Raw genomic sequence first — 57,671 nt, forward strand, 5'->3', positions numbered from 1 at the left:
TCGTCGACTACATCCATTACTATAATCATCAGAGGATCAAGCAGAAACTAAAAGGCCTGAGTCCCGTGCAATACAGGACTCAGGCCATGTCAGCTAGTTGAGAGAACCAACCGTCCAACTATTGGGGGTCAGTTCATTCGGGTGGCGTTTGCTAGCGGCTGATTAATTATCAAGTTTGGATGCTATGGCAAATTCAGGTGATAAAGCACGGTATAGCCGCTTATAACGCTCGAAATTATGGCTATGATTTTCCGAGTTCGGCTCAAACACCTTTTCAATTCGCGGCGGCTGACAGACCGCCTCGGGATTTTCCTGGGTGACCGCCAAGCGCGCTAGACGCGCGGCGCCAAAGGCAGGGCCCGACTCACTCTCTTCACAGCGCGCAATCGGCCTCTCTAAAATATCCGCCAGAAGCTGTAGCCAATAATCACTACGGCTGCCCCCGCCAATCACGGTTAATCGCGCTATCGGCGTACCGGCCTGCTCGATGACATCTCGCGCTTCCCGCAACGAAAAGCCCACACCTTCCAATACCGCCTGAATCACTTCGCCGACGCCACTGGAAGGGTGTAAGCCAAACAGTACGCCGCGAGCATCGGGGTCGTTATGCGGGGTTCGCTCGCCATTTAAATACGGCAAAAACAGTAGCGACGACGCACTCCCCTTTTGCTTCTCAGCGGCAGCCAGGGCCTCGTCAATTGAGACACCCATCAACTTCGCTGCCCAGGCAAGTACGCTTGCCCCATTGAGCATGGCCGCCATTTGAAACCACCTTTCCGGAAGCGCATGGGCAAAAGCATGCAATGCATGCTTAGGCGCAGGGCGATAGCCAGAGGTGGCGATAAACAGCTGACTCGACGTTCCCAGAGTAAAAAAGGCATCCCCTTCGTTAATAGCTCCCAAACCTAATGCCCCTGCGGCTACATCTCCCGCACCGGCAGCAATTGGAACCTGGTTTTCAATACCCCACCGAGCCGCGATATCCGAATTGAGCGCGGCCAAAGCGGTACTACCCTCCGCCAAGTTCGGCAACTGGCGCTCTGCGACCCCACACGCTGCCAATATTTCCGGACTCCACGCACGCCTGGCTTGATCAAACAGTTGGGTGCCCGCCGCATCACACATATCGGTGATGCGCTCACCACTCATCCGCCAACGCACGTAATCCTTTGGCAAAAGGAAGTGGTGGGCATTGGCTAGCATTTCCGGCTCGTGGGCTTTTAACCACAACAGTTTGGCTGCCCAAAAGGCGGGCATGGGCTCAACACTGGTAATGGTGGCCACGTCCAACTCAGGCAAGCGCTCTTTAAGCTGCTGACACTGCTGGCTGGCCCGGCTGTCGTTCCACAAAATAGCTGGGCGAATAACCTCGCCGTGTTGGCTCTGAACCACTAGCCCATGCATTTGGCCGGATAGACCTATCCCGGCTACTTTTGCCATTGCAGCGTCAGCCTGCCGCCTTAATTGCGCGACCACCTCCTCAACGGCTTGCCACCACAGCTCTGGGTCCTGTTCCGCCCATCCAGCATGGGGGTGGGTAACGCTGTAAGCCGAACTTGCGGTGGCCAGACACAGCTGATGGGTATCGACCAGCACGCCTTTTACCGCCGAAGTGCCAATATCCAAGCCTAAATACGTCTGCGTACTCATTGGAGCCTTCCGCCTTGTGGTTAGGCCGCCCGAGAGGAGGCGTGCCAGGCAATTCGCTCGCCACTCGCCGCATCAAACAGATGGTTTTTATTCACGTTGATGGCCAGGTTGATGGTATCGCCGGGCTTAACCTGATGGCGCTCACGAAACACAATGGTGATATGTTGATCGCCTAACTTGGCGACCACGTGAATCTCAGCGCCGGTGGGTTCCACCGTGATGATCTCTACCGGAACGCCTTGATCTGCCAGCGTCATATCCTCAGGGCGAATACCGTAGACCGCGTCGCCCGCCGAGTTGGAGATATCAATATCCCCCAACGGCAATTGGCCACCGCCCCGCACCTGGAACTGCCCATCGTCGCCCACTTGGCCATGAATCAAGTTCATACCCGGTGAACCGATAAAACTGGCCACGAATAAATTGGCAGGATGGTCGTAAAGCTCCAGTGGAGTACCCATTTGCTGAACGTAGCCTTGGTGCAGTACCACAATTCGGTCAGCCATGGTCATGGCTTCAATTTGGTCGTGAGTAACATACACGGTAGTGGTTTTAAGCCGCTGATGTAGCTCTTTAATTTCCGTGCGCATGGAAACACGCAGCTTGGCATCCAGGTTGGAGAGCGGTTCATCAAACAGGAACACCTGCGGGTCGCGTACAATCGCTCGCCCCATCGCCACCCGCTGACGCTGGCCACCGGAAAGTTCACGGGGAAAACGTTTTAGCAGCGGCTCTAAATTGAGAATCTCAGCGGCAGCATTCACCTTGTCATTTATCTCACTTTTCGACACTTTGGAGAGCTTGAGTGAGAAGCCCATATTGTCAGCCACCGTCATGTGCGGATAGAGCGCGTAGCTCTGAAACACCATGGCGATATCGCGCGCTTTGGGTGACATATCGTTCACCACCGTCCCGCCAATCTTCACATTACCGTCGCTGATCGACTCAAGCCCGGCAATCATGCGCAGCAACGTGGACTTACCGCAGCCGGAAGGCCCCACCAGAATGACAAACTCACCATCGTTAATTTCGATATCCACACCGTGGATCACCCGTTCTTCCCCAAAGCGTTTCTGCACATTTTCCAGCGTAATGTTAGCCATCGTTGTTATATCCTTCTTTGGTCTAATAAGAGCAGTAAAACGGCTAAAAGTATCGGCATCCAATGTTTAGCGTTAGACATTAGTCCAAATAATTATCTATTTAAACTTTGAAAACCAACGTTTAAAAGGATCATTACCGCCTCAACCTTTAGCCCCTCAAAAAACACAAATACATGTTTTTAATGTTTTTTATATTCATTTCTAGCTGTTTTATTGCCGATCACAAAACACTATCGTTACTTATTCTCGGCTCAACATGTAGTTATTAATTACGCTAGGTGACACGATTCTGCAAATCCTTTATGTTGGACGTCGGTCAGATTGAAATTCGCATCAATAAAGTGTCTGGAAAAAATTCCTCATCAATAATCACAATGGGTCCTAGCGATTCACCCTTGTAGCGGCGATGCTTACTTTCGAGAGAAAGGGCATAACAATAAAGAGCCTTAGGAGATTGACACATGACAACAACACGCATGCTCACCGCCACCGGATTAGGCCTAGCCATAGCCACGGCCAGCGCTACGGCAATGGCGGAAGACGTTACGATCCGCTGGGCGCTTCACCCAGGTGAAGAAGCCGATGCCGTAGTGAACTACTTTGCTCCCGAATATGAGCGCCAAACCGGCGTTAAAGTGATTGGTGAAATACTGCCACCCGACCAGTTACGCGACCGCATGTCGATCGAAGCCATTGGCGGCACCGGGCGTTGGGATATGGGCTATCACAGCCCCGGCTGGTTTGGCAGTTTCAAAGACCATGTGGTCGATTTAACGCCTTACATCGAAAAATATGATTTTGATATCGACGCTTATCCTGCGCGAATTCGCGAATCGCATATGGAGAGCAGCGCTCGCCCTGGTGAAATTATCGCCCTGCCCACTACCCCAGCAGCGCCCATGTTAATCGTCCGCGAAGATTTCTTCTCACACCCGGACGAGCAGGCAGCCTTCGAGGAAGAGTACGGACGCAAGCTTGAAGTCCCGCACACCTGGCAAGAGCTTTACGAAGTGGGGGAATTTTTCACGCGTGAAGCGGGTGAAACGGTGGCCGGTGAGACCCTGGAAGAGGATCTATACGGCTGGACCGACGCCTTAGGTGCGGGCAGCGGCGTGGCACGTAGTTTTATCGTCATGCTCTACTCCACGGGCCTTGAAGGCTGGGATGAAAACTACCAACCCGACCTTGATCACCCCATCTTAGTCGAGGCCGCCAACCTGTTTGTCGATCTTGCCAATGACGTGGCACCCCGCGCTGCCCGTAACTGGGATTTTCTTGAAGGGCTAAGCTACTTCCGCGATGGCCGTTTAGCCATGGCCACCATGTGGCCCCAAGGGCTTTCCACGGTTGAAGATCCCCAAGGCGAAGCCGCCGGTAACGTGGGCTATCAACCGCTACCCGCCTTTGAAGGTAACCTGCAGGATTACCCCCAAGGCGTGCCCTTCTTAGGCGGCGGCGGGGTCTTCGTTATGGATACTGAAAATTCCGAAGAAGCGTTTAAGTTTCTGAAATGGATGCTGCAGGATAACGAAATCGAGTGGGGTAAACGTACCAAGCAGTTTTCCCGCACGGCTCACTTCAACAGCGAAGAACTGCGCAGCCTAGAGCCTCATTATGCTGACTTCTTGCCCGCCTACGAGCAGACCCTTGAACACGTATTTGTTCGTCAGGGCATTCCTGAATACGGCACCGTTATGTGGCAGGGCACCGTTGACTTCGCCACCGAAGTACTCAGCGGCGACTTAACCCCAGAGCAAGCGCAGGATCGCTGGGTAGATAACATGACGCGTACCTTCCAGCGCGCAGGCTACCTCGAACGCTAGGCGACCTCGAAACCTAACCTCTTTGGCGGTGGCGGCTCGGCCTACCCCGGCTAAGCCGCCACTGCTTTTGAATTGATGCTTTAACGAGGTTTGCGCTATGCAAAATAATCTCCTTAATCGCTACACCCGTGGCTGGTATTTTGTATTGCCCGGCTTAATCGTTATGTTGCTGATTGTGGCGTTTCCCCTTGGCATCGCCGCACGCTTCAGTCTACACGACGTATTTCTTTATGATTTCAGCAACCAATGGTTTGTCGGGCTGGAAAACTACACGCGCGCTTGGACAGATCCCCTCTTTATTAACTCCGTTAAGGTGACGCTACTCTTTACCCTCGCCAATACTCTCGGTTGCTTAATCGTCGGTTTACTGGTTGCCTTTTTATTAAGCGGAAAGCGCATTCGCTTTAAAGCCGGTTGGATGGCGTTATTTCTGCTGCCCTTTGTAATGACTCCGGTAATTGTCGGGATCACCTGGCGGCTATTTATGTGGGAACCGGACTTTGGGGTGATTAATCAACTGTTAGGCTTTTTCGGCATTACCGGCCCCTACTGGCTAACCGATAGCTCAACGGCCCTGTTTGCCACCGCGCTGACCAATGCCTGGCACTTAACCCCCATGGCGATATTGGTGCTCTACGCAGCGCTTACCACAATTCCCGACGATATGTATGAAGCCGCTAAGGTCGACGGTGCCGGTGCATTCCAGACCCTATGGTACGTGGTGCTACCGATGATTCGGGCACACATTCTGTTCGTCTCCATCATCATCATGACCAGTGCATTCCGCGAATTTGACATGGTCTACACCATGACCGGTGGTGGCCCCGGCCGCTCGACAACCGTAATGAGTATCTTGGCTTATAACCGCGGTATCGCGAATCAGGATATGGGCATGGCCAACACCATCGCCTTTACCATGTTTATGATTATGGCGGTCGTGGCCTGGCTGTATATTAAAGTCTACAAGGTAAATAAGGAGGCCAGCGCATGAATGATCGTAACAAAGCCAACGCAAAACTCGCTGGTCAGTATTTCGGCTTAACCATCTGGCTGATTATTTCACTGCTGCCACCAGTTATTCTGCTCGCGGCGGCCTTTAACGAAACCGCCATGTTTCGCTCTCCGCTAGCGCTACTAACGTTAAGCGACTTTACCCTTAACAACTTTAGCGTTGCCTTTAACGCTGGCGATTTTTGGTTCTATTTCCGTAACAGCGTGATTATCGCCGTAGCATCGGTGATTATTTCGGTGGCGGTATGCGTACCTATGGCTTATGGGCTTAACAAACTACGCCCTAAAATACGCGGGGCGCTATCGTTTGCGATACTGGCCATGCGCTTCCTTCCTCACGTGGTGCTGGCGCTGCCGCTGTTTCTGATCTTTGTCGACTTAGGGTTATCTGGCTCACGCACCGGGCTGCTGTTTGCCCATTTGGCGATTCATATACCCTTCGCCGTATGGATGATGGTGGGCTTTTTTGAAAACGTGCCCAAAGAGATGGAAGAAGCTGCCATCGTTGATGGCTGCGGCCCCTGGAAGCTTTTCTGGAGCATTTCGCTCCCTGTCGTTCGCCCAGGCCTAAACGCACTGGCGATTCTGATTTTTATCATGTCCTGGAACGAGTACCTGTTTGCGCTGTTCCTTGCAGGCAGCGACGCCCAGCCACTGACGGTGGGGATTACTCGCTTCATGGGCGGCGTTGAAGCCGGTGCCCAGTACGGGGTGATTGCCGCCTACGCCAGCTTGATCGTGCTGCCGGTGATTATCTTTGCGCTGCTTGCCAACCGCTATATCGTGACAGGTATGACCGCCGGTGCGGTTAAGGGATAACGTTTCAGCCACGACTTACTAACCACGATTTGCCCACTTCTGTTGCCAACAGACGTGGGCTTTTTTTGCTTGGATTAAGCGCCACCGTTAGCCTAAAGGCGACCACAGCATGCCTTGTCTAAATGTCAGACATTTACTAGACTAGTTGTCATCGAACACATAGTAAGAGACAACCGATGACGCTGAACGCTCTACCGCCCCATCAGGGTGGTGCCGAACAGTTAGCGCGTTTACTCGCCCAGTCCCTGCTGGCAGGCCATTGGCAGCCCGGCGATGTTTTTCCCCGCGAGCTGGATATCGGCGCTCATTTTAACGTCAGCCGTAATCAGGTTCGCAATGCGCTGACCAGCCTCACCGCGGCAGGGCTCTTAGAGCGCACCGCAGGGCGCGGCACGCTGGTGCGCGAGATCGGCGACTGGCACCTGCTAGACCCACTTATGAGTGAATGGATGACCGGCTTGGTTAACCTTGATCCGCAACTGGTAAAGGCCATTTACGCTTTTCGTTTTTCTGCTGAGCCCGTGGTGGCAGGACTGGCAGCACAGGCAGCCCAGGCTGAAGACATTGAACGCCTTGAGAGCGCCTTTACAGGCATGGAAAAAACGGCCAGCAGCGTGGAAGCCCGCGCCGAGCATGCCGAGTACGACGTCGCCTTTCACGATGCCACTTACCGGGCCAGCCACAATTTAGTCTGGCGGCAAATGGGGCATCTGCTGCGCCCCTCCATTATGGCGCTGATACACCGCTCGCAAGATCGCACGGACACCTTAGACGACAGCCTTACACGCCACCGTCAGGTACTTGACGCTATCCGTAGCCGCAATGCCAGCGCCGCAGAAACCGCCGCGAGAGAAGTACTGCGCCGCACGGCTATCGACCTTGGCATCGTCAGTTAAAAATTCAATCAATACTTCTATTCAGAAGGATAATCGAACATGAAAATTACCAAACTCAAGACCTGGCAAGTTCCCCCACGCTGGCTGTTTCTCAAGATCGAAACCGACGAAGGCTGCTACGGTTGGGGAGAACCCGTGATTGAAGGCCGTGCGGCGACCGTTGAGGCCGCCGTGCATGAGCTCTCCGACTACCTGATTGGCCAGGATCCACACCGCATCGAGCACCTATGGAACACGATGTACCGCGCCGGATTTTATCGCGGTGGGCCGATTTTAATGAGCGCAATTGCCGGGATCGACCAGGCGCTATGGGATCTTAAAGGTCGTGACCTGGGTGTGCCCGTTCACCAGCTGTTAGGCGGTGCCGTGCGCGATAAAATGCGCATGTATGCCTGGACCGGCGGCGACCGCCCCAGCGATGTGGGCGCGGGTGCCAAAGCGCTGGTCGAAAAAGGCTTCACCGCTTTCAAAATGAACGGCACCCCCGAGATGCAAATCGTCGATTCGCACCGCAAGGTCGATGAAGCCGTCGCTCGCGTGGCCGAAGCCCGCGATGCGGTGGGGCCGGATGTCGGCATTGGCATCGACTTTCATGGCCGTGTGCACCGCCCCATGGCCAAAGCGCTGCTGCGCGAGCTAGAGCCCTTCCACCCCATGTTTGTGGAAGAGCCGGTTGCTCCCGAGCACCTGCCCTGCCTGAAAGACATTGCTGGAGGCCTGGGCTACCCGCTGGCCACCGGCGAGCGGCTGCACACTCGCTTTCAGTTCCGCGATCTGCTGGCCGACGGCATGATCGATATTATCCAACCGGATATTTCCCACTGCGGCGGCATTAGCGAAGGCCTCAAGATCGCGGCTCTGGCTTCCGCCTACGATGTCGCCCTGGCTCCCCACTGCCCGCTTGGCCCGTTAACTCTGGCCGCTTCGCTACAGCTGGACGCCGTCAGCCACAACGCCTTCATCCAAGAGCAAAGCATGGGCATTCACTACAACCAGGGTAACGATGTACTCGACTACCTGGTCGATAAATCTGCCCTGGCGATTGAAGACGGCTTCTGCGCCATTCCCCAAGGCCCAGGACTTGGCGTTGAGATTAACGAAGCGTTCGTTGAGGAGCGCGCCAAGGTAGGCCACCGCTGGCGCAACCCGGTGTGGAGCCACGAAGACGGCTCTATTGCGGAGTGGTAGGACATGGGTTCAACCGTGATGAGTGAAACGCCTGAAATTACAGATCAATTAACCTGGATTGCCGTGGACTGGGGCTCCAGCAACCTGCGCGCCTGGGGTCTGAATGAGCATGACCAGGTGATTACCCAAGCCACTAGCGACAAGGGTATGCTGTCGCTCAAAGCCGATGAGTATGAAGCCGAACTGCTGCGGCTAGTGGGCGACTGGCTGCCCACCACCGGCCGGACTGATGTGTTGGTGTGCGGTATGGCGGGGGCGCGCCAAGGCTGGCTGGAAGCCGCCTATTTGCCGGTGCCTACCCGGCTTGACCAACTTAGCCAAGGCGCAGTCACACCAACGCTTTCAGGCGACCAGCTACGTGTTTATCTACTGCCCGGTTTAAGCCAAACCCGCAGCACGGCGACCCACTTTGATGTAATGCGTGGCGAGGAGACACAGTTAGCAGGCCTCGTCGCTGACCCACCTGACTTTACGGGTCTCGCCTGCCTGCCCGGCACCCACGCCAAATGGGCCACTCTTGAAGAGGGCGCGGTGAGTGGGTTTTCGACCTACTTAACCGGCGAGCTCTACCAGCTATTGGCCACCAAATCAGTTTTGCGCCATTCCGTCGGCAGCGATGGGCTTCAAGACCCTGTTTGCCGTGAGGCGTTTATTGCGGCCGTTAGCGAGATCTACGCGGCGCCCGAAACCTTTAGTAGTCGCTTGTTCGGCCTGCGCGCCCAGGATTTACTCGATGGTCGGCTACCTACTGGCGACACGCGTGGCGCCGTACTGGCGGCCAGGCTCTCAGGACTTGCCATTGGCCTTGAACTTGCCGGCGCCTGCCGTGAATGTCCCACCGATAAGCCGATCATGCTGATTGGCAACCAAACCCTAAGCCAGCGCTATACGCTGGCGCTCAATACAATCGGCCATCAGGCGCAGCATATGGATGGTGACGCCGCGGTACTCGCTGGCCTTCGGCTTGCCCATCAATCGCTTAAGGCGGCTAACTGTTAATGGAGAGAGTGACTATGACGTTGCCCTTAATTGGTATTTTGCGCGGCGTGGCGCCCGACGAAGTGGTTGATATTGCTAAAGCGGTGCTGGAAGCGGGCATTACCCAGATTGAAGTACCGCTTAATTCACCCAATCCGCTGGAAAGCATTCGCCGCTTGGTTGACGCATTTGGCGAGAGCGCAGTCATCGGTGCAGGTACGGTGCTCACTCCGGCTCAGGTGCGTGAAGTTCACGCTGCTGGTGGACGCCTGATCGTTTCTCCCAACTGTCGGCCTGCGGTCATTGAAGAGACGCATAGACTCGGTATGGCGAGTTGGCCAGGGATTGTGACGCCCTCTGAAGCCTTCGATGCACTCGATGCAGGTGCCACCGGACTTAAACTCTTCCCCGCGGTGCAGGTAGGATTAGAGGGCATGCAGGCAGTGCGCTCAGTACTGCCCACAGGCACCCTTTTGTATGCTGTTGGCGGCGTTGGGGTCGATAACTTCGCCGCTTGGCGCGCAGCAGGTGTCGATGGTGCAGGCCTGGGCAGCGCGTTATATAAACCCGGCCAAAGCGCTTCTCAAGTAGGGCAACAGGCTCAAGCCCTTGTCGATGCTTGGTTAGCAGGAGAACAATAAGGAGAACTAACAACAATGAGCACAGGTATGCATGTTTCAACGTGGCAAGCAGAGTTAGCGGTTGATTGCCGCTGTACCCTGGGTGAAGGCCCACAGTGGGACGCCAAAAATCAACGCCTCTATTGGTGCGACATTCTAGAAAAGCAGTTGCACTGGCTCTCCCCCGCCAGCGGTGAGAGCGGCCACTTTCAGTTTGATCATCAAGTGTCACTGGCTGCGCCCCTTGAAGAGGGTGGCCTGCTGTTAGTCGGCGAAGACCGCCTAAGCCGCTTTGACCCAGACAGCAGCAGTATCGAAAAGCTGTGTGATTTCGAGGCCGATAACTCGGTCACCCGCAGCAATGACGCCCGCATTGACCGCCACGGCAGCCTGTGGCTCTCCAGCATGGGTAAAAGTGCGGAAAGAAACGCGGGAAGCCTTTACCGTCTGCATCGCGGTAAACTCACCCCGTTGCGCTCAGGTCTGACAATCCCCAATGCTATCTGCTTTTCAGAGAATGGTGAGTTTGCCTGGTTTACCGATACGGTGACAGGCGTGGTGATGCGCTGGGCGCTGGATAGCGACGGCTGGCCGCAAGGCGAGCCCCAGCCCTGGGCGGATTTTTTCTCTAGTCTGGGCAACCCCGATGGTGCAGTCATGGATAGCGAAGGCTGCCTATGGCTAGCGCTGTGGGGAGCTGGGCAGGTGGTGCGTTTGGATCACGATGGTCAAATTATTGGCCGGGTTGAACTGCCCGTCAGCCAACCCTCCTGCCCGGCTTTTGCAGGCCCTGATCTAAAAACACTCTATATCACCACAGCGCAAGAGGGGTTTTGTGCAGAGCAGCTAGCCCAAGAGCCTACCGCAGGCTCGCTTTATGTGGTCGAAACCGGTATCAAGGGGCTAGCCGAACCGCCGTTGCGTCTCGCATAAATTTCCCCAAACCGCTCATGAACCTCTCAGCAAAAGGCCCCCGCTAGTAGATACTAGTGGGGCCTCTTTCTATTACGCTGTTACGATTTCACCGATTAGCTACAAGGTGGGCGATCAGCCAGCAAAGCTTATGTACATCACGATGACTAACACGACCAGGACGATACCGGCGGGTACTGCGCCTTTCCAGGGTGTTAGATCCACGTCGCCGCTGTGCTCCTGAATCCAGTCGGTTTCACGTGGGCGCAGCTTGCCGATGATCAGCATCACGATGACCAACAGCACAAACACCATCGCCACAAAGTGGAACTCGTGCATGACCTGCGGTAGCAGGGTAAACGGTGGCACGAAGTAACCGGCAGCAATCAACAAGCAGCCACCGATCAGCGCAATTTTAGCCGCCATAGGCGGAACACGTTTCGTCAACAGACCGACCAGCACTACCGCCAGAATCGGAATAAAGTAGATCGCGTTCATCTTCTGCAGATAACCAAACAGGCTATCCTGGCCAGCCAGCAGCGGGGCAATAATCATGGTAAGAATCGCCATGATCCAGCCGAAGACTTTACCCGATTTAACCACCTGCTCTTCCGTCGCCTGTTTATTTAGCACGCCTTTATAGATGCCCAGGCTGAAAATCGTGGTGGTACTGTTAAGCGCGGAGTTAAACGACGACAGAATCGCACCGACCATCACCGCGGCAAAAAACCCGGTGAGATACGGCGGCAGTACGTTAAACACCAAATGGCCGTAGGCTTCATCGGCACGCACGCCCTGATCAGTATAAAGGTGATAAGCAATAATGCCGGGCAGCACCAGATAGAGTGGCCCCAGTAGTTTAAACAGACCGGTCAGCAGCACGCCCTTCTGACCTTCAGCCAGGTTTTTGGCCGCAAAGGTACGCTGAATAATCTGCTGGTTGGTGGTCCAGTAGAACAGGTTGATCAGGAAAACGCCGGTAAACAGAGTAAAGAACGGCACCTGCTGATCAGCGCCGCCAATCGAATTAAGCTTATCCGGGTCGCTCTCTTTGAGGATGCTCCAGCCTTCCATAATGCCGCTGCCGTCACTCACGGCCTGAAGGCCGAAATAGACGATCAAAAAACCACCGATCAATAGCCCAACGCCGTTAAGCGTATCCGAGACTGCAACCGTGCGTAGCCCGCCAAACAGTGCATACACCGCGCCGATAATACCGACGATCCACACCGTTAACCAAAGCAGTGTCGCCGAAGACTCGATACCGGTAAGCCCCTGAAGATCGAGCATCCCCTGCAGACCGATGGCGCCGGAATAGAGAATAATCGGCAGCAGAACCACTGCATAAGCAATTAGGAAAATGATATTGGTGATTAGCTGCGTGGTCTTATCGAAACGAATTTCGAGTAGCTGTGGCAGCGTGGCAATACCACTTTTCAAAAACCGCGGCAGGAAGAAGAGCGCCAATGCCACCAGTGCGATAACCGCCACCACTTCCCAGGCCATCACGCTTAAACCATCGGAAAACGCTGCCCCATTGAGCCCCACCATTTGCTCGGTGGAGAGGTTGGTCATTAGCAAAGAGCCAGCGATCAGCGGGAAAGTTAGCGTACGCCCTGCCAGAAAGTAGCCGCTGGTACTTGAGTGGTCATCTCGGCGAGTGATTTGCCAAGTGATAAAGGCGACAAGCCCTGTAATAAACAGGAAGGACGCCAGGGTCAAAGCGTGCATTTTGACTCACCTCATGATCATTGTAAGTGGCACGCACGTTACTGTATGCGCGTATAGCGAAATGTCAGACAAATCGTGCCGCCATTTTAGTTGAGCTGAATATAGCCCGTTATACGTCTTTGGTCTTAAACGGGCGGCCAACATAGCTAAAAGATTAAATTTTGTCCTAAAAAAACCTAGCTATGTTTAAAACATAGCTAGGGATAGCTTTTCTTACCTAGTGGGTGCAACCAGCGGCGGTTTATTTAGTGATGAAAACGCTCCGCTGCTTGGCGGGCCAGTTCACGAATACCGTCCCAATCTTCGGCTTCCACCATCGCTTTGGGCGTCAACCAGGAACCGCCAACGCACATCACATTGGGCAATGAAAGATAGTCATCGGCGTTGTCCACGGTAATACCACCGGTGGGGCAGAAGCGCGCCTCAGGGATTGGCGCGCCAAACGCTTTGATGGCTTTGGCGCCACCGCTGGATTCAGCAGGGAAGAACTTAAACCGGCGGTAGCCGTACTGCCAGCCAGTCATCAGCTCTGAAATGGTTGAAACACCCGGCAACATCGGCACCGGGCTTTCTACACCGTAGCGATAAAGCGCATCCGTCGCGCCTGGCGTCACCACAAAGTCAGCACCGACCTGCTCGGCCTGGCGGTACTGGGCCGGAGTTAACACGGTACCCACCCCAATGCTGGCGCCTGGCAGCGCTTCTTTCATGCGCTTGATGGCATCCAAAGCACAATCTGTGCGCAGGGTAATTTCAAGTACCGTTAAACCACCTTCCACCAGGGCACGTCCTAACGGTACCGCGTCTTCCAAACGCTCGATGGTAATGACCGGAATCACTTCGGCTTTTAAGCAGATGCTATCCAGCTCTGCGGTGCGAGTAGAGGGTAGCTGTTTATCGATAGTCATTAGTGAGTCTCCAAGCAAATTCTTATTGGCTAAGGCGGCTAGCGCTCAAGGCGCCCAATAAATCGCCACTGGGCAGGTTAAAAAGGCACGAATAGGCAACTGACGAACATCGTCGCCGTTTAATGCCTTGGCCAATACGGCGCGTTTATCGTCGCCGGTAATATGTAGAATATGCCGCCGCGCCTGATGCAGACGGTCGGCCGAAAAGGTAATCCGTGGCTGCGGCTGGCTCGGCGTTCTTACCGCCACTAACGGCTCTTCCGTAGCGAGCGCCAGGGTCAGTTCAGGGCTGTCGGGAAACAGTGACGCGGTATGGCCGTCCCCGCCCATACCCAAAATCACCACGCTGGCAGGCCACGTTAATGATTCCGTTTGCTTGGCGACTTCATCTACGCCCTCTTCGGGGGTAGCTGCGCTGGAAGTTAACGGTATAAAGGTAGCTGCAGCCGCCTCGTCCTGCAGGAGATGCTCACGCACTAACTTGGCGTTGCTGTCACTGCTCTGCTCGCCCACCCAGCGCTCGTCGGCGAGCGTTACATCTACACGCCCCCAGGGCAGCGGTTTGGCCGCCAGCGCTTTAAAAAACGGCACCGGTGTTGAGCCCCCTGAAACCACGAGCAGGACGCGCTCTTGATGGTTTAAGTCATCGTGCAGCGCCTGAAAAACCGCTTCGGCGAGCTGCTCAGCCAGCTGTTGGCGTGCTTGGCTCATATTAATAATCCTCGTACCAGCTGCGGCCATCCTGGGTAATCATGGCAATAGAGGCGACCGGGCCCCAAGAGCCTGCCGGGTAGCGGCGCGGTGGCGTGTCACGTTTTTTCCAACCGTCAATAAGTTGGTCGCACCAGCGCCAAGCGTGTTCGATTTCGTCGCGGCGGACGAACAGATACTGCTGGCCTTTCATGACTTCAAGCAGCAGACGCTCGTAGGCATCGGGTATCCGCGATTTGGGGAATGCATTGTTGAAGTCCAAATGCAGCGGGCCGGGGCGCAGGCGCATGCCTTTATCCAAGCCGCTATCTTTGGTCAACACCTGCAGGGCGATACCCTCTTCCGGCTGCAGACGAATAATCAGCTTATTCGAAGCGATGCCGCGTTGATCCGGATCGAAGATATAGTGCGGCTGCTGACGAAAGTGAATGACGATCTGCGAGAGCTTATCCGGCATGCGCTTGCCGGTGCGCAGGTAAAATGGCACGCCCGCCCAACGCCAGTTAGCCACTTCGGTTTTCATGGCCACAAAGGTTTCGGTCTGACTCTGGGTATTAGCGCCCTCTTCTTCCAGGTAACCCGGCACCGACTGGCCGTCACTAGTACCGGCAATATATTGGCCGCGCACCACATCACGTCCAAGCGCTTCACCCACAAACGGCTTAAGCGCTTTAAGCACCTTCACTTTCTCATCGCGAATGGCATCGGCATCCAGGTTGGAAGGCGGATCCATGGCGATTAAGCACAGCAGCTGCAGCAAGTGGTTTTGCACCATATCGCGCAGTTGGCCTGCCTCATCGAAATATCCCCAGCGCCCTTCGATGCCGACTTTCTCGGCAACGGTAATCTCCACATGGGAGATATTGTTCTGGTTCCACTGGGTGCCGAACAGCGGGTTGGCAAAACGCAGCGCAATCAGGTTCTGTACGGTCTCTTTGCCCAAATAGTGGTCGATACGGTAAATACGCGACTCGGGGAACACTTCACCGATGGCGTCGTTAATTTCAATGGATGAGTGCAGGTCGTAGCCGATGGGTTTTTCAACCACCACGCGGGACTCATCATCCAGGCTTTTACTGGCCTGCAGATGCCGACAGATATCGCCATAAATAGGCGCACCGACGGAGAGATAGACCACCATTGGGCGCGGTGAGCCTTTGCGCCACTGACGAATAGCGTCGTACCCTTCAACGCTGGAGAAATCGAGCTTCAAGTAATCTAAGCGGGCAAGAAAGCGCTCTAAGCTGGGCTTATCCTGCTCGCTGCTTTTCAGCCGTTTTTGCAGCGCGTCGTTAACCATTTTGCGAAATGACGCTGCGTCATGCTCATGGCGAGCCAGCCCCATAATGCGCGTGCTTTCAGGCATCAAGCCTTCACGATCAAGATGGTATAAAGCAGGAAATAGCTTGCGCATGGCAAGATCACCCAGCGCCCCAAACAGCGCTAAATCAATAGCGTGATTCGGATCGCCCAGCGGTGCACCTTGGGAAGCAGTGGACTGGCTCATCGTCGCTCCTATTTATAATTAGGCATCTAATGTAGTTAGATTACCTAAAATCTACCGTAAAGGGGGCATTATACGCAATTATTCGTGTAATTTTACTACAAAATAACCACGCCTGCTGCGCTTTTAACGCGTACTCCGCCTCCCCCTCATGCCATTTTCCTCTTTTACTCTACGCCCTCCATATACGCCACTACTACGCCCCTTAAGGAGGAGGCAGCCTTGAACAGAATTGGCCACGCTGCGGGAGTTGATACATCAATGACCACAACACCAAAATGACCACAACAACAACGAGGCTATTACTTAATGGCATCACTACGCTATGTTATCAGACCCCTACTCTCCGCCACGCTGGCTGCCAGCGCTACCTTGCCCGCCTTCGCCTTTGAAGATGATCGCTTAACTATATGGATGGGCGATAACAAAGGCCAGGAAGGCATTCAGCTCGTGGCCGAGCAATTTCTAGAAGACACCGGTATTGAGGTTGAAGTGGTCTTCCCAGACAACCTGACCGATCGTTTTCAACAGGCGGCGGGCAGTGGCCAGGGGCCAGATATCGTGATTTGGGCCCACGACCGGATGGGCGAGTGGGCACAAAGCGGCCTATTAAAACAGGTAGCGCCTAGTGACACTTTCCGAGAGGCGTTTTACAACTTTACCTGGGACGCTACCCTGTGGAATGGCGAAACCTACGGCTACCCAATTTCAGTCGAATCCCTCGGGCTCATTTACAACAAAGCGCTGGTGGACACACCTCCGGAGAGCTTTGTCGAGCTAATGGAACTAGATCAGACGCTTTCCCAAGAGGGCAAAAAGGCCATCCTGTTTGATTACAGCGAGCCGTACTACGGTTGGACACTGCTGGCAGCCAACGGCGGCTACCCGTTCAAACAGACCGACAGCGGTTATGACGTTAGCGATATTGGTGTCAACAACGCCGGGGCCTTACAGGGAGCAGAGCTGCTGGTTGAGTTGATCGAAAGCGATGTACTGCCCCGCGGCACCGACTACAACCTGATGGATACCCGCTTTAACCAGGGTGAAGTCGCCACCATGATTAGCGGCCCCTGGGCGTGGCCTAATCTGGAGCGTAGCGGGATTGATTATGGCGTCACGCTGCTGCCTAAGGTGGGCGATGAACGGGCCAAACCGATGTTTGGCGTGATGACGGCAATGATCAACTCCGCCACGCCGAACGACTTTCTCGCCGTCGAGTTTTTAGAGAACTACCTGCTCAGCGAAGCGGGCATGCGCACCTTTAATAACGACGGCTCGCTAGGCGCAGTAGCCCATATCAACTATCAGGCTGAGCTTGCCGACAATCCCAACATTGCTGCCACGCTGGAAAATGCGGAAGTAGGCATGCCAATGCCCAATATTCCTGAGATGGGCGCCTTTTGGGCGGCCATGGAACCGGCACTGCAAAACATCGGCAGCGGGCGTCAATCGCCTCAAGAAGCGTTGGATGCGGCGGCACGGCGCATGCGCCAGTAGCGCTATCTTTACCACCCTCTTTCTTTACCACGCTCTTTTTGTGCCTTTACTGTTCGGTGGCGCAGACTGCCGAACAGCTTTCAGGAAGTCATCATGTATACCACCAACGCGTCTCGCGGCCTTCCCCGTCACCGCTCTCATCATCTCTCCGAACGTTACACCCGCTGGGCCCTGCGCTGCGTGATCGCTGCTCTGGTGATTGCGTTTTTATGGCTGGTGATGGCATTTCACCTTAACGGCCAGTGGATGTTTGCGCTGCTCTTTCTAGTCCTGGGCGGTTCGCTAGCCGTTGTATTTACCAAACGCACGTTAATGAGCCATCGCTATATTTTTCCTGCCGTCGCGGGGCTTGGGGTGTTTGTTATATTTCCGTTGCTTTACACCATTGGCATTAGCTTTAGTAACTACAGCTCCAGCAACCTGCTCTCTGAAGAGCGCGTGCGCGGCCAACTGTTAAGCCAAACCTACCCGCAAGCGGGAGACGCCTTTAACCTTGCACTTTACCAAGAGGAGGAACTAATACGCCTCTACTTGGAGAGCTCCCAAGGACAGCGCTTTGTTTCCTCCCCGCTCAATCTCACCAATCAGGAAACCCGCCAAATCGGTATTCAATCCGTCGATGCGCCACCTGTTCAGGACCCCCTGGGCATGCGTGCCATTATTCAGGCACGTGATTCGCTGCAAGGGCTTCGACTACTGACACCCGAGGGTACTGAGCTGCGTATGGCGGGATTGCGCCAGTTTGCGCCCATGGTGAACCGCTACGAAGCCCGCGATGATGGCTCACTCTATGACCGCCGCGAAGACCGCGTGCTGATACCTGATCAAACCACCGGCTTCTTTGTCGCCGATAACGGCGAACAGATTACCCCGGGGTGGCCGGTTAACGTGGGCTTTACCAACTATACAAAGATTTTTACCGACCCGGATATCCGCGGGCCGTTTATGCAGATTTTTGTATGGACGTTTGTTTTCGCTGCGCTAACGGTGGTCCTTACCTTGGCCGTCGGTTTTGTACTGGCATCGCTGTTGCAGTGGAACCAGCTCAAAGGCAAAGCCATTTATCGGACGCTGCTGATACTGCCCTACGCTGTACCTGCGTTTATCTCGATACTGATTTTCAAGGGCATGTTTAATCAGCACTTCGGCGAAGTGAATATGATTTTAGATACGCTGTTTGGAATTCGTCCTGAATGGTTTACTGACCCGTGGCTCGCACGCTCCATGCTCCTGATCGTCAACACTTGGCTGGGCTACCCCTATATGTTGCTGCTCTGCATGGGGTTAATCCAGGCGATACCTCAGGATCTCTACGAAGCCTCTGCAGTAGACGGCGGCGGCCCGCTCACCAACCTGTTCAAGATTACGCTGCCGCTGATAATCAAACCGCTCACACCGCTCCTGATTGCCGCCTTTGCGTTTAACTTCAACAACTTTGTGCTGATTGCGCTGCTCACTGGGGGCAACCCGGATATTCTTGGCGCGAGTACGCCGGCGGGCACTACCGATCTACTGGTTAGCTACACCTACCGCATCGCCTTCCAGGATGCCGGGCAAAACTTTGGGCTGGCAGCCGCTATCGCCACGCTTATTTTCTTGTTGGTGGCGGGTATGTCGCTGCTTAATTTGCGCCTTTCCAAGGTTAAGGTTTAGGAGGTTTATCATGGCGATGGTTCAACCCCGCTCCATTGGCGCCCGCCGCCTGGGAGCACACTTGGCACTGATTGGCTTTGTGTCGCTGATCGTGTTTCCGCTGCTGCTGGTAATTTCAATTTCGTTCCGTGAGGGCAACTTTGCCTCGGGCAGTTTGATACCCGAGCGCCTCTCATTAGAGCACTGGTCGCTGGCGCTGGGTATTCCCTGGGAGCGGCCAGACGGCAGCATTGTCCAGCCGCCCTTCCCGGTGCTGCTGTGGCTATGGAACTCGATCAAAGTGGCGGTGGTATCGTCGGTGTTGATTCTTATGCTGGCCACCACCAGCGCCTACGCCTTTGCCCGTATGCGCTTTAAAGGCAAAGAGCCGCTGTTGAAAGGCATGCTGATTTTCCAGATGTTCCCTGCAGTGCTTTCGCTGGTGGCGCTCTACGCGCTGTTTGATCGACTAGGACAGTTCGTGGGCTGGTTAGGCATTAATACCCACGGGGCGTTAATTGTGGCGTCCTTGGGCGCAGTGGCCCTGCACATCTGGACAATCAAAGGCTACTTCGAATCAATCGATGGATCACTTGAAGAGGCCGCAATGGTCGATGGAGCCAGTACTTGGCAGGCGTTTCGCTATATTTTGCTGCCGCTTTCCATCCCCATATTGATGGTCGTCTTCATTCTGGCGTTTGTGATGAGCATTATGGAGTACCCCATGGCCTCAGTGCTGCTGGTGGATGAGCACAAGCTAACCCTGGCGGTGGGCGCCCAGCAGTACCTTGCCGACCACAATCAGCGCTGGGGCAATTTTGCCGCTGCTGCGGTGCTTTCCGGCCTACCGATTACCGTAGCGTTTTTGATCTGCCAGCGCTGGATTATTGGTGGTTTAACGGCAGGGGGTGTGAAAGGCTGACCATCGACCTGTGGCTATTAACTCGCTTGGGCAGTTGACAGCTCAATTCGGCGCTATCCCCGGTAGCGTTAACTTTTTCGCTAAATCTCGACCGCTCGGCCAATAAACTCAATGGGGCCAGTAGGCAAGCCGGTGGCCGAACCGGCTTCGTCTTCCAGCGTTAGCTCAAACAGCTGGTTATCTTCAAGCGGCGGCAATTGATCTAAGCGCAGTCGAATCGGCTGGCCTGGCTCCACTAAGCCCAGCGATACCGGTGCCTGCCACTCGTCTGCTTTAGTCCAGAACTCTAGCGCTTTGCCTTCAGGTACTTCGAAGGTACCCAGCGGAATCAGCTCTATTTCCTGCCGCGATGAGGCTTGCACCACCCAACCTGCTGACTGCGTTTGCGGGGCAAGTAGCACCACCATGTACTCAGGCGTAGTTGGAATTGTCGGCTTGGTGACTTCGTTTGCCAACATTACCCCCATCACTAACGCCGCCGCTAAGCCAAACCCGGCAGCGCCCCGCCAAAGTGGCAAGCTGTGTAGGATGCGGCGAGGGCTTCGCGGCGCAATAGCGGCACCAGTCCGTTTAACGGACGTCTCGCGTGCTTTTAAGCTGCGCTCAATGCGCGGCCATAAATAATCAGAAGGCGTTACTGGATCGGTGATAGCGGTATAGGGTAAGAAACGCTCTTCCCAAGCCATCACAGCTTTTTGCAACTCAGGCTCATTGGGCAACCGCGCTTCCAGTGCTTTGCGTTGCTCTAACGACAGCGTGCCCAGCACGTATTCACCCGCCAAGGCATGGTCATCGTCTTGTTCTGGTTCGTGCTGACTGGGGCGAGTCATGTCATACACTCCCGTAGGCGCAGCAAACTGCGCTTGATCCAGGCTTTGACGGTGCCCAGCGGCGCCCCGGTATGCGCTGAAATTTCCGCGTGACTAAGACCGTCAACATAGGCGTGAAGTACGCAGTTACGCCGCTCTGGCTCAAGTTGTTCTAAACAGCGATCCATTCGCTGGCCGGTCTGCCAATCGAAGGTGTCTTCTACAACCGTCGCGTGCTGGAGATGTTCTGGGTGATCCAACTCAGTCGGATCATTACTGCCAAAAGTACTGTCATAAGTACTGTCATAAGTACTTTCATAAGTACTATCAAAAGTGACTTCCCGGTCACGGTATCGGATGGCATTAAGTGCAAGGTGGCGTGCCACACTAAATATCCACGCCCTTGCTGAGCCCTTATCAGGGTCAAAACTGTCGGCACGCTGCCAAATATTGAGGCAGGCGTCGTGGACAATGTCTTCGGCCATACCGCGATCTTTAACGATTCTTACGACAACACCTAGTAGTCGGGCACCCTCATGAACATAGAGTTGGTGCAAGGCGTCATGCTCGCCACGGGCACAGTTGGCTAATGCCACAGCATGATCAAATTCAGAAGAGTCGTCAGTCAAACCCTAGCTCCCTGGAGACGGCACCGACGCCAGTCGTCGTTTTCACAGACAGCATAGCCGCTGGGAGCTCGACACACGAGCCCCCAGCGAAATTAGCGCTCTTCTCGACTTATTCAGCCGCCCAGAAGATGTAGTCCGCCTGGTAGGTAACAACAGCCGTAGCACCGTCGTGATCCATATCGCAGGCCACATCCGGAGCAACGCCACCCTCTGTGTTCAAGCGCTGAATGTAACTAACCCCGGACATTGCGCCTTCGCCTTCAGCGGGGTTGGCTTCAACCAGTTGGAGCGGAATATTGCCATCACCATTGGCAGCCGTGGCTAGCTGAGTACCGGTAATTTTTGAACCATCCAACGCTTCCCAGGTAGCGGGCGGACCGTAGTAGCTGCCAACCTGGCTGCCGTCGCTATCATTAAGCGCAGCGTGCGGGCCTTTAAAGACCCAAGCCATGGTGTCTTCGTCGTTCATTTCACACATATAAGTGATCGCGCCAACGCCGACGGTTTCGAGCGCAACGGTGTTGCCGTCCGGCACTTGGACATCCGCAGGCGTCATATCTGCCAACGCGGCATGACTGAAGGATGCAATCAGAGTGGCGGCCAGGGTAGCGCGCGTTAGATGATGAATGGTCATTTTCAGTCTCCTAAAGATTTATTATCAGCTGCCTTAAATAGCGGCTGTATAGGGAATACCCGCGAGGAGACGTTTTGGATGCACTCTTTTATAAAAACTTTTAAAAATTATAAAATCATCGGCTAACCCCATCTATCGTGACTTGACGCGGGCAGGCATTGCCCTGCTGATCAAAAAGATGACAGTGCTGGCCCGCTAAGCCCAGAGCGACCGTTTGACCTTCGATTAGTTGCGTTAAGCCATCCAGGCGCTGGGTTAAGGGAGTGTCGACACCTACCACCTGCCAATGGGCAAGGGTCTCGTAGCCCAGCTTTTCTGCCACCATCAAGGTAGCGCCTAGCGTGGCTTCGGCTAGCTCGGGGGCGACAAAGTCTTCTGCTCGCAATCCCAGTGTGACGCGCTCGCCTGAGTGAAGATGTTGGCCATTAACCGCCACTGCCAGGGTGTCGCCACTATCCAGGCGCACCACCGTTTGGCGCTCGCCAGGGTCTACTACCGTCACTGGGAAGGTATTAATCCGCGGTGAGCCGATAAACTCAGCCACCTCTAAGGTTTGGGGAAAGTGATACAGCGACAGCGGCGCACCCACCTGGGCAATACGACCCTTGGAAAGCAGCACAATGCGGTCGGCTAAGGTCATCGCCTCCACTTGGTCATGGGTTACGTAGATCATGGTGGCGTTCAAGCGCTTATGCAGCGCGGCGATCTGCACCCGCATATCTACCCGCAGCGCGGCATCCAGATTGGAGAGTGGTTCATCAAATAGAAACACCGCCGGCTCTTTTACCAGGGTGCGGCCAATGGCTACCCGCTGGCGCTGGCCACCCGAGAGGTCTTTGGGTTTACGCTCCAGGAGCTCGGTGAGGTGCAGCATCTCAGCGGCGTGCTGCACACGGCGGCGAATCTCCGCCTTGTCAGTCCGCGCCAGCTTCAGGCCAAACGCCATGTTCTCTGCCACGCTCATATGCGGGTAGAGCGCGTAAGATTGGAACACCATGCCGATGTCCCGCTCCTGGGGCGGAATCTCGTTGATCCGCTGGCCATCCAGTTGCATATCCCCTTCGGTAATATCCTCCAAGCCCGCAATCATGCGCAACAATGTGGATTTACCGCAGCCGGAAGGCCCGACAAACACCACAAACTCGCCGTCTTCGATGGTGAGATCGATATCCCGGGAGATTTCCACGCCGTCAAAGGATTTACCAATACCGCTTAGGGTTAAACGTCCCATGGCGCGTTCTCCTGGGTTTGCGGGCAACGGGCAATCGCCACGCCATAGGGCGGAAGGGACAGTTGAGGTAGCGTCAGCGCACCCTCCGACCACTCACCGTTAAGCAACGTGGGAGCACCGGCGATGGCTTCAGCGCCCTCAGGTGCTGCGCGGGTAACCGTTTGGCCGCTAAAATTGAGTGCAATCAGTAAGCGCGTTTGTTGGTAAGTGCGCTCCAGGCAAAGCACCTCATCACGTACTGGGTGGTAGAGCACATCGCCTTTTACCAGCGCAGGCTGGGTGCGGCGGAAGGCTAAAAACTCACGGTAAGCATTAAGCAGCGAATCAACATCATCATCCTGTTGATCAACCGCAAGGCTTGCATGGGCTTCAGGCACCGGCAGCCATGGCGTGGCGCTGCTGAAGCCTGCATGGCGAGCATCCGCCTGCCAAGGATGCGGGGTGCGGCAGCCATCACGACCTTTATAGGCAGGCCAGAAGGTAATACCCGCAGGGTCCACCAATTGATTGAACGCCAGTTCAGCTTCGGGCAGGCCTAGCTCTTCACCTTGATAAAGGCATACGCTACCCCGCTGGCTTAGCAAAAACACCATATACAGGCGCAGCTTATCCAACTGCCCTTCCGCCTGCCAGCGGGTCGCCAGCCGGGTGACATCGTGATTGCCCAGCGCCCAGCAGGGCCAGCCATCGCCAATACGCGCTTCCATTTCGGTCAGCGTTTCATGCAGATAACTGGGGTCGGCTTTATCGGTCAGCAGGTTGAATGAGTAGCACATGTGCAGCCGCTTGCCGCCCTGGGAGTACTCCGCCATCACGCCCAGCGCGTCGTCGTCGCCGACTTCGCCCACGCTGGTAGTGCCGGGGTACTCATCCAGCAGGGCGCGCAGCCGCTCCAGAAAAACGAGATTTTCCGGCTGGGTTTTGTCGTACTGGTGGAGCTGGTAACCGTAGGGATTGTCGGGGCGTACCCCTAAAAAGCTTTCGGTGATCTCCTGACGCGGCGGGTTATCCTTTAGCTCGCCGTGGGTGCAGAAGTTCACCGCATCCAGCCGAAAGCCGTCTACGCCACGCTCTAGCCAGAAGCGCACTTCCTCCAGCATGGCATCCACCACCGCTGGGGTGCGGAAGTTAAGATCCGGCTGGCTGACCAGAAAGTTATGCAGGTAATACTGGCAGCGGCGGGTGTCCCACTGCCAGGCGCTGCCGCCAAATACCGACTGCCAGTTAGTGGGTGGCGCGCCATCGGGTTTGGGGTCGGCCCATACGTACCAGTCAGCCTTAGAGTTATCGCGGCTTTGGCGGCTCTCTTCAAACCAGGCGTGCTGGTCGGAGGTGTGGGACATCACCTGATCAATCGTCACCTTCAATCCCCTGGCATGGGCGGCTTCCACTAGTCGGTCAAAGTCTTCCAGCGTGCCAAACATCGGATCAACATCGCGGTAGTTGCTGATGTCGTAGCCAAAGTCTTTCATCGGCGAGGTAAAAAACGGCGAGAGCCAAATAGCATCGACGTTAAGCGAGGCGACATAGTCGAGCTTGTCGATGACTCCTTTTAAATCGCCAATACCGTCGCCATTGCTATCCATAAAGCTGCGCGGGTAAATTTGGTAAATCACGGCCCCTCGCCACCAGTCGGCTCCCTGGCTGCCAACGTAGTGAGAAGTAGAAGGTGTCTGCATCATGGTGAGTCCTTATCCTTGTTTTTGCCGACGGTTTTTTAAACGACTGAGTTATTACCGATAGCTGGCATGATGCAGGCTACACCGCTAGATAAAATCCTCCCCCAGGGGTGGTGTTAGGCGTAGACGCGAGGAGTAGGTGTAAAAGGAAAAGTGACAACACCATCACTCCCCTTGTATATGTGCCAAGAGCTGCCCGGCCAGAGCAATCGCTTCATCCCGGCGGCGAATATTCTGCTTTTGGTAAAGACTACGGATATGGGTTTTGATGGTGGTGGGCGCCACCGATAGCTGCTCGGCAATCTGCTCATTGGAAAGACCGGCATGAATAAGGCCGAGGATTTGCCACTCCCGGCGAGTCAGCGGCGACGTGCGGATTAGCTCGGGCACATCCGGCCTCGCGACAATATCGGCGATCACCGTTTCATCCAGCATTAAGCGTCGGGCACTGCCAAAGTCCTTTTGTCGACCAGCAAGCGTTAGCAACCGCTCTGCTCTTGCCTGCTCTAAAGCAGCCAGCGTGCCGTTGGCGATTAATCTGGCAAGCAGTTCACGAAGGGGGTTGCCTAGGCGTAAAAAGCTGCCGACCAGCGCGGTGCGAGAAGCTAAGCGAAGCGCCTGCTGCATGTGCTGGCTGGCTTGCTCTAACTGGCCTTGATGCCAGGCCACCGCCGACAGACAGAGTTGGTTGCGGTTGGCATCAGTCACCAGCCCCAGGCGCTGGGTATGCGCTTCAAGGGCTTCCAATAGCGTGTGGGCTGCGCCGTAGTCTCCCAACAGCGTAAGCGCCCGGGCGTGGTTACGCACATTGCACTGGGAAAAGTGGTTGGTGGCACTGTCGATGAGCGGCGCCGGGGCTTCCTGACGCCAGCGTACTACGGCATCCATATCATGGGTCGAGTGCCACCAAGCCAGTAGCGTAGCGTGGGCGTTCGCCACCCAGTCGATGTGGTAATCCCCTTCGGCAAGAATTTTACGCAACCGACGAATATGGTCGGCGCACTGAGCTTGGTCACCACGGCTTTGGGCAACTTTTGCCAGTTGAATATGACACTGCAGCGTCCAGCGTTCACCCTGATTATCCAGTACGGCGATACCTTTCAAGGCCGCCTGTTCAGCTTCATCCAATCGGTGCCACTCCCACAGCACCTGGCTGCGAATGCGGTAGAGAAATTCTGCCACGGGCAGATGCTCAAGCTCAGCTCGCTCCACGTGGGCAAAGGCTCGCTCTTGGATATCGTAGGCGGCCTGGAGGCGTCCTTGGGCAACCAGCACTTCGGATTGATGACAAAGCGACCATAGCAGCAGTTGGTGGTCTTCACGCTGGCGGGACTGATGTTCTACTTCGCGAACTCGCTGCAGCGATTCGTCTAAATACCCCTGCACAAAGCGCGCCTCACTCAATATGGCGGTTGCGGTGAGCGGCGTTGAGGCTAAATAGCGGGCAGGCACGGCCAGCGCCTGCTCAGCCAGCGGTGCGGCACGCTCGGCATTGCCCTGATTAATCGCCAACTGCGCGCGCAGGGTGGCAAATTCAGCGCTAAGCCGCTGCCACTCTGGCGTATTTAGTTGCGCTTCAATCCAGCCAATCACCCGGGCGGTAATATCAAACTGAAACTGAGCATGGGAGACCCACCCATACAGCAGTGCAAGCTCTGGGCTGGTGGTGAGTCGCGGCTCACCGAGCAGAGCAAAGCCCTTGGCCAACAGTGCGTAGGCACCGCTTGCCAATAGGGCTGGCCCTTCTGCGGTCAGTAGACTGGCCACGTCTTCAGGGGCTTCGGCAAGAATTGCCTGGCGCAGTGCCATCACCGGATCGTTCAAGGCTAGCCACGCTTGGCTGGCACGCCGGTGGAGCGTGCGCTGGGTGGCAAGGCTTAGCTCATGACGGCGGTGGCGTAGATACTCACCAAACAGCCGTTGGAAGCGGTACCATTGGGCGTGGGGATCAGGCCGTTCAATAAATAGTCCCGTCTGTTCAAAGGCCTCCAAGCGCTGTGTTAGCCGCTCGCCTTCTAGCAAGCGCGCCATTAGTTCAGGAGAAAAACGCTCCAGCACCCCAAGTTGCAACATCAGCTCGCGCTCTTCCAAAGGCAGTGCTGCAGAGAGCAGTTCGTCAAACCAGGCGACAAAGTCGGGGTGAGCGCCACTTAACCGATCAACCATAGCGTCAAAGCCTGCCCTAGTGGTGGTGCGCTCTACCAGCCAGCTCAGCGCCATTACCCAGCCACCGCTTCTGCGTAGCGCGCGCTCCAGGCTTACTCGTGTGGGTGGAAAGCTGAGCTGCTCTGCGCAAAGGGTTTGCGCCTCTTCACTATCAAAGGCCAGGCCGCTAAGGTCGATCTCTTCAAGCTCGCCTCTTAGTCGCAGGCTTGCCAACCCCAGAGCTGGTCGCGAACGGCTAGCCAGGGTCAAGGTTAGCCAGGGCGGCTGATGGCGTAGCCAGTGGGCCAGCCCGGCTAAAATATCGGGATGCGTGAGGTGTTCAAATTCATCCACCACCAACCGGCATGGGGTTCGCTGCTCGGGTAACTCGCCAAGCCAGCGCTCTAACTGCTCAACGCAGTCGGCCTCTTCGGCCACCGGTGACAGCGGCGCTTTTTCATCCAACAGTGAATTGAGTGCTGCCTGCCAATAGGCTAAAAATCGCGCAGGCTGATTATCTCGCTGATCCAAACGTAGCCAAGCGGCTTCCTGCTCCAGCGCCGGTAGCCGCTCGGCCAGCAGCGTGGTTTTGCCATACCCCGAAGGGGCCTGCACCATCAGTAAGCGAACATGTTCATTTAAACCAAAATGGTCATTTAGGCGCGGCCTGGCTACCACGCTAAGCAGCAGTAGCGGTGCTTTTAGTTTCTCGTGTAGAAGTGACATAAGCTCTCTCCTGGGCAGCCCTGCTAACCGTACACCAATGTGATTAAAGCGCTACAAAAAAGCCCGCGACGGATCGCGGGCAAAGTGCATTGGAGAAGAAACAGTTAAATCAAGCAACTCGCATCGGTTAGAACCACACTTCGGTCTGAACGCCGAAGGTCCACTGGCCGCCGGTAAAGCCTTCGTTGCCCAGTGCGCTGGCACCGTAGTTGTTGAGGTCATCATCCCAGTCGCTGAAAGTAGTGAATAGTCGAATCTCAGGCCGCTGCCAGAAGCCACCAACTTCCGGCTTGAAGGTAGGCGCAATAGTGAACTTGCTGAAGCCACCATCCACGGCGTTACGACCACTGTATCCCTGGGGATCGAGATCCATCCACTGATAGCCAGCTTCGTACTGCATTTCAAAGTTCTGCGTTAGCTCGTTGGCTAAGCGTACGTTAAGCCCTGCCCAGTTGTACTTATCGCCCTGGACATAACGGTCTTCGCTGGTTTCAGCCAGAATAGAGGGGGCAACGCGCCACTGCGGGGCAATATAAGTAGTGCCGTAGAGCGCTAGGCGCGTGGCGGTGGCATCATCGGTTAGATCACCCCGTGAACCAATACTTTTGGTCTCGGCGCCTAATCCCTGACCATGCAACACAGCCGCTTTGAAGTTGCCCTCGCCCATACCGAAGAAGCTGTCGCCGTGATAAGCAATCATGGTATGGAAACCGGTATCGGCCGCGGTCTGGCCGACATCAATATCGCGCTCGTCGTTATCTGCAGCGGACATACCGTTGACCATCCACTGCCAGTTACCGAAGTAGTTGTTAGAGGTCAGAATCAGGTTGTCGGTGTCGCCCTCTAGGCCAGGGTTTTCTCTATCGACGATGGGGTAGTCGGAAAAGCTGCGGCCATAAATCGACAGGTTGGACTTCCAGTTGTCGGCCAACTGCATGTCGTAGATACCGCCACCGGTACCCGCCAGGAAGACCACATCGCTGTCGAGCCAATGGATATCAAAGTTATCGCGGTCAAAACGCTTACCGGCCCAGATCGAGGCATTTTCAAAGGCGCCGGTAAAGCTGGGAAGATCGCTGAATTCAGCAAACACCTGACGCACATTGATGTCCGATTCACCGCCGGTCCAGTCATTGCTCGAGGTCGTGCCGTCAGCAATCATGGTGCGGTAAAGCGCTTTGGCGCCGTTATCGAACTGCATGCGGTAGTTGAAAATCGCTTCGGCGTAGGTATCGGGCTCATTGCCTAAACGACCAACGGCGCCGCCCTCGCCACCGGCGGGAGTCAAATAAGGCCCGGCGTTCTCGCTTTTACCATCTTCACCAATCAGCAAACCTGAGCGGGCGTAAACGTTAAACGAGAATCCCTCTTCGCCATCAGCGTAACGCTCCACTCGCGCCAGGCGCTCTTCAATCTCCGCGTCGCTCTCTGTAGCCACGGCGGTCGACTGTGATCGCTCGGCAATCTCGGCACGTCGCTCGGCGGCTTCAGCGCGCTGTTCCGCTGCTTCAATGCGGGCTTCCAGTTCGGCAAAGCGTTGTTCCATGGTCATTTGTGCCGAAGCAACACCACTAATCCCTAAGCTGGCGGCGGCAATCGCAATCGCTAACGGCGTTTTGAATGTCATTTTATGCATTGTTTTGAGTACCCTATTGTTATTGATAAGCGGCTGTTTTAACGCAGCTATCTTTAAGAGCTTGTGTCTAAATCGATTAAGATCATATCGATAACACTTCCCTTGTACATTTCGCCCAGTGGGGGTAGCGGCGGTCATTAAACGCCACGGTGCTTAAGGAAAGACAACCAGAACTTAATCGATTAAGTCACTTATTGCCAACGGCTAGTTGCTAATTAGCGACTAATGTCTAAGGAACTATTTTATTTAGTGAAAACTGAATAATGCCGTTAGACAAAAGTCTCTATTGCACTTTTTCAGCCGAAGCGGCTAACTGAGCGACACTATCTTAATCGATTAAGATAAGAGTTAAGAGAGCGATTGAGCGCACTTTAAATTGTTTAACGCTGTTTTTGATGCAACACCGTCCACAACAACCATCTACAACCATCATCCACAACAATAAACGTCGAGGTACGCCGTTATGAAAAAGACTTTAATCACTACCGCTATCGCCGTGGCCAGCACGCTGAGCGCGACAAGCCAAGCCCAGGCTGAAGAGCTCACCATTTCTTGCGGTGCGGTAGGCGCGGAGCTAACGCTTTGCCAGGAGGGCGTCGCCGCCTGGGAGGAGAAAACCGGACATAGCGTCGATGTGGTTTCAACGCCCAACTCCTCCACCGAGCGCCTTTCACTTTATCAGCAGATCCTGTCGGCTAATTCCAGCGATATCGATGTGATGCAGATCGACGTGGTGTGGCCCGGCCTACTCGCCAACCACCTGCTGGATCTACGCGAGGTGCTTGGCGACGATGTCGCCGCTGGGCACTTTGATACCATCGTGACCAATAACACCATCGACGGCCGACTAGTCGCCATGCCGTGGTTTACCGATGCGGGCGTGCTTTACTACCGAGAAGACCTGCTGGAGAAATATGGCCATGAAGTGCCAAAGACCTGGCAAGAACTCACCGACATTGCCCGCGAGATTAAGGACGCCGAACGCGCTGAGGGCAATGACAGTATGCAGGGGTATGTCTTCCAGGGACGTGCTTACGAGGGTTTGACCGTTAATGCCCTTGAGTGGGTGGCCAGCTTTGGCGGCGGCAACGTCGTGGAAACTGATGGCGAAATTAGCATTAACAACGAACACGCTGCCGAGGCACTTGATCTTGCCGCCTCCTGGATTGGCGATATCTCGCCCAACGGCGTACTTAATTACACCGAAGAGGAAGCGCGCGGCGTGTTCCAGAGCGGCGGCGCGGTGTTTATGCGCAACTGGCCCTACGCTTGGTCGCTCGCGCAGAGCGAGAATAGTGACGTTCGCGGCAAAGTGGGGGTAACCCAACTGCCCGCAGGTGGTGAAAACGGCAAAAGTGCCGCTGGTTTGGGCGGCTGGAACTTGGCCGTGTCGCGCTACAGCGAACACTCTGAGTTAGCCGCCGATCTGGTTGCTTTCCTGACAGGGGAAGAAGAGCAGAAGCGTCGTGCCATTCAAGCCTCTTACAACCCCACTATCGATGCGCTTTACCAGGACGACGAAGTGCTAGAGGCGGTGCCCTTCTTTGGCACGCTTTACGAAACCTTCGTTAACGCTGTTGCACGGCCCTCCGCGCCCACCGGCGATGCCTATGGCCGGGTGAGTAACGCCTTCTTCAGCACCTCCCATGATGTGCTTTCTGGCACTAAAGATGGCACTCAAGCGGTCGCTGACCTTGAAGACGAATTGGCTCGCCTAAAGCGTCGCAACTGGTAACCCTGGAGACCCTCCATGTCGACCTCCATCAAGCATGATGACGCGCCCGCCGGGGCGCGTCCTTTGACTACCAAGCATCGCCGAGGCACTAAGGTTCGCCGTCAGCGGGTGAAAGCCGCCTGGTTGTTTTTAGCCCCAATGCTGATTGCGTTAACTCTAGTGGCTGGTTGGCCGCTGGTGCGCACCTTTTTTCTCAGCTTCACCGATGCGTCACTGTCAGACTTAAGCGCTGCCAATCTGATTGGCTTTGAGAATTACCTCGTCTATGACGATGGCCGCTGGTATGGGGTACTAGCCGACTCGGTGTGGTGGCAGTCGGTATGGAACACCGTTTACTTCTCGGTGGTGTCGGTATCCCTGGAAGTGGTATTCGGGGTGATTGTCGCGCTGATCTTGAACGCCGAGTTTAAGGGCCGCGTAATCGTTCGCGCTGCGGTACTGATTCCCTGGGCAATTCCCACCATCGTTTCTGCGCAAATGTGGGCGTGGATGCTCAACGACCAGTTCGGCATTATCAACTATATGCTGATGGGTCTTGGGGTGATTGATGCTCCCATCGCCTGGACCGCCAACGCCACCTACTCCATGTGGGCGGTGATTATGGTCGATGTGTGGAAAACCATCCCCTTCGTGGCATTGCTGGTGCTTGCTGCCCTGCAAATGCTGCCCAAGGATTGCTACGAGGCCGCTGAAGTAGACGGTATTCACCCGATTCGGGTGTTCTTCAAGGTCACCCTGCCGTTGATTACCCCGGCGCTCATGGTGGCGGTGATTTTCCGTTTGCTGGATGCGCTACGTGTTTTCGATGTGATTTACGTACTGACTTCTAATTCCACCAGCACCATGTCGATGTCGGTATACGCCCGCCAGCAGTTGGTCGAATTCCAGGATGTCGGTTACGGCAGCGCTGCCTCTACCCTGCTGTTCTTAATTATTGCTCTGGCCACCGTGGCTTATCTCTACGTTGGGCGTAAACAAATCCAATTAGGAGGTGACTAATGAACACGCGTCAGTTGGCCAAAGTAGCCAAGCGCGTCGGGTTTTGGGCGCTGATTGTGCTGATCATGGTGTATGCCGTTTTCCCGTTCTACTACGCGGTGGTCACCTCATTAAAACCGTCGAGCGACCTGTTCCGGGTTGAGCTGTGGCCGTCGAACTGGAACTTCGATAACTACATCAGCGTCTTCACCCAGACCAGCTTTCTGCGCGCTATTTTCAACTCCATCATCGTGGCGGTTAGCGTGGTGTTCATCGCTCTACTGCTCGGCATTACCGCTTCATACGCCCTGGGCCGCGTGCGCTTTCGCGGGCGCTCTACGGTGCTGCTGGTGATTCTGGGCGTCTCGATGTTTCCCCAGGTGGCGGTGCTCTCTGGGCTGTTTGAGGTGATCCGTGCACTCAATCTCTATAACAACCCCGCCGGGCTGATTCTCAGCTACACCATCTTCACCCTGCCCTTCACCGTGTGGGTATTGACCACCTTTATGAAGCAGCTACCCATGGAGCTGGAAGAGGCCGCCATTATGGACGGCGCCACGCCCTGGGTGACGATCACAAAAGTGTTTCTGCCGCTCATGTGGCCTGCCATGGCGACCACAGGATTGCTGGCATTTATCGCCGCTTGGAACGAGTTTCTGTTTGCCCTCACCTTCACACTCACCGACACCCAGCGCACGGTACCCGTCGCCATCGCGCTGCTGTCAGGCGGCAGCGCCTACGAACTGCCCTGGGGGCCAATTATGGCCGCTTCTGTGGTGGTCACGGTGCCGCTGGTCGTATTAGTGATTATCTTCCAGCGCCGCATTGTGTCAGGCCTTACCGCCGGTGCCGTTAAAGGCTAAGGATTTTTATGTCAACAATGGATTTCAAGATGCAAGACAACACTCTTTGGTGGCGCGGCGGCGTTATCTACCAGATTTACCCGCGCAGCTTTATGGATAGCCACGGCGATGGTATTGGCGACCTTAAAGGCATCACTGAAAAACTCGATTACGTGGCGTCTCTGAACGTGGACGGTATCTGGCTATCGCCATTTTTCACCTCGCCAATGCTCGATTTTGGCTACGACATTAGCGACTACTGCGATGTTGACCCCATGTTCGGCACCCTGGAGGACTTTAAAGCACTGCTGAAAAAGGCCCACTCGCTGGGGCTGAAGGTGATGATCGACCAGGTGATTAGCCATACATCGGATCAGCACGCTTGGTTTCAGGAAAGCCGCCAGGATCGCACCAATCCAAAAGCGGACTGGTTTGTATGGGCAGACCCCAAGCCGGACGGCACGCCACCCAACAACTGGCTGTCGATTTTTGGCGGTCCGGCATGGACGTTTGATTCACGGCGCCAGCAGTACTATATGCATAACTTTCTCACCAGCCAGCCGGACGTCAACTTCCATAACCCGGAAGCACGTCAGGCGCAGTTGGATAATATGCGCTTCTGGCTGGATCTGGGCGTGGACGGTTTCCGCTTGGATACGGTCAACTTCTACTTCCACGACGCCGAACTGCGCGACAACCCGCCGGTTCCCAAAGGCGAAGCCAAAACCTTGGGCGCACCCGATAGCAATCCCTATACTTGGCAGCGCCATGTATATGACCTTAGCCGTCCGGAGAACCTCGACTTCCTGAAAGACCTGCGCGCACTGATGGATGAATATCCCGGCACCACGACCGTGGGTGAAATCGGCGACGATAACCCGCTTGAGCGTATGGCCGAGTACACCGCCGGTGGCGACAAGCTGCATATGGCGTACACCTTCGACCTGCTCAACATGCCCCACTCGGCACGCTATATTCATGAAGTGCTGGAGCGCTTTCAGCGTCTGGCGGGTGATGCCTGGCCCTGCTGGGCAACCTCAAATCACGATGTGGTACGCAGCGCCACCCGCTGGGGCGCAGGTGAACACCCTACCGCCTACCCTAAAGTGGCGCTGGCCATGCTCTGCTCGCTACGCGGTAGCGTCTGCCTTTACCAAGGCGAAGAGCTGGGCCTGCCGGAAGCCGACGTCCCCTTTGAACGCATCCAAGACCCTTACGGCAAAGTGCTGTGGCCGGAGTTCAAAGGTCGCGACGGTTGCCGCACGCCAATGCCCTGGAACGACAGCGAACACGGCGGCTTCTCCAATGTTGAGCCCTGGCTACCCATGGAGGTCAGCCATCGCGACCTGGCGGTAAGCCGCCAGCAGGATGATGCCAACTCCACCTTGAATACGCTGCGCAGCATGCTGGCCTTCCGTCGCCAGCACCCCGCGCTGTTCGACGGCGACTTAACGCTGGTCGATGTGGGCGAAACGCTGCTCGGTTTTACCCGTCAAAAAGATGCTGAAAAGCTGCTGTGCGTTTTCAACCTCAACGCTGAAACGCAGACGGTTAACTTGCCGCTAACGATAGACAGCGATTTGCAGGGACACGGCTTTACCCCCCAGCGCAACGGTGACAGCCTGACGCTACCGGGATACCAAGCGGCCTTTATGCGCGTCGCCGATAATACTTAACCATACAAAACAACAGACCGACCCAACGCCAGCAAAGCAGTGAGGTCGGCAAGGAGTCACCCATGGCCAGTGTAACGCTTAGCAAGATCAACAAAGTGTTTGGCAGCGATCACATTATTAACGATGTGGATCTACATATTGGAGACGGCGAGTTTGTGGTGTTCGTAGGCCCCTCCGGCTGCGGCAAGTCGACCCTTTTGCGCCTGATCGCCGGTTTGGAATCGATTAGCGATGGCGACCTGCGCATGGACGACACCGTGGTCAATGACTTGCCACCGCGGGAACGCGGGGTGGGCATGGTGTTTCAATCCTATGCGCTTTACCCGCACATGACCGTTTACGACAACATGGCGTTTGGCCTGAAACTGGCCAAAACCGCCAAAGAGACGGTGCACGAGCGGGTCATGAGCACAGCCAAGATTTTGCAGCTTGAAGAGCTTTTGCACCGTAAGCCCAAGGCGCTTTCCGGCGGCCAGCGCCAGCGGGTGGCCATGGGTCGAGCCATGGCGCGTGAACCGCGCATCCTGCTATTTGATGAGCCGCTTTCCAACCTGGACGCCTCACTGCGGGTGCAAATGCGCAACGAGATCGCTCGGCTGCATCATCGTCTCGGTTCAACCATGATTTACGTCACCCACGACCAAGTGGAAGCCATGACCCTGGCCGACAAAATCGTGGTGCTGAACGGCGGCTACGTTGAGCAGGTCGGTAGCCCCCACGAGCTTTATCAGCGTCCAGCGACGAAATTTGTTGCCGGGTTTATGGGCTCACCGACCATGAACTTTATGCCCGCAGAGTTGCTCGCTGGCAACGCCAGCGGCTGCCGCGTACGGGCCACGGGGATTGGCGAACTTGACCTCCCCCAAGATGCCCAGCAACGGCAAAGCGGTGAAGCGTTGACGCTTGGCATTCGCCCAGAGCATCTATGCTTAGCTGCTCCCACTGATAGCAACTGCTTTGATATCGTCAACGTCGAGTATTTAGGCAACGAGGTTTACGTCTACCTTGAGCCCAAACAGGGCGATACGCTACTGATCCACCGCAGCGAAGCACCCAGCCAGTGGAAGGAGGGTCAGCAGGTATCACTGGCAGCGGATTGGGAAAAAGTCCACTTGTTTGATGACAACGGTACGGCGCTGAAATTAGCGGAACAGCAGGCGGCCGCTTAACTCACGAGACAACCAAGATATACCCGCATTACCGACCCGCTGTGTGTGCCTAACCTCCCCTTCGCTTATCATGGGGAGTGGCAGCACCCAGCGGGTCGATTTTATCTAACGCGCCTTTTAAATAGCTAAGCCTTCAATTATTAAAAAATAGCCTGCTAAGGACACATTGTGACTGATCAGCGCCGTATGACACTCAAGGATCTTGCGCAGGAACTCAACGTCTCCACGGCGACGATTTCCAATGCCTTTAACCGCCCGGATCAGCTCTCTCCAGCCCTGCGCGAACGGATACTCAAGCAGGCCAAACGGCTGGGGTACAGTGGCCCTGACGCCAAAGCGCGCAGCCTGCGTACTGGTCGCTCGCGGATTATTGCGGTGATTCTTGCCGAAAGCCTTACCTACAGCTTGAATGACGCCGTGGCCAGCGAGTTTCTTTCTGGGGTTGCCGAAGTTCTCGATGCCCATGGACACACGCTGCTGCTACTGCCGGGGCGCGGCCACGCCTCCCAACCGCCGGGATCGGCCAATATCGCCGATGGCTTTATTGTTTACGGGCTGATGCCCAACAACAAACTGCTCGATGAACTGCCCGCCCAGCGTAATTTGGTGTCCGTTGATTTTGATATTGAAGGCTGCCCAACGGTGCATATCGATGATACCGCCGCCAGCTATAAAATCGCCCAGCACGCATTGAGCCATTTGCCCAAACGTCCGGCAATCATCAACCTGCGCTTAACCAAAGAGGCCTGCAATGGCCGCGTAACGGCTGAACACACCCTGCTGCCCCATACCAGCACGATCAGCCGTGCTCGGCTGGAGGGGTTTCACGCCGCGCTTCAAGAGCGCGCGATGGATACGGAGCAGGTACCGCTGTGGAATATCGAGGAGAATACCTTCGAAGTGTGTTCGCCGGTGATTGCCGAGATTCTCGACCAGCCCATCGAACAGCGGCCAGACCTGCTGCTGTGCATGTCTGACCGCATTGCGCTGACGGCGCTAACCCTCGCCGAGCAGCGCGGTATTCGCGTACCGGAAGAACTGCGCATTACCGGGTTTGATGGCATTGCCGAAGGGCAGTACCGCGCACCGCGCTTAACCACGGTACGCCAGGATAGCGGGGGTAAGGGGCGGATCGCGGCACAGATGATTCTAGGCCGCGTGCCCCTTGCCCAGCAGCTGCTGCAAACGGAGCTACTGCTGGGCGATACCTGCCCTTAGGAAGGCGTTATTTAGCCGTCGCCTGCATGGCCAGCGCGGTATCCAGCATACGGTTGGAGAAGCCCCACTCGTTGTCGTACCAGGCCATGATTTTGACCAGACGGCCATTCACGCGGGTGTGGTTGGCATCAAAGGTCGACGAGTTAGCATCGTGATTGAAGTCGATAGACACCAGCGGCTCAGCATTGACCGCCAACACCGGCGAGTTGGCGGCAGCCTTCTCAACGATGGCGTTGATCTCTTCCTTGGTGGTATCGCGTCCGGCGGTAAACGTGAGATCCACCAGCGAAACGTTGATCACCGGCACACGAACCGCCAAACCATCGAACTTGCCCGCTAGCTCCGGCAATACGATGCCTACCGCCGCCGCAGCGCCGGTTTTGGTCGGGATCATCGAGTGGGTGGCACTGCGCGCCCGGTAGGGGTCAGTGTGATAAACATCCGACAGGTTTTGGTCGTTGGTGTAAGCGTGCACGGTGGTCATTAAACCGTTTTCGATACCAACAACATCGTTTATTGCTTTCGCTACCGGTGCTAAGCAGTTGGTGGTGCAGGAAGCGTTAGAAACAACGGTATCTTCAGCAGTCAACACACCTTCATTGACACCATAAACGATCATCGCATCGGCATCCGGGCTAGGAGCAGAAATCAGCACGCGCTTGGCCCCCGCTTCAATATGCTTGGCCGCCGCTGCACGCTTGGTGAACAACCCAGTGCACTCCATCACCAGATCAATATTCATTGCTGACCACGGCAGTTTCGCAGGGTCGCGCTCTGAAGAGATGGCGATACGATCGCCATCCACCGTGATGCTCTCGGCGTCGTGTTCTACCTTAAAAGGGAAGTGGCCATGCACAGTGTCGTGACGCAGCAGGTGGGAATTTAGCGAGGGATCGCCTAGATCGTTAATGGCAACCACCTGAACACGGTCACGGTAGCTGTTTTCGTAGAGGGCGCGCAGCACATTGCGGCCGATACGGCCAAATCCGTTAATCGCAACTCTTATTGTCATGATAGCTCCTCAATTACCAGTGATAGCCAATGGTATGTTTTGTAAAAAATTTACCAAAAATACGTACTTAAACGTCATGATAGCGGAAAATCCTGCTTCAACCGCCTCAATTCGCTAGTTAACATCCAATATGTAGTAAAATTACTATATAAACACTATCGTAGTCCAATACTAAAAAACCAAAAAGTGGAAAGACCAGCATGACAAAGAACACTATGAGAAAGAGGGTATCGCTATGAGTGACGCGCAACCGCCCCGCCAGGCTATTCGCACCCTGCAAGCGCGCAAGCGCATTGCGCTCATTGCCCACGACGGCAAGAAGAGTGAAATGCTGGAGTGGGCCACCCGCTGGCAGGACACGCTTAGCCAGCATGAGCTTATTGGCACTGGCACCACCTCTAAGCGGCTTAAGAACGCGCTAGGTCTTGAAGTCGAGGGGCTCATGAGCGGTCCATTGGGTGGAGACCAGCAGATTGGCGCACGGATTGCGGAGCAGCAGTTGGATGTGTTGATCTTCTTTTGGGATCCCTTCTCTCCCCAGCCCCACGACCCGGATGTCAAAGCGCTGCTGCGCTTAGCAGCGCTGTGGAATGTGCCGGTCGCCTGCAACGCGGCGAGCGCCGACTTTCTGCTCTCCTCGCCCTATTTGAGTGAGAGCTACGACATGTCGATACCGGATGCTGCAGCCTGGGCCCAGGCCAGAACGGTCTAACATCAAGCCTCTAACGGGTATGCAGGTGGCGCGCCACCACCTGCAGCCCGCACTCATAGCTACCGTTCATAGCGGCTAATGCGCAGTTCAGCGTTAATTCGGCGATACGGTCATAGTCTTGCAGCGCTGAATTAACTGGCTGGGGGAGAAAATCCAGCAGCCGGTGATCGCCAAAGGTGGCCAGGCGGGTATTTTCAGGCAATCCGCCACGCTCCAAGAACACATCAAACACCCCCTCCATCAGCGTGTAAGAGCCAGCCACCAGTGCATCGGCACCGCCCTGTTCATCCAGCAGTAGAGCTGCCAAACGCGCCCCTTCGCTGCGCTCATAGTGCGATCCGGTTAGATAGAGCGGTTCAATCGCAGTGCCTTCGAGTGCCGCCTGAAAGCCCGCCCGCCGTTCGCAGCTAACCGACAGGTTCGGCATTGCTTCCAACCAGGCAACGCGCTTGGTTTCCTCGCCGATCACCGAGCGCGTCAACGTATTAGCCGCCTCTTGATCGTTACTCACTACGCTGGCAAAACGGGCCGGGTTAAGGCCACGGTCCATACCCACCACGCACCAGCCCTCATCTACTAGATCGGCATAAAACGTATCGTCGCTGGGCAGGCAGCTGGCGGTAATCAGCACTTCACAACGCTGAGCTCGCAGCGCCAGAGCGAGCGTTCGTTCGCTCTCTGCGCAGTCATCTGAACTGACGATTAACAGCTGGTACCCCTGCTCCCGGGCACCACGTTCCAGGCGCTTGGCTAGCCGGGCGTAACTGATATTTTCCAGATCCGGCACGATAAGCCCCAGCAAGCGGCTAGCGCCCCGGCGCAGCGCTGCCGCCTGGGGGTCAATGTGGTAGCGGTGTTGACGCACCACCGTCATCACCTTATCGATGGTTGCTGCGCTAATGCGCCGCTGCTCGGCCTGGCCATTAATCACGTAACTAGCAGTCGTGCGCGAGACGCCGGCTAGCCGGGCAATATCGGCAAGTGTCATGGTGGCTCCTCTTCAAGTTACTCGGCAGTTTATCAGCAAGTTAGCGCCTACCAGACCAAAGTCTAAAAGCACAAGCCTTGTTTCATTCAGTGAATCGATTCAGCATAGCCAACTATACACCGATGATACGATTCATCTAGCTCACTTCGATGCGCTACGACTATGGTTCTACATGGAGACACCTATGTTGACACTCGGCCCCAATGACATCTTGCTAGGCCGCAACGCTGACAGCTGGCAAACCGCGCTGGACAGTGCCGCTGAAACGCTGGTTGACGCCGGATTGGTTGAGGCCGAGTACCGCGACGGCTTGCACGCCCGCGAGGCGCAGTCCTCAACCTTTCTAGGCAACGCCATTGCGATACCCCACGGTACGCCGGAAAGCCGCCAGTATGTAAAGCAAACAGGCGTGCGCGTACTGCAGTTTCCCCGCGGGGTTGAGTGGCACGACGGCCAGCAGGTACACGTACTGGTAACGATTGCGGCCCAAAACGATGAACACCTGGATATTCTGCGCCAACTGACGCACGTACTCGACAAAGAGGGTGTTTCCGAGCAGTTGGCCAGTGCCACCTCCGCGACAGATGTCGCGCGCCTGCTTTCCAAACCGGCGCTTGAGCCCCGCCTGGACGCCGACACCCTATGCGTCAACTTTCCCGCCCGCGATCCACAAGAGCTGGTTTTAGCCGCGGCCGCCCGCTTACGCCAAAGCGGCTGTGTCGATAACCGCTTCATTACCGCCGTCGCCGCAGCGCAGCCCACCTGGTTAGGCGAAGGAATCTGGCTGGCCAGCAGCGCCCAGGGCGTTAACCAGCCCGCGCTTGGGGTCGCCACGCCAGCGGAGCAGAGCCTGGAGAGCGCGGGCCACCCGGTACATGCGTTGTTCTGCCTGGCTGCCCACGGCGATGCCCACCGCCCGCTGTTAGAACAGCTAATGGCGATGTTAGAAAACGGCGCAAGCCAACGCTTGGTGGGCAAAACCAGCGCGCAACTACTGGCCACCCTAGCAGGCGAGACCGCCAGCACCCAGACCCGCCGGGTGCGTGTGCTTAACCCCCACGGCCTGCACGCCCGCCCCGCCAAGCAGTTGGTGCAAGTTGCCCGCGCCCAGGCCATGCCGATTCAAGCACGCCTGGAAGAAGGCAGCGCCACACCGGTTTCCGCCGCCAGCCTGACTAAAGTGATCGGCCTGGGCGCTCGGCGCGGCCAGTGGCTGGTACTTTCAGCCGAAGGCGAACAGGCAAGCGCAGCGTTAGAGGCCGTCGCAGAGGCCGTTGAATCAGGCCTGGGAGAAAAAGTAACGCCCTTTGACGGTGGCTTTGACAGCACCCCGCAAGCGAGCACTGCCCAAGCGGATATCGAGCCCCTCGCGGCTGACACGCCCCACGCAGGCGTGGCCGCATCCCCCGGCTTGGCCATTGCGCCGGTGTTTGTCATTCGCCCGATGCAGTTCGACTACGCCGAGCACGCCAGCGACGCTGAGCACGAAATCAGCCGTTTAAACAGCGCGCTAAAAGAGGGTGCCGCCCAACTGGAAAGCTTGGTGCGCAAGGCACCCGGTGGCGAAGTCGCCGATATCCTCTCCATGCACGAAGAGATGCTGGACGACCCCGAACTCCATCACGCGGCAGTGGATGCCATTCGTGAAGACCGCTCAGCGGAGGCAGGCTGGTGGGAAGCGATTGAGACCGCAGCCCACGCCCAGGAGATGCTCGCCGACCGTCTGCTAGCCGAACGCGCCGCCGATTTGCGCGATGTCGGCCGTCGGGTGCTAGGCGTGCTTTGCGACGTGACACTTCCCGAACCGCCGGATCACCCCTACATCCTGGTCATGGACGATATCGGCCCTTCCGATGTGGCCCGTCTGGATACTTCCCGGGTACGCGGTCTGCTCACCGTTCGCGGCGGCGCCACGGCGCATAGCGCTATTCTGGCCCGCGCGTTGGGTATCCCTGCGGTCGTCGGCGCTGGCCAGGCAGTAATGGCACTCAACAACGCCAGTATGATGATTTTGGACGGCGAACGCGGCCGAGTCACATCGCAGCCTTCCGAGGAGCGCCTGCAACGCGCCGAACAGCAGTTGCTCGACCTCCAGCAGCGTGAAGCCGATGCCTGGGAAACCCGCTTTGAGGTTGCCCAAACCCGCGATGGGCACCGTGTCGAAGTCGCTGCCAACCTGGGCAACACCGCCCACGCCGCCGATGCGGTGGAGCGCGGCGCCGAGGCCGTGGGCCTGCTGCGTACCGAATTCCTATTTATGGCCCACGCCAGCGCCCCAGACTTAGCCACCCAAATTGGCGAATACCGCCAGGCGATTGACGCCCTCGATGGCCGCCCACTGGTCGCTCGCACGCTAGATGTGGGTGGCGACAAACCGCTCCCTTACTGGCCGGTGCCCCAGGAAGACAACCCCTTCCTGGGCCTGCGCGGTATTCGCCTGGCGCTGACCCAGCCCGAAGTGCTCGAAACCCAGCTGCGCGCGCTGTTGATGGCCGGCAAAGACAGCCCTCTGCGTATTATGCTGCCGATGGTCAAAGACATTGCCGAGTTCCGCGCGGTCAAAGTCATCTATGATCGCCTACTCCAGGAGATTCCGACTTCCCAGCGCGCCACCGATGTGCAGCTTGGAGTGATGATTGAAATCCCCTCCAGCGCGCTGTTAGCCCCCAGCCTAGCCGCCGAAGTGGACTTCTTCTCGGTAGGCACCAACGACCTAACCCAGTACACCCTGGCCATCGACCGCGGCCACCCGGAGCTTTCCGCCCAGGCCGATGGTTTGCACCCTGCGGTGCTGCGCTTGATTCAAATGACCGTGGCGGCTGCCCACACCCAAGGTAAATGGGTCGGCGTTTGCGGCGAGTTGGCCTCTGACGCCGTGGCCATTCCAGTGTTGGTCGGCCTTGGCGTAGACGAACTTTCCGTCAGCGCACGGCAGATTCCGCTGGTCAAGGCTCGCCTGCGCGAATTTGATTTTGCAGATGCCCAGGCCAGCGCTCAACTCGCGCTTTCCCAAGCGACCAGCGATGAAGTGCGCGATGCGCTGGAGGCGCGCTAATGGCCCGCGTGCTGTGTATTACCCTGAATCCTGCGCTGGATTTGGCGTTTAATCTCGACGCGCTGGTGCTGGGCAGCGTCAACCGCCCCACCAGCGCGCAATTAGAAGCCGCGGGCAAAGGGGTCAACGTTGCCCGCGTACTGGCCGGACTGGGCCACGACGTCACGGTCAGCGGTTTTTTAGGCGACGATAACGACGCGCCCTTCCAATTGGCCTTTGCCAAGTACGCCTTAACCGATGCCTTTGTGCGCGTGCCGGGCGAAACCCGTATTAACGCCAAAATTGCGGAACAGAGTGGTCGCGTTACCGACATTAACGGCCCCGGCATGCCGATCAACGCCGAGTATTTGCAGGCACTGACCGATACGTTGAATACCGAGCTTGCCAGCGCAACGCCCCCACAAGCCATCGTTCTGGCGGGTAGCCTGCCCCCAGGGCTCTCTCTTGACGATTTCAGCCAACTGTTAAGCCACTTAAACACCAGCGGCGTGCCGCTATGGGTGGATACCAGCGGCCCAGCGCTCAATGCCGCGATAGCGACGCACCCTGCCGGTGTTAAGCCCAATGAAAATGAACTGGCCGAATGGGCGGGCGAAGATATGACGTCTTCCGATGCGCGCTTAAGTGCTGCAAAGCGCTTGCATGAAAGCGGCATCGCCAATGCGCTGATTTCAGCGGGTGCGGAGGGAGTGCTGTGGGTGAACGCCCAAGGTGCTTGGCACGCCACACCGCCCAAGGTCACCGCCACCAATACTGTTTGCGCCGGGGACACCTTTGTCGCTGGCATCCTGCATGGCCTGCTTAGCGGCCACGCCCCCGAGCACACCCTTCGCTTCGCCACGGCGTTGTCTGCCGAGGCCGTTCGCCACGTCGGCGTGGGCGATCCCCATGCAGCCGATTTCGATTCACTCCAACAACACACCCGGATACGGCGTTTTGATGACACCATCACCGAGGGAGCCACGCTATGAATATTATTCTGATTACCGCCTGCCCCAGCGGCATGGCGACCACCTTCCTCGCGGCTAAGCGCCTGGAACAAGCTGCCCAGCGCCAAGGCTGGACGGCCCACGTGGAGATGCACGGGGAAGTCGCCCCGCTCCAGGCCGCAACCGCCGAGCAGATCGCCAACGCCGACTTAATCGTGGTGGCCGCCGATCATGTGCCGGCCCCAGAGCGCTTCGAAGGCAAGCGCCTATTCCAAGCGCCGATTGCCAGCGCCCTCCCCGACCCAAGTGGCTTTCTCGCCCAGGCCAAGCGTGAGGCGCCCATTTACAGCGCCCCGGCTGCTGCGGGGACAGCCACAACCCCAAGCGAAGCGGGTGGCAAGAAAATCGTTGCCGTTACCGCCTGCCCCACCGGGGTAGCCCACACCTTTATGGCCGCCGAAGCGCTAGCAGAGGCGGGCAAAGCCATGGGCCACGCCATTCGCGTGGAGACTCAAGGCTCGGTAGGCGCTCAAGACCAGTTGACGGAAGAAGAGATCGCCGACGCCGATGTGGTCGTACTGGCTTGCGATATCGACGTTGATCCGGCTCGGTTTGCAGGCAAACGCATCTACCGCACCTCGACCGGCAACGCGCTGAAAAAGCCACGCCCCACTCTTGAAGCCGCGCTCAGCGAGGCTGCTATAGAAAGCGGCAACAGCAGTGCGGGCAGCGCGAATAAGAGCGTTAAAGAGAAAGGCGTCTATAAGCACCTACTCACCGGCGTTTCCTTTATGCTGCCGATGGTGGTGGCAGGCGGCCTGCTGATTGCGCTCTCCTTTGTGTTTGGCATTGAAGCCTTCGAGCAAGAAGGCACTCTGGCCGCCGCGCTGATGCAGATTGGTGGCGGCACCGCCTTTGCGCTGATGATTCCGGTACTTGCGGGCTACATCGCCTACTCCATCGCCGACCGGCCCGGTATAGCGCCGGGTATGATTGGCGGCATGCTGGCGGCCAATATCGGCTCCGGCTTTATCGGCGGTATCTTGTCAGGTTTCCTGGCGGGCTATGTGGCGTTGGCGGTGACGCGTTACGTTAAACTGCCTTCCAGCGTTGAATCCCTCAAACCGATTCTGATCATTCCGCTGGTCGCCAGCTTGGTCACCGGCCTGACCATGATCTACGTGATTGGCGAACCGGTCGCGGCGCTGCTCACTGGCCTGACCAGTTTCCTGGAATCCATGGGCTCTACCAACGCGGTGCTATTAGGTATTTTGCTGGGCGCGATGATGTGCTTTGACCTGGGTGGCCCGGTCAACAAAGCCGCTTACACCTTTGGCGTGGGCCTGCTCGCCTCTGAAACCTACGGCCCCATGGCGGCGATTATGGCCGCGGGCATGGTGCCCGCCATTGGTATGGGGATTGCCAGCTTTGTCGCGCGCAACAAGTTCTCTGCGCCGGAGCGCGAAGCAGGCAAAGCATCCTTTGTACTTGGTCTATGCTTTATCAGTGAAGGCGCGATCCCCTTTGCGGCCAAAGACCCGCTGCGCGTGATCCCCGCCTGCATGGTGGGCGGTGCTCTCACCGGCGCCCTCTCAATGCTGGTAGGCGCGCAGCTAATGGCGCCTCATGGCGGCATCTTTGTACTGCTGATTCCTAACGCCATTACCCCAGCGCTGCTCTACCTTGGCGCTATTGTAGCGGGCTCGTTGGTAACGGGGTTAGGCTATGCGTTTATCAAACGCGGCGCGGCCCAAGTCGCCGTTGCCACTTAAGGGCTTATCATCAAATGTGAAGGGCAGGCATAGCGCCTGCTCTCACAACCTGCCCTCAGAAAAAATAGGTAGTCTTACGCAGTTAATCTCCTTCACGGTATAAATACACTCCACTATTTACCGCTTTTTATGTAGTATTTTTACATAACGCCACTTTTCGCATTGGTTTGCCACGTTCACTTATAACAAACGGATCGCACTATGTTTCAGCTAACTCGCAGTGTCACCTGGCAGGCGCTTGACCGCCTACGCGATAAAACCGCTAACGACCGCATTCGTGACTACTTCACCCATGACCCACAGCGCTTTGAGAAGATGAGCCTGCGGGTCGGCGGGCTGTTTCTTGACTACTCAAAGCACCACGTCTCTGATGAAGTGCTTGCCAAACTGCTTGAGCTGGCCGACCACTCTGCGCTGGTTCAACGCCGCGCACAGATGTTCTCCGGCGACATTATCAACGTCACCGAAAACCGCCCGGTACTGCACACTGCCCTGCGTAATTTAAGCGATGAACCGGTTCATGTAGACGGTGAAGACGTGATGCCGGAAATTACCCGCACCCGCGAACAGATCAAGGTGTTCTCGGAAGCGGTGCGCAGCGGCGAGTGGAAAGGTTACAACGGCCAGCGCATTAAGGATGTGGTCAATATCGGTATTGGCGGCTCGGATTTAGGCCCCAATATGGCGGTGCGCGCGCTGCTCAAATACCGCCACCCGGAGCTGCATTTCCACTTTGTTTCCAACGTGGACGGCACCCATATTCAGAAGGTGCTCTCGCGCCTCGACCCCGCCACCACACTGTTTATCGTCTCCACCAAAACCTTCTCGACCCAGGAGACGCTGCTCAACGCCAAAACAGCCCGGCGCTGGTTCCTGGAGAACGCTGGCGAAGACGCCGACGTGGGTGCGCACTTTATCGCCGCTTCCACTAACCGCAAGGCAGCGATGGAGTTCGGCATTCGCGAGGAGAACGTATTCGAGTTCTGGGCTTGGGTGGGCGGTCGCTACTCCATGTGGTCGTCTATCGGTTTGCCGATTGCGCTGTCGATCGGTTTTGAAGGCTTTATCGAACTGCTGGAAGGCGCCCACGAAATGGATAACCATTTCATCAACGCGCCCTTCTCACAAAACATGCCGGTACTGATGGCGCTGATTGGTATTTGGTACATCAACTTTGTTGGCGCCGAAACCCAAGCCATCGTGCCTTACGACCAGGCGCTGAACCAACTGCCCTCTTTCCTGCAGCAGCTGGATATGGAGTCGAACGGTAAGTCAGTGGATATTTTCGGCCACCCGGTTAACTACAAAACCGGGCCAATTGTCTGGGGCCAAACCGGCTCCAACGGCCAGCACGCTTTCTTTCAACTACTGCACCAGGGCACCCGCTACGTGCCCATCGACTTTATCGCCTCGCTCAAGCCCGAACCCGGCGTGGAAGACCACCACTTCGCCCTGCTCACCAATATGCTCGCCCAGGCCAACGCCTTTATGGAAGGCAGCCAGGGGGACAGCAAAGAGCTAAGCCAGCACGACCCCTACAGTTGCCCCGGCAACCGCCCTTCCAGCACGTTACTACTCGACGAGCTAACGCCGAAAAACCTCGGCGCATTGATCGCGCTCTACGAGCACAAGGTGTTTGTGCAAGGGGTGATCTGGAATATCAACTCCTTTGACCAGTGGGGTGTGCAGCTTGGCAAGCGTATCGCCGGTGAAATCAGCGAACGCATCGATACCAACGCCGCTGACTTCGACGCCTCCACTCAAGGCCTGCTGGAACTGGTTCGTGCCCACTTCCCTAATGGCGATAGCGGCGAAAAGGATAGTGCACCGGTTAGTGCCGGAAAGAAGCCATCACGGAAAAAGCGCTGACCGAATAGGTTGGCAAACGGAGAGAAAACCAACGCCTTGGCTTGAGAGAGCCAAGGCGTTTTTAATTTTTAATTTTAAGCGAAGTGTCTTCCTTTCTCTATCGTCAGCCCTTGAGGGGCAGATGTCGAATTCTCTATCAAGTTCGGCATGGAAAACAGTGAAGCAATTCGACTGCTTATTTTCCAGGGATAGTTTTGCACGCACGGCCTGTGATCAAAACCCGTCCATTTTGTCCCTCTATTTTCATTCGTCCGCCATTGGTTGAAGCCTGCCATGCATACAAGACTTGAGACTGACAGATAGCAGTCCAATAAGAATAAAGCTTGCAATGAGCAGAGATACAGACTTGGCTTTCAAAAATGGCAATACGTGGTGCGAAGAAACGTAAAACGAAATCATATCCAGTATTGAGGCTTTTGGAAGAGGTTTGAGCCGTCAAGATGATACCTCTGCACTCAAGCTTTTCAATCTCTGTAAAATCAGGTACAAATCCCGTCACATAATTCTCGGAGCGAGCAACTGCAATTAAATCATCTGTAGAGCGACGAACCTCCAACAGATCCAGGTTTAGCACATTTTCAACTAACGAGGCAGTAACATCATCAACTGAAGAGCTGTCAAATTGAGGCAGATCTAAAACTATCTGGCCACTCTCTCTGCTAGCCAGTAACATACCGCAGCGGGATCTGAACCACAGCTGGTTATTCAACCCACCTCTCCGGTCAAATAGCATGTAACTTGCTGCCATTAAACCATATCCACACAGATCAAGCTCCGCAGTCTTTGTGAACCAGCGAATCAAGAAAGTTTTAGATGTATTATTCTCATCTAAGGTAACTAGAACAGGCAGTGACTCTTCGAGAGTGACAATAACAGGTAATGACATATGTTGTGCTAAAGCACTCATAACAGCAGAATCAGGAGGGCTATAACACCACAAGACACCAGTGGGATTTCCATGAAAGCTTGTATCAGTGCAAGCATGAACGACCATAACTTGCTTGGACAGCAAGATTAGTTCAGTGGTGGATGCTCGGCTTTCAATTGTTTTAAATCCATTGCTATGTATTTTATTGTAACTCCTTAGTGTCATTCAAGCTGATTCCATCCAGAAATTACAACGAAATCGGCTTTACTAACCTGGAAGCACATTCTGTTCTATATAAAAGTACTCTCATAGTCGAAACAACTGCGTCTTGAATGAAAGGCTTATTGAAAATCTTGATATCACCTGTCTCTTTTCAATTCTATATAAAATTTAAAAAAAAATTTTCCATAAAAAATAGATAATATTTTTTAAACATAAAATAGATATCACCACCTTTAATGCCATTCTAGCCAAGTCATCATTAACTTTATCTCTAAAATGAGTCCCTACATAAGAGCCAGCAACAGCAAAAACTGATGTAACTAAAATATGAGGAAGATAATCTTTAAAAACAAAACCCAATGATGTAAAAACAATAATTTTAGCAACATTAACCACAGTATTAACTGCAGCATTTGTTACAACAACTTGATCTGGGTGATAACCTTCTTTGAAAAGAAGTGATGTGCTTAGCGGGCCTGTTGCGCCAACATATAGAGACATAGAAGTCTGGACAGCGCCTAGAGAAGCATAACGACCAGGTATTTTTTTAAGAATACTGCTTATTGGCGTCCATAATATAAAAAGTATAAATACACTTGTAGTAACTGGTATAATAGCCACATCGATATATTGTAAAAGCTTTGCTCCAAACAATGTACCTACTATTGAACCGACTAAAAAAAACAACAAAGGTTTAACACATGTATGCTTAACACCAAATACCCATCGGCTGAAGTTGCTAGAAAGCTGTACCGTTCCATGTACTGGGATAATTACATTTGCTGGCAATATACCTGGAAGAGCAGCAAGTAGAAGAAGACCACCGCCCATTCCGACCATAGCAGTGATACACGAAGTGACCAGCCCCAATACTGAAAGAAGTACCAATGTAGATAGAAGATCCAATCTTAATACTCCTCATTGCTAAAAAATCACTCAAGTATAATATAAAAAACCTACACAAATCTGCTCTTCGATTTTTTCATCTGTAGTAACACGCAACACTCTTCTTCAGCTGGGAAAGCAGTTCGTGCATGCATGACAGATGAATTGTCTGCAATAATAACTTGATTCTCTTTAACTTAACTAAAACCAAAATCATAAATCACGCATATAAAATATATATTAGAATAGAAATTAATCAACTGTCGTTTATGACAGGTCAATATAGATAAATTCTGTGATATAGTAACTTCCGGGCTCATTGCATGAGCCAAAAGGATACGACAGAGCTTATCTTAAATTACCTAAGACACTGAAAATATTAAAACTAGTTGTTATATAAATGACCTTCATAGGGTTAACTTCAACCATTACACCATTTAGGCTAGATATCTTTTACTGGGTGTCGAAAAGGCAAGATCGGGTGAAAATTATCGAAAATAACGCACTATATGCGAAAATATTTAATGGAAGAAATCAATGAAATCTGCCATTATAGAGTGGTCTTGAAAAAGATTATTTTGACACAATAGTGGCTTGACGATACCACAAATTGATACTAAATATTAAAAAGAGCATCGCCAATCAGGTCAAACTTCTTGCTATATTAATATAGATGTGAAATTTCATAAACTTATCGACTTCAACAAAAGAAATGCTATATAACCCCATATAAAATTGCCTTAGATACCGCACTTACCTTATTACTTGCACCCATTTTATAAGAAACATTTTTAATATGAAACCTAACAGTAGACTCAGAAATTACCATTATTTTGGAAATTTCCCAATTTGTTTTCCCATCAGCAGCCCAAGCAATAACTTCACGTTCTCTTTCAGTTACTTTATCTATTTTTGATTTTCTCTCTATCTTTACAGCACATGTATCGGTCATGACTTTATTAATAGCGGGCATTACTAAATATGACAGAGCAAGTCTTGGGTCATTATCACGCATAAAAAAATCATCGCAGCTTGACGAAGCAATACTCAATAAGCTCCACTCCCCTCCGATGCTGTGAAGAGGCACAGTCCAGCCATACGACAATCCAAATTCCTTTGCCTCTTCCATAATAGGTTTATCACCAACAAGACCACAATCTATGTTAGACCATTTAAACGGCATAACACTTTTTTTACAAATTTTGACAACTGGATCAAAAGATGCGTAACCGTTATAGTCATAATGGTCCCTCCACTCCTGCGGGTAGCCATTTATCAAAATAATTTCATCTTTTTTATACCCATGATCTGACGGAGTAAAGCAAGCGTAAACGTAGTATTCACAGCCAACAAACTCAACAAAACTTGAAATACTACTCAGGAGGTTTTCCTTATTTTTAGATTTTGATATTTTATCGATGTATGTTTCATACTCTTCATATAGGGATGTAAATGCTAACCTAGCACTATTCTTCATAATTTACTCCTATTATAAATATTTACAACTAAATTAAATTTTGCAACATATTACACTGCAAGTCTATTATTCATTATGTGTAGTAGAAACCGTACATACAACTAAAATAAACATTAATTTCTTATTATTTCGTATACTTACAGAGCACACGCGCTCAATATCTAAGTGCAACTCTCTCTAATCGAGTATCGTGTTACCATGGAAAACAACTATCATCAACTCAGCACTACTGTCCAAGTAACACTTATGTTAATGATGCGGCAGGAAGCCAGCCGAGTGTTACCATCAAAGACCGCTACGCAGTTAATCATACCGGCGCTAGGTTTGATCCCGTTTTACACCATATTGGCACAGGTAGCTTGCCATATTTCACTGCTCACCATGCGCTGAGCCAAGGCCAAATTTAGAACCTTGCGAGCGACCTGAAGCGCTTAGTTGATCTCGCCCCCTAGCCAATGGATAGGTCTATTCTAAAATTTTTGATAATGGTCGGCTGTAAACAGCTACGTAAGAAGGCATTCATGGGCCGCATATCGTTGCTAATGTAACAATCCATCATCAGGGCATTGAACTCTTGCTGACGCTTGGCGGGCACATTGATCATCGGGAACCCGTAGGCCAGCAAAATGCCATTCATCATAAAGCGGCCAGTGCGCTTATTAACGTCCCAGAAGAATTGCGCCCTAGCCATCTGTAGAAAAGCAGTGATGGCTTGGTCGTAACTATCCTCTTCGCTTTCTACCTGCCGCTGAACCTCATGCCATCTAGCGTCAAGCTCATGAGGCGCTGGCGGCTCATAGTCAGAACCTGCGATCGTTACATAACCTGAACGAAACTTGCCCCACTCCAAGGCCTCTTCCTTGCCTGCGATGGCATGGATGTCTAGGGCGGTTTGCTTATCAAAGCGAAATTGGCCTTTATCGACTAGCGCGAATATATGTTCCCACGCTTTTGCCTGGTTGATCGCCATATTCTGATCGCTGACTTGATGACCGCCAACGGTTATACCATCCAGGATCGTCTGAACCTCCGGCAGAGTCATAGCGACCCCTTCCAGGTTCACAGCATCGTATACCAGAGCAGGCAAATCACGCACTGCCAATTGCCTAGCCAAGCGCACATTAGGCTTCATGTTCCACTGTTTATCATGTGCTGTTGCCATGGTGCCACGTCTCGTGTTCTGCAAATGGGACAAGTATATCGCTAAGGAATGGAGCACGTGTTGTGAGTAAGCTATCTATCACTATGAAGAACGAATAGTCTCTGATGACGCGCCCTTTTAACACCTCTCTGCTCGCGCATTTTCTACCAGTATCGACTCCGATAAATCGTGGCGGTGAAAGAACCTCTTAACCAGATAGCCCCGATGGACTTACTACCGCTTGAATAAACGTTCTGATCCTTGGATATCCCAGTACATAATATGCTGAGGCCCCGCAGCGCCGCCCAGGTATTGCTCACCTGTTTCATGGAAGCCCGCCTTTTGGTAACAGGTGTAAGCTGCGGGGTTCTTGGTGTTCACCGTCAGATAGATTCGAGGGTAATTCGCATAGTTCTCTTTTAGGTAGGGAAACAACGCTTTTACCGCCAGCGTACCAAGGCCTTTGCCCTGCTGCTTGGCGTCAATAATAAACGTGCGTAGGCCTATGCTGCCTTCCGTACAAAAGTCATAACCATCAGCATAGGCTATATCGATTTTGAAGCATCCTACCACCTGGTCATTGTGTTTAATCACATGCAGGTGTGTAGCCTCATTGCTATCAGCGAGAAACTCCTTAGCGGTGCCCACAAATTTCACCTGATCATCGCGCACCGCGATACTGCGTACCTTGGCGATATCCGCTGCATTAAGTTTTTCTAGCTTGATCATTTAGCACTCGTTTAAATGTTTACACAGCTGGCGCTTAGCCAGCAGTGCCGCTAAAGCAGTAGAGATAAGGCTGCACCACTGCAATGGACATTGACCGTCGGCTATGAATCAACACCTGCGTACTTAATCTTCTTATATAGCTTACCCATAAAGTTAGCTCCTACTATCAATCCTACGCTGATGACGAGAACGGACAGCGAGCCATAGGCAATAATGCCACCCCAGGCCCACTGACTAATTGTTGTGCCTAGGTGTTGAACAAATAGATAGACGCCTATCAGAAAGCTACCTGCTCGCACCAAGCCTGCCTCACTAATATTTACGCTTGGATCTACAACAGAGCCAGCATGGATTTTATTAGCCAACGCTCGTGCTGAAAACCATAGTACAACGCCCGCCGCCATGGGTATTAGCACTCCAGCTATCAACATAGGCAGCCATTCGTTTATTGACTCATCCGAGCCCGGGCTAAGCAGAATCGGGGACACTGACAGAAGAGGATTAAGCGCTAGGTAAATTGCCAACACACGTATCAGTAGGATCGAAAAAATGTTCATAGCATCAGTTTTTTTAAAGTCAGCATCATCCTAGGTCGTAATCACGAATGGATTACCCGCTTAAACAGTTACTGCTAATTAACCTTACGCCTCTTCCGAAATCAGCGCCAGCAGATCGGTGACGCCTATATCCAAACCAGCTTGCGAGAGCAGCGTAGATACCTGCCCGCGGTGATGGGTCTGGTGGTTGAAGAAGTGATAGATAAGGCTTGAATAGCGCCGGGTGGAAGCGATTCCTTTGCTGTTGTGGTAGCTCAACGTGGTGCTCAAGTCTTCGTCTGTCAACGCTTCTATCCAGTTAATAATCACGCTATCCAGCCACTGACGGTGCACTTTTAGGCCATCCAAGTCATCAAACATGATTTGATTAAGGCGCTCGGGCATAGGCAACGCCACCATTACCGCAAGCGTGGCGGTAGAAGAAGGATGGGTTGCAAACCGCTTAAGCCACATGGTGTCCGCTACTACGATGTGATTCAGAGTGCTATAAATAGAGCCAAAAAAGGCGCCTCTATCCTCGATAAGCTCAGCTGTGCCCAGCTTGCTAGCCGTATCGTATACCTGTGCGTTCATCCGCTCGTTATACGTGGCCATTAGTTTGAAGTGTTGTTGAAGTTGCATAAGTTTTAAGACCTTTCCTAGTCAGATGCAGCATCCCTGTAGAAAGCTCGTCATAAGGGTGCAGCAATACTATCGCCCACCGGCAACATCCATAAATGCCCCCGTAACGTACGAAGCTTCATCCGAAAGCAACCAAGCAATGGTATTGGCCACTTCCTCAGCGGCACCGCCACGCTGCATAGGAATTTGTGGTGCTAAACGATCTACCCGCCCAGGTTCACCACCATCGGCATGCATATCAGTGTAGATAAAACCGGGACGAACCGCGTTAACACGAATCCCCGCAGCGGCAACTTCACGAGACAACCCTTTAGTCAGGGTATCCATAGCGCCTTTTGATGCTGCGTAATCCACATACTCAAAGGGCGAGCCTGTTTGGGAGGCAAGCGAGGAGACATTAACGATGACACCGCCTGCTTGGAAGCGTCTAACGGCTTCTCTCGAACATAGAAAACAGCTAACCACGTTGCTATTGAGTACTTGGCTGAAGCGCTCAAGGTCGATATCAACCAATTTAGATTGAGTAAACAGAATGCCTGCATTATTGACCAGATGGGTAACATTTCCATAGCGCGCTTCTGCTGCATCAAATAGCCGGATCACGTCAATTTCACTACTGACATCCGCTTGATAGGCAAACGCTCGGCCACCTTCCCGGGTAATGGAATCAACCACATCATCCGCCCGCTCGCGGTTAGCAAGATAATTGACACACACCGCATAGCCTTTAGTCGCCAGCAGTTTTGCAGTCGCAGCTCCTATACCTCGGCTTCCTCCCGTCACGATAACCACTTTCGACATGATGCCTCCTCGCTGGCGCTGTGTTCACAAATCCACTCATCAGATTAACTCCGTCATAGTGACTTGGGTAGTTTCACCAAAGCCAGCTGTCGTATTCATTCATTTGCGGACTATTGCTTTCTTACCTTTTCACAACTACTGTATATAAAACCACTAAAAGGAGGTGAACAAATGGCATCTCTTAACTCACCTTTTCAGCCAGCCACCTACAAAGGGCGCGGCGCGACGTACGACCCGCACAACCGTTTTTCGCCTACCCGTAGCGTGGCAGAAGATGACGGCTGGTGGCGGGAAGAAGCGTCAACGACCATCGCCACCGAAGTGCGCGAGGAAGTGAGCAAAAGCGCGCTCTCCTGGAATAAATCGCCGGATTTACCCTTTGATCGCTCGCTGAACCCCTACCGCGGCTGTGAGCACGGCTGCGTTTATTGCTACGCCCGCCCCTCCCACGCCTACTGGGATTTATCGCCAGGGCTGGATTTTGAAACCAAATTGATTGCCCGCAGCGGGTTAGTGGAGCGGCTAGCCGAAGAGCTTTGTCATCCCAACTATGTGTGCCGTCCGATCAATCTTTCCGGCAACACTGACTGCTACCAACCGCTTGAAGCCAAACACCAAACCACTCGGCGGTTGCTTGAGCTGCTTTTGGAGTGTCGCCATCCGGTAACGCTGGTGACTAAAAGCACCCTGGTGCTGCGCGATTTAGAGCTACTCGCGGAGATGGCCGAACACCGCTTGGTACGCGTATTTGTCAGTTTGACCAGCCTGGATGCCAATTTAAAACGCACCTTAGAGCCACGGGCGGCATCGCCTCAGGCGCGCTTGCGGGCGATTCGTGAACTAAATACAGCAGGCATTCCGGTGGGCACGCTGATTTCGCCGGTTATTCCGGGGCTGACGGATCATGAAATCGAAAACCTTTTGGAAGCTGCCAGCCGTTCGGGGGCACGCACCGCCGCCTGGATGTTGCTGCGTTTACCTTATGAAGTCGCGCCATTATTCGAGGCGTGGTTAGAAGCCCACTACCCGGAACGCGCCGCTAAAGTGATGAGCTTAATGCGCCAGTGCCGGGGCGGTAAGGCGTACGATGCCAAATTTGGTAAGCGCTTTCGCGGGGAAGGGGTATTTGCGGATTTAATCGCCCAACGCTTTGCCCGTGCCAGCCGCCAGTGGAACATGCAGGATCGCACCGAGCAGGGTTTGAACACCCGAGATTTTCGCCCGCCACGAGCACAGCATGATTTATTCATTTAAGCTAGGCGACACATGCATCAATTAGCTGCAAAGGAAGCCGAATGCCCGTGCTTAGCAAAACCAAATCGAGTTTTTACCGCCGCTTATATGTCGCCCATTTGATCGAACAAGGTATCGCCAGCGTGCCTGCGTTAATCGAGGCCACCGGCATGCCCCGGCGCACCGCCCAGGATACGATCGCCTCCCTGGCCGAGCTGGATATCGAGTGCGTCTTTAGCAAAGATGACGGCGAGCGCCACAACATTGGCCGCTACCAGATACGCGATTGGGGCGCGATAGATCCAAGCTGGGTAGCGACAAATGCAGAACGGCTTAAACAAGCGCTAGGCTATTCGCTTTAATGCGACTTACCTTATTCATCTTCATCCGGTTCAGCCCACGCCAGTCTCGCAGCATTAAGGGTCACTGTTAACGAGCTAGCCGCCATGGCAAGCACTGCGACCAACGGCGGTATGGCCATCAGCACCACTAGCCCGAGTGCCAAGGTGTTATAGAGCGCCGAAAAAAACAGGTTTTGCACCATGATACGTCGAGTGCGTTTGGCAATGCCGAGCAGCTTCACTACCCCACCAATTCCGGGTGCCATAAGCTGTGCGGCAGCCCCTTCACGGGCGGCCTCACTGGCACTCAGTGGCGCGATTCCCACATCTGCCGCGGCTAGGCTTAAGGTATCGTTTAAGCCATCCCCCACGTAGAGCGTTGGCGATGGCAGCGCCTGTAGTAACCGCGCCTTGGCTTCCGGCGAGCGTTGGGCATAGCAAGCTTCACGGGCAAGCCCCACCCGCTCGCCTAACCAACTCACCGCGCCCTGCCGGTCACCGCTGATCATTGCCACCATATACTCTGAAGCCAGCAGGCGCTTCACGCTAGATTCAGCGTCGTCCACCGGTTGATCGGAGAGATAGAGCGTAGCTAACCAGCCAACCTCATCGGCTACCATCACTTGAGAAGCAAAAGCCAGCGCTGCGTCTTCCGCTTGGTCAGGCAGAACGATGCGCTGGCGAACCATCCAGCTAGCGCTGCCCACCGACAGCCATTCGCCGCTACTTAATTTCACCCGGCGCCCTTCCCCAGGCACTTCATTGATCTCTTCGCACGGTTCCGATTGTTGATCGCCGAGGCTACTTGCCCAGCGTGCTAGCGCTTGGGCCAAGGGGTGTTCACTACCCGCAACGGCGGCACTAAGCTTGCGTTGTAGGGCTTGCCGATCAACACTCTCCCGCGCCTGCCAGTGAAGCACTGCGTGGCTACCGGTGGTTAGGGTGCCGGTTTTATCCAACGCAACCGAGCGAATGCGCGCCAGAGTTTCAAGCGCTGCCGGGTCGCGTAGTGCCACGCCTTGCTGCATGACCTGACCGCTACCTGCCAGACTTGCCAGCGGCACGGCAAGCCCCACGGCGCAGGGGCATGCCACGACTAATACGGAAAGCGCGCGCACCCAGGCATTCTCCCAACCCAGCCCCAATAACAGCGCAGCGGGCAGTGTCAGTAACGCGAGCACTAGCGCTAGCGGGCTTAGCCAAGCGGCAAAGCGGTCAGCAAGCTTCTGCAATTCGCCTTTTTTAGCTTGGTAGCGGCGCATTTCATCACACAGCCGATCCAGTCGCCGCTTGCCTACCCCAGCACTGACCTGCATGACGATAGGCGTAGCGCCCAGATAGCGGCAGCCCGCGTATATCATCTGCCCTGCTTGAAAATGTCGCGGTAAGCTTTCCCCGGTCAGCGAAGCGGTATCGATCCAACCAGGCTCCTCAAGGGTGCCGTCGA

Annotated in this window: 49 protein-coding genes (1 of these 49 running past the window's edge); 25 read left to right on the forward strand and 24 right to left on the reverse strand. The window is 54.6% G+C overall.

Annotation, left to right across the window (positions count from 1 at the left end; all coding sequences use genetic code 11):
* A partial coding sequence (locus tag QT230_RS18195) for an IS3 family transposase (RefSeq protein ID WP_308323452.1) occupies positions 1–101 on the forward strand: 101 nt, incomplete at its 5' end.
* A gap of 61 nt (positions 102–162) precedes the next feature.
* Here QT230_RS18195 and xylB read toward each other — a convergent pair.
* Both xylB and QT230_RS18205 read right to left on the reverse strand, forming a co-directional pair.
* Positions 163–1,650, reverse strand: a complete 1,488-nt coding sequence (gene xylB / locus QT230_RS18200) for a xylulokinase (protein ID WP_308323576.1) — start codon at positions 1,648–1,650, stop codon at positions 163–165.
* Between the two features lie 20 nt (positions 1,651–1,670).
* Positions 1,671–2,753: a sn-glycerol-3-phosphate ABC transporter ATP-binding protein UgpC gene (locus QT230_RS18205; protein ID WP_308323577.1), complete on the reverse strand. Its 1,083-nt coding sequence runs from the start codon at positions 2,751–2,753 to the stop codon at positions 1,671–1,673.
* 461 nt (positions 2,754–3,214) lie between these two features.
* Between QT230_RS18205 and QT230_RS18210 the strand changes: the two genes are divergently transcribed.
* The 8 genes from QT230_RS18210 (at position 3,215) to QT230_RS18245 (ending at position 11,021) form a co-directional block, all read left to right on the forward strand.
* Positions 3,215–4,576, forward strand: coding sequence for an extracellular solute-binding protein (locus tag QT230_RS18210; protein WP_308323578.1), 1,362 nt, complete (start codon positions 3,215–3,217; stop codon positions 4,574–4,576).
* Between the two features lie 97 nt (positions 4,577–4,673).
* On the forward strand, positions 4,674–5,567 hold the full coding sequence (locus tag QT230_RS18215) for a carbohydrate ABC transporter permease (protein ID WP_064233306.1): 894 nt from the start codon (positions 4,674–4,676) through the stop codon (positions 5,565–5,567).
* Positions 5,564–6,406 (forward strand): carbohydrate ABC transporter permease, encoded by an 843-nt coding sequence (locus QT230_RS18220; protein WP_308323579.1) that lies wholly within the window; start codon positions 5,564–5,566, stop codon positions 6,404–6,406. The genes QT230_RS18215 and QT230_RS18220 overlap by 4 nt, the downstream gene beginning before the upstream one ends.
* Before the next feature lie 176 nt (positions 6,407–6,582).
* Positions 6,583–7,302 (forward strand): FCD domain-containing protein, encoded by a 720-nt coding sequence (locus QT230_RS18225; RefSeq protein WP_308323580.1) that lies wholly within the window; start codon positions 6,583–6,585, stop codon positions 7,300–7,302.
* A gap of 39 nt (positions 7,303–7,341) precedes the next feature.
* Entirely contained in the window at positions 7,342–8,490 is a 1,149-nt protein-coding gene (gene dgoD, locus QT230_RS18230) for a galactonate dehydratase (protein WP_308323581.1), read from the forward strand.
* 3 nt (positions 8,491–8,493) lie between these two features.
* Positions 8,494–9,489, forward strand: a complete 996-nt coding sequence (locus QT230_RS18235) for a 2-dehydro-3-deoxygalactonokinase (protein ID WP_308323582.1) — start codon at positions 8,494–8,496, stop codon at positions 9,487–9,489.
* A 14-nt stretch (positions 9,490–9,503) separates the two neighbouring features.
* Entirely contained in the window at positions 9,504–10,109 is a 606-nt protein-coding gene (locus QT230_RS18240) for a 2-dehydro-3-deoxy-6-phosphogalactonate aldolase (protein WP_308323583.1), read from the forward strand.
* A gap of 27 nt (positions 10,110–10,136) precedes the next feature.
* On the forward strand, positions 10,137–11,021 hold the full coding sequence (locus tag QT230_RS18245; protein WP_308323584.1) for an SMP-30/gluconolactonase/LRE family protein: 885 nt from the start codon (positions 10,137–10,139) through the stop codon (positions 11,019–11,021).
* Between the two features lie 114 nt (positions 11,022–11,135).
* Here QT230_RS18245 and QT230_RS18250 read toward each other — a convergent pair whose 3' ends face one another.
* The 4 genes from QT230_RS18250 to zwf form a co-directional block, all read right to left on the reverse strand.
* Positions 11,136–12,731, reverse strand: a complete 1,596-nt coding sequence (locus QT230_RS18250) for a solute:sodium symporter family transporter (protein WP_308323585.1) — start codon at positions 12,729–12,731, stop codon at positions 11,136–11,138.
* Between the two features lie 245 nt (positions 12,732–12,976).
* Positions 12,977–13,639, reverse strand: a complete 663-nt coding sequence (locus QT230_RS18255) for a bifunctional 4-hydroxy-2-oxoglutarate aldolase/2-dehydro-3-deoxy-phosphogluconate aldolase (RefSeq protein ID WP_308323586.1) — start codon at positions 13,637–13,639, stop codon at positions 12,977–12,979.
* 45 nt (positions 13,640–13,684) lie between these two features.
* The gene (pgl, locus tag QT230_RS18260) at positions 13,685–14,350 is read right to left on the reverse strand and encodes a 6-phosphogluconolactonase (protein ID WP_308323587.1); all 666 of its coding nucleotides are present in this window, start codon (positions 14,348–14,350) and stop codon (positions 13,685–13,687) included.
* A gap of 1 nt (position 14,351) precedes the next feature.
* Positions 14,352–15,857, reverse strand: a complete 1,506-nt coding sequence (gene zwf, locus QT230_RS18265) for a glucose-6-phosphate dehydrogenase (protein WP_308323588.1) — start codon at positions 15,855–15,857, stop codon at positions 14,352–14,354.
* Positions 15,858–16,163: 306 nt separating this feature from the next.
* Between zwf and malE the strand changes: the two genes are divergently transcribed.
* The 3 genes from malE (at position 16,164) to malG (ending at position 19,905) form a co-directional block, all read left to right on the forward strand.
* Positions 16,164–17,351, forward strand: coding sequence for a maltose/maltodextrin ABC transporter substrate-binding protein MalE (gene malE / locus QT230_RS18270; protein ID WP_308323589.1), 1,188 nt, complete (start codon positions 16,164–16,166; stop codon positions 17,349–17,351).
* A gap of 93 nt (positions 17,352–17,444) precedes the next feature.
* A complete protein-coding gene (malF, locus tag QT230_RS18275) occupies positions 17,445–19,004 on the forward strand; it encodes a maltose ABC transporter permease MalF (RefSeq protein ID WP_308323590.1) in 1,560 nt (519 codons plus the stop codon).
* A gap of 10 nt (positions 19,005–19,014) precedes the next feature.
* The gene (gene malG, locus QT230_RS18280; protein ID WP_308323591.1) at positions 19,015–19,905 is read left to right on the forward strand and encodes a maltose ABC transporter permease MalG; all 891 of its coding nucleotides are present in this window, start codon (positions 19,015–19,017) and stop codon (positions 19,903–19,905) included.
* 80 nt (positions 19,906–19,985) lie between these two features.
* Here the strand turns inward: malG and QT230_RS18285 are convergent, their stop codons facing one another.
* From QT230_RS18285 to QT230_RS18315, 7 genes are all read right to left on the reverse strand, one after another.
* Complete coding sequence (locus tag QT230_RS18285) at positions 19,986–20,735, reverse strand: anti-sigma factor domain-containing protein (protein ID WP_308323592.1); 750 nt, start codon at positions 20,733–20,735, stop codon at positions 19,986–19,988.
* Positions 20,732–21,343: a sigma-70 family RNA polymerase sigma factor gene (locus tag QT230_RS18290; RefSeq protein WP_308323593.1), complete on the reverse strand. Its 612-nt coding sequence runs from the start codon at positions 21,341–21,343 to the stop codon at positions 20,732–20,734. The genes QT230_RS18285 and QT230_RS18290 overlap by 4 nt, the downstream gene beginning before the upstream one ends.
* 109 nt (positions 21,344–21,452) lie before the next feature.
* Positions 21,453–21,977: a DUF3455 domain-containing protein gene (locus QT230_RS18295; protein WP_308323594.1), complete on the reverse strand. Its 525-nt coding sequence runs from the start codon at positions 21,975–21,977 to the stop codon at positions 21,453–21,455.
* 115 nt (positions 21,978–22,092) lie between these two features.
* Positions 22,093–23,208 carry a sn-glycerol-3-phosphate ABC transporter ATP-binding protein UgpC gene (ugpC, locus tag QT230_RS18300; RefSeq protein WP_308323595.1) on the reverse strand — a complete coding sequence of 372 codons (1,116 nt, stop codon included), beginning with the start codon at positions 23,206–23,208 and terminating at the stop codon, positions 22,093–22,095.
* Positions 23,196–24,890, reverse strand: a complete 1,695-nt coding sequence (locus tag QT230_RS18305) for an alpha-amylase family glycosyl hydrolase (RefSeq protein ID WP_308323596.1) — start codon at positions 24,888–24,890, stop codon at positions 23,196–23,198. Before QT230_RS18305 ends, ugpC begins: the two co-directional genes overlap by 13 nt.
* Positions 24,891–25,052: 162 nt before the next feature.
* Positions 25,053–27,758 carry an HTH-type transcriptional regulator MalT gene (malT, locus tag QT230_RS18310; RefSeq protein ID WP_308323597.1) on the reverse strand — a complete coding sequence of 902 codons (2,706 nt, stop codon included), beginning with the start codon at positions 27,756–27,758 and terminating at the stop codon, positions 25,053–25,055.
* Positions 27,759–27,885: 127 nt separating this feature from the next.
* A complete protein-coding gene (locus tag QT230_RS18315) occupies positions 27,886–29,394 on the reverse strand; it encodes a carbohydrate porin (RefSeq protein WP_308323598.1) in 1,509 nt (502 codons plus the stop codon).
* A gap of 463 nt (positions 29,395–29,857) precedes the next feature.
* Here QT230_RS18315 and QT230_RS18320 point away from each other — a divergent pair, with 463 nt between their 5' ends.
* From QT230_RS18320 to QT230_RS18345, 6 genes are all read left to right on the forward strand, one after another.
* Entirely contained in the window at positions 29,858–31,129 is a 1,272-nt protein-coding gene (locus QT230_RS18320; RefSeq protein WP_308323599.1) for an ABC transporter substrate-binding protein, read from the forward strand.
* A gap of 15 nt (positions 31,130–31,144) precedes the next feature.
* Positions 31,145–32,128 carry a sugar ABC transporter permease gene (locus QT230_RS18325; protein ID WP_308323600.1) on the forward strand — a complete coding sequence of 328 codons (984 nt, stop codon included), beginning with the start codon at positions 31,145–31,147 and terminating at the stop codon, positions 32,126–32,128.
* On the forward strand, positions 32,128–32,970 hold the full coding sequence (locus tag QT230_RS18330; RefSeq protein ID WP_064233275.1) for a carbohydrate ABC transporter permease: 843 nt from the start codon (positions 32,128–32,130) through the stop codon (positions 32,968–32,970). The genes QT230_RS18325 and QT230_RS18330 overlap by 1 nt, the downstream gene beginning before the upstream one ends.
* Positions 32,971–32,999: 29 nt before the next feature.
* Positions 33,000–34,625, forward strand: a complete 1,626-nt coding sequence (locus QT230_RS18335) for an alpha glucosidase (RefSeq protein WP_308323601.1) — start codon at positions 33,000–33,002, stop codon at positions 34,623–34,625.
* A gap of 62 nt (positions 34,626–34,687) precedes the next feature.
* A complete protein-coding gene (locus tag QT230_RS18340) occupies positions 34,688–35,794 on the forward strand; it encodes a sn-glycerol-3-phosphate ABC transporter ATP-binding protein UgpC (protein WP_308323602.1) in 1,107 nt (368 codons plus the stop codon).
* 168 nt (positions 35,795–35,962) lie between these two features.
* The gene (locus QT230_RS18345) at positions 35,963–37,012 is read left to right on the forward strand and encodes a LacI family DNA-binding transcriptional regulator (RefSeq protein ID WP_308323603.1); all 1,050 of its coding nucleotides are present in this window, start codon (positions 35,963–35,965) and stop codon (positions 37,010–37,012) included.
* Between the two features lie 7 nt (positions 37,013–37,019).
* Here QT230_RS18345 and gap read toward each other — a convergent pair whose 3' ends face one another.
* A complete protein-coding gene (gene gap / locus QT230_RS18350; protein WP_308323604.1) occupies positions 37,020–38,024 on the reverse strand; it encodes a type I glyceraldehyde-3-phosphate dehydrogenase in 1,005 nt (334 codons plus the stop codon).
* Between the two features lie 235 nt (positions 38,025–38,259).
* On the opposite strand from gap, the gene QT230_RS18355 reads away from it, so the two are divergent.
* Positions 38,260–38,736, forward strand: a complete 477-nt coding sequence (locus QT230_RS18355; protein ID WP_308323605.1) for a methylglyoxal synthase — start codon at positions 38,260–38,262, stop codon at positions 38,734–38,736.
* Positions 38,737–38,746: 10 nt separating this feature from the next.
* Here QT230_RS18355 and cra read toward each other — a convergent pair whose 3' ends face one another.
* Positions 38,747–39,724 carry a catabolite repressor/activator gene (gene cra / locus QT230_RS18360; protein ID WP_308323606.1) on the reverse strand — a complete coding sequence of 326 codons (978 nt, stop codon included), beginning with the start codon at positions 39,722–39,724 and terminating at the stop codon, positions 38,747–38,749.
* A gap of 184 nt (positions 39,725–39,908) precedes the next feature.
* Here cra and ptsP point away from each other — a divergent pair, with 184 nt between their 5' ends.
* The 4 genes from ptsP to pgi all read left to right on the forward strand — a co-directional run bounded on the left by ptsP (position 39,909) and on the right by pgi (position 47,349).
* Positions 39,909–42,779 (forward strand): phosphoenolpyruvate--protein phosphotransferase, encoded by a 2,871-nt coding sequence (gene ptsP, locus QT230_RS18365; RefSeq protein WP_308323607.1) that lies wholly within the window; start codon positions 39,909–39,911, stop codon positions 42,777–42,779.
* Positions 42,779–43,750, forward strand: coding sequence for a 1-phosphofructokinase (gene pfkB / locus QT230_RS18370; RefSeq protein ID WP_308323608.1), 972 nt, complete (start codon positions 42,779–42,781; stop codon positions 43,748–43,750). Before ptsP ends, pfkB begins: the two co-directional genes overlap by 1 nt.
* Entirely contained in the window at positions 43,747–45,480 is a 1,734-nt protein-coding gene (locus QT230_RS18375) for a PTS fructose-like transporter subunit IIB (RefSeq protein WP_308323609.1), read from the forward strand. The genes pfkB and QT230_RS18375 overlap by 4 nt, the downstream gene beginning before the upstream one ends.
* Before the next feature lie 201 nt (positions 45,481–45,681).
* Positions 45,682–47,349, forward strand: a complete 1,668-nt coding sequence (gene pgi / locus QT230_RS18380) for a glucose-6-phosphate isomerase (protein ID WP_308323610.1) — start codon at positions 45,682–45,684, stop codon at positions 47,347–47,349.
* 175 nt (positions 47,350–47,524) lie between these two features.
* Here the strand turns inward: pgi and QT230_RS18385 are convergent, their stop codons facing one another.
* The 8 genes from QT230_RS18385 to QT230_RS18420 form a co-directional block, all read right to left on the reverse strand.
* Positions 47,525–48,442 carry a PhzF family phenazine biosynthesis protein gene (locus QT230_RS18385; RefSeq protein WP_308323611.1) on the reverse strand — a complete coding sequence of 306 codons (918 nt, stop codon included), beginning with the start codon at positions 48,440–48,442 and terminating at the stop codon, positions 47,525–47,527.
* A gap of 165 nt (positions 48,443–48,607) precedes the next feature.
* On the reverse strand, positions 48,608–49,345 hold the full coding sequence (locus QT230_RS18390) for a sulfite exporter TauE/SafE family protein (protein ID WP_308323612.1): 738 nt from the start codon (positions 49,343–49,345) through the stop codon (positions 48,608–48,610).
* A 694-nt stretch (positions 49,346–50,039) separates the two neighbouring features.
* Positions 50,040–50,801 (reverse strand): LuxR family transcriptional regulator, encoded by a 762-nt coding sequence (locus tag QT230_RS18395; protein WP_308323613.1) that lies wholly within the window; start codon positions 50,799–50,801, stop codon positions 50,040–50,042.
* 448 nt (positions 50,802–51,249) lie between these two features.
* The gene (locus QT230_RS18400; RefSeq protein ID WP_308323614.1) at positions 51,250–51,963 is read right to left on the reverse strand and encodes a Fic family protein; all 714 of its coding nucleotides are present in this window, start codon (positions 51,961–51,963) and stop codon (positions 51,250–51,252) included.
* 213 nt (positions 51,964–52,176) lie between these two features.
* On the reverse strand, positions 52,177–52,671 hold the full coding sequence (locus QT230_RS18405) for a GNAT family protein (RefSeq protein WP_308323615.1): 495 nt from the start codon (positions 52,669–52,671) through the stop codon (positions 52,177–52,179).
* A 101-nt stretch (positions 52,672–52,772) separates the two neighbouring features.
* Positions 52,773–53,075: a hypothetical protein gene (locus tag QT230_RS18410; protein WP_308323616.1), complete on the reverse strand. Its 303-nt coding sequence runs from the start codon at positions 53,073–53,075 to the stop codon at positions 52,773–52,775.
* 237 nt (positions 53,076–53,312) lie between these two features.
* On the reverse strand, positions 53,313–53,849 hold the full coding sequence (locus tag QT230_RS18415; protein ID WP_308323617.1) for a DinB family protein: 537 nt from the start codon (positions 53,847–53,849) through the stop codon (positions 53,313–53,315).
* 69 nt (positions 53,850–53,918) lie between these two features.
* Positions 53,919–54,650, reverse strand: a complete 732-nt coding sequence (locus QT230_RS18420) for an SDR family oxidoreductase (protein ID WP_308323618.1) — start codon at positions 54,648–54,650, stop codon at positions 53,919–53,921.
* 171 nt (positions 54,651–54,821) lie between these two features.
* Here QT230_RS18420 and QT230_RS18425 point away from each other — a divergent pair, with 171 nt between their 5' ends.
* Positions 54,822–55,904, forward strand: coding sequence for a PA0069 family radical SAM protein (locus QT230_RS18425; protein ID WP_308323619.1), 1,083 nt, complete (start codon positions 54,822–54,824; stop codon positions 55,902–55,904).
* A 41-nt stretch (positions 55,905–55,945) separates the two neighbouring features.
* Positions 55,946–56,245 carry a winged helix-turn-helix domain-containing protein gene (locus QT230_RS18430; protein WP_308323620.1) on the forward strand — a complete coding sequence of 100 codons (300 nt, stop codon included), beginning with the start codon at positions 55,946–55,948 and terminating at the stop codon, positions 56,243–56,245.
* 11 nt (positions 56,246–56,256) lie between these two features.
* Here QT230_RS18430 and QT230_RS18435 read toward each other — a convergent pair whose 3' ends face one another.
* Positions 56,257–57,671: the 3' portion of a cation-translocating P-type ATPase gene (locus tag QT230_RS18435; RefSeq protein ID WP_308323621.1), read on the reverse strand. Its footprint extends 772 nt past the window's final position; the window shows 1,415 of its 2,187 coding nt (coding positions 773–2,187); the start codon falls outside the window, past its right edge — the gene reads right to left on this strand; the stop codon is at positions 56,257–56,259.

It is taken from the genome of Halomonas sp. SpR8, assembly GCF_031010195.1.
In the GTDB taxonomy this organism is placed as follows: domain Bacteria; phylum Pseudomonadota; class Gammaproteobacteria; order Pseudomonadales; family Halomonadaceae; genus Vreelandella.

Coding starts and splice junctions, on each gene's coding strand:
- xylB (WP_308323576.1), bottom strand. CDS start 1,650: ATGAGTACGCAGACGTATTTAGGCTTGGATATTGGCACTTCGGCGGTA.
- QT230_RS18205 (WP_308323577.1), bottom strand. CDS start 2,753: ATGGCTAACATTACGCTGGAAAATGTGCAGAAACGCTTTGGGGAAGAA.
- QT230_RS18210 (WP_308323578.1), top strand. CDS start 3,215: ATGACAACAACACGCATGCTCACCGCCACCGGATTAGGCCTAGCCATA.
- QT230_RS18215 (WP_064233306.1), top strand. CDS start 4,674: ATGCAAAATAATCTCCTTAATCGCTACACCCGTGGCTGGTATTTTGTA.
- QT230_RS18220 (WP_308323579.1), top strand. CDS start 5,564: ATGAATGATCGTAACAAAGCCAACGCAAAACTCGCTGGTCAGTATTTC.
- QT230_RS18225 (WP_308323580.1), top strand. CDS start 6,583: ATGACGCTGAACGCTCTACCGCCCCATCAGGGTGGTGCCGAACAGTTA.
- dgoD (WP_308323581.1), top strand. CDS start 7,342: ATGAAAATTACCAAACTCAAGACCTGGCAAGTTCCCCCACGCTGGCTG.
- QT230_RS18235 (WP_308323582.1), top strand. CDS start 8,494: ATGGGTTCAACCGTGATGAGTGAAACGCCTGAAATTACAGATCAATTA.
- QT230_RS18240 (WP_308323583.1), top strand. CDS start 9,504: ATGACGTTGCCCTTAATTGGTATTTTGCGCGGCGTGGCGCCCGACGAA.
- QT230_RS18245 (WP_308323584.1), top strand. CDS start 10,137: ATGCATGTTTCAACGTGGCAAGCAGAGTTAGCGGTTGATTGCCGCTGT.
- QT230_RS18250 (WP_308323585.1), bottom strand. CDS start 12,731: ATGCACGCTTTGACCCTGGCGTCCTTCCTGTTTATTACAGGGCTTGTC.
- QT230_RS18255 (WP_308323586.1), bottom strand. CDS start 13,639: ATGACTATCGATAAACAGCTACCCTCTACTCGCACCGCAGAGCTGGAT.
- pgl (WP_308323587.1), bottom strand. CDS start 14,350: ATGAGCCAAGCACGCCAACAGCTGGCTGAGCAGCTCGCCGAAGCGGTT.
- zwf (WP_308323588.1), bottom strand. CDS start 15,857: ATGAGCCAGTCCACTGCTTCCCAAGGTGCACCGCTGGGCGATCCGAAT.
- malE (WP_308323589.1), top strand. CDS start 16,164: ATGGCATCACTACGCTATGTTATCAGACCCCTACTCTCCGCCACGCTG.
- malF (WP_308323590.1), top strand. CDS start 17,445: ATGTATACCACCAACGCGTCTCGCGGCCTTCCCCGTCACCGCTCTCAT.
- malG (WP_308323591.1), top strand. CDS start 19,015: ATGGCGATGGTTCAACCCCGCTCCATTGGCGCCCGCCGCCTGGGAGCA.
- QT230_RS18285 (WP_308323592.1), bottom strand. CDS start 20,735: ATGACTCGCCCCAGTCAGCACGAACCAGAACAAGACGATGACCATGCC.
- QT230_RS18295 (WP_308323594.1), bottom strand. CDS start 21,977: ATGACCATTCATCATCTAACGCGCGCTACCCTGGCCGCCACTCTGATT.
- ugpC (WP_308323595.1), bottom strand. CDS start 23,208: ATGGGACGTTTAACCCTAAGCGGTATTGGTAAATCCTTTGACGGCGTG.
- QT230_RS18305 (WP_308323596.1), bottom strand. CDS start 24,890: ATGATGCAGACACCTTCTACTTCTCACTACGTTGGCAGCCAGGGAGCC.
- malT (WP_308323597.1), bottom strand. CDS start 27,758: ATGTCACTTCTACACGAGAAACTAAAAGCACCGCTACTGCTGCTTAGC.
- QT230_RS18315 (WP_308323598.1), bottom strand. CDS start 29,394: ATGCATAAAATGACATTCAAAACGCCGTTAGCGATTGCGATTGCCGCC.
- QT230_RS18320 (WP_308323599.1), top strand. CDS start 29,858: ATGAAAAAGACTTTAATCACTACCGCTATCGCCGTGGCCAGCACGCTG.
- QT230_RS18325 (WP_308323600.1), top strand. CDS start 31,145: ATGTCGACCTCCATCAAGCATGATGACGCGCCCGCCGGGGCGCGTCCT.
- QT230_RS18330 (WP_064233275.1), top strand. CDS start 32,128: ATGAACACGCGTCAGTTGGCCAAAGTAGCCAAGCGCGTCGGGTTTTGG.
- QT230_RS18335 (WP_308323601.1), top strand. CDS start 33,000: ATGCAAGACAACACTCTTTGGTGGCGCGGCGGCGTTATCTACCAGATT.
- QT230_RS18340 (WP_308323602.1), top strand. CDS start 34,688: ATGGCCAGTGTAACGCTTAGCAAGATCAACAAAGTGTTTGGCAGCGAT.
- gap (WP_308323604.1), bottom strand. CDS start 38,024: ATGACAATAAGAGTTGCGATTAACGGATTTGGCCGTATCGGCCGCAAT.
- QT230_RS18355 (WP_308323605.1), top strand. CDS start 38,260: ATGAGTGACGCGCAACCGCCCCGCCAGGCTATTCGCACCCTGCAAGCG.
- cra (WP_308323606.1), bottom strand. CDS start 39,724: ATGACACTTGCCGATATTGCCCGGCTAGCCGGCGTCTCGCGCACGACT.
- ptsP (WP_308323607.1), top strand. CDS start 39,909: ATGTTGACACTCGGCCCCAATGACATCTTGCTAGGCCGCAACGCTGAC.
- pfkB (WP_308323608.1), top strand. CDS start 42,779: ATGGCCCGCGTGCTGTGTATTACCCTGAATCCTGCGCTGGATTTGGCG.
- QT230_RS18375 (WP_308323609.1), top strand. CDS start 43,747: ATGAATATTATTCTGATTACCGCCTGCCCCAGCGGCATGGCGACCACC.
- pgi (WP_308323610.1), top strand. CDS start 45,682: ATGTTTCAGCTAACTCGCAGTGTCACCTGGCAGGCGCTTGACCGCCTA.
- QT230_RS18385 (WP_308323611.1), bottom strand. CDS start 48,442: ATGACACTAAGGAGTTACAATAAAATACATAGCAATGGATTTAAAACA.
- QT230_RS18395 (WP_308323613.1), bottom strand. CDS start 50,801: ATGAAGAATAGTGCTAGGTTAGCATTTACATCCCTATATGAAGAGTAT.
- QT230_RS18400 (WP_308323614.1), bottom strand. CDS start 51,963: ATGGCAACAGCACATGATAAACAGTGGAACATGAAGCCTAATGTGCGC.
- QT230_RS18405 (WP_308323615.1), bottom strand. CDS start 52,671: ATGATCAAGCTAGAAAAACTTAATGCAGCGGATATCGCCAAGGTACGC.
- QT230_RS18410 (WP_308323616.1), bottom strand. CDS start 53,075: ATGGCGGCGGGCGTTGTACTATGGTTTTCAGCACGAGCGTTGGCTAAT.
- QT230_RS18415 (WP_308323617.1), bottom strand. CDS start 53,849: ATGCAACTTCAACAACACTTCAAACTAATGGCCACGTATAACGAGCGG.
- QT230_RS18420 (WP_308323618.1), bottom strand. CDS start 54,650: ATGTCGAAAGTGGTTATCGTGACGGGAGGAAGCCGAGGTATAGGAGCT.
- QT230_RS18425 (WP_308323619.1), top strand. CDS start 54,822: ATGGCATCTCTTAACTCACCTTTTCAGCCAGCCACCTACAAAGGGCGC.
- QT230_RS18430 (WP_308323620.1), top strand. CDS start 55,946: ATGCCCGTGCTTAGCAAAACCAAATCGAGTTTTTACCGCCGCTTATAT.